This window comes from uncultured Roseibium sp. (assembly GCF_947499295.1).
Classification (GTDB): Bacteria; Pseudomonadota; Alphaproteobacteria; order Rhizobiales; family Stappiaceae; genus Roseibium.
Genome location: NZ_CANMNP010000008.1, coordinates 1 through 56,775, shown reverse-complemented (window position 1 = coordinate 56,775; position 56,775 = coordinate 1). Strand labels below are relative to the sequence as shown.

At 56.1% G+C, this 56,775-nt stretch carries 54 protein-coding genes (1 of these 54 only partly in view); 31 read left to right on the top strand and 23 right to left on the bottom strand.

The genetic code is table 11. The annotated features are described in order from the left end of the window. Nucleotides 1-1,194: the 5' portion of an adenylate/guanylate cyclase domain-containing protein gene (locus Q0835_RS14050; protein WP_298962159.1), read on the bottom strand. Its footprint begins 711 nt before the window's first position; the window shows 1,194 of its 1,905 coding nt (coding positions 1-1,194); it begins with the start codon at nt 1,192-1,194; its stop codon lies beyond the left edge, outside the window. Next, nucleotides 1,146-1,658 carry a FecR family protein gene (locus Q0835_RS14045; protein ID WP_298819029.1) on the bottom strand — a complete coding sequence of 171 codons (513 nt, stop codon included), beginning with the start codon at nt 1,656-1,658 and terminating at the stop codon, nt 1,146-1,148. Before Q0835_RS14045 ends, Q0835_RS14050 begins: the two co-directional genes overlap by 49 nt. Before the next feature lie 128 nt (nt 1,659-1,786). On the opposite strand from Q0835_RS14045, the gene Q0835_RS14040 reads away from it, so the two are divergent. Beyond that, nucleotides 1,787-2,488, top strand: a complete 702-nt coding sequence (locus Q0835_RS14040; RefSeq protein WP_298962156.1) for a Crp/Fnr family transcriptional regulator — start codon at nt 1,787-1,789, stop codon at nt 2,486-2,488. A gap of 37 nt (nt 2,489-2,525) precedes the next feature. Here the strand turns inward: Q0835_RS14040 and Q0835_RS14035 are convergent, their stop codons facing one another. After that, nucleotides 2,526-3,413: a LysR family transcriptional regulator gene (locus tag Q0835_RS14035; RefSeq protein ID WP_298962153.1), complete on the bottom strand. Its 888-nt coding sequence runs from the start codon at nt 3,411-3,413 to the stop codon at nt 2,526-2,528. Between the two features lie 103 nt (nt 3,414-3,516). Here Q0835_RS14035 and Q0835_RS14030 point away from each other — a divergent pair, with 103 nt between their 5' ends. Continuing rightward, entirely contained in the window at nt 3,517-3,906 is a 390-nt protein-coding gene (locus Q0835_RS14030) for a tautomerase family protein (protein WP_298962151.1), read from the top strand. A 15-nt stretch (nt 3,907-3,921) separates the two neighbouring features. On the opposite strand, the gene Q0835_RS14025 is transcribed toward Q0835_RS14030, so the two are convergent. Together Q0835_RS14025 and Q0835_RS14020 are read right to left on the bottom strand one after the other, a co-directional pair. Continuing rightward, nucleotides 3,922-5,007: an enolase C-terminal domain-like protein gene (locus Q0835_RS14025; protein WP_298962148.1), complete on the bottom strand. Its 1,086-nt coding sequence runs from the start codon at nt 5,005-5,007 to the stop codon at nt 3,922-3,924. 118 nt (nt 5,008-5,125) lie between these two features. After that, nucleotides 5,126-6,049, bottom strand: coding sequence for a hypothetical protein (locus tag Q0835_RS14020; protein ID WP_298962145.1), 924 nt, complete (start codon nt 6,047-6,049; stop codon nt 5,126-5,128). Nucleotides 6,050-6,283: 234 nt separating this feature from the next. On the opposite strand from Q0835_RS14020, the gene Q0835_RS14015 reads away from it, so the two are divergent. Continuing rightward, on the top strand, nt 6,284-6,691 hold the full coding sequence (locus tag Q0835_RS14015) for a hypothetical protein (RefSeq protein ID WP_298819048.1): 408 nt from the start codon (nt 6,284-6,286) through the stop codon (nt 6,689-6,691). Between the two features lie 8 nt (nt 6,692-6,699). On the opposite strand, the gene Q0835_RS14010 is transcribed toward Q0835_RS14015, so the two are convergent. From Q0835_RS14010 to Q0835_RS13990, 5 genes are all read right to left on the bottom strand, one after another. Continuing rightward, the gene (locus tag Q0835_RS14010) at nt 6,700-7,281 is read right to left on the bottom strand and encodes a TetR/AcrR family transcriptional regulator (RefSeq protein ID WP_298962142.1); all 582 of its coding nucleotides are present in this window, start codon (nt 7,279-7,281) and stop codon (nt 6,700-6,702) included. A gap of 2 nt (nt 7,282-7,283) precedes the next feature. Beyond that, nucleotides 7,284-7,817 carry a dihydrofolate reductase family protein gene (locus tag Q0835_RS14005; protein WP_298962139.1) on the bottom strand — a complete coding sequence of 178 codons (534 nt, stop codon included), beginning with the start codon at nt 7,815-7,817 and terminating at the stop codon, nt 7,284-7,286. Between the two features lie 110 nt (nt 7,818-7,927). Next, complete coding sequence (locus tag Q0835_RS14000; RefSeq protein ID WP_298962136.1) at nt 7,928-11,326, bottom strand: error-prone DNA polymerase; 3,399 nt, start codon at nt 11,324-11,326, stop codon at nt 7,928-7,930. Continuing rightward, entirely contained in the window at nt 11,326-12,738 is a 1,413-nt protein-coding gene (locus Q0835_RS13995; protein ID WP_298962133.1) for a DNA polymerase Y family protein, read from the bottom strand. The genes Q0835_RS14000 and Q0835_RS13995 overlap by 1 nt, the downstream gene beginning before the upstream one ends. A gap of 7 nt (nt 12,739-12,745) precedes the next feature. Continuing rightward, nucleotides 12,746-13,354: a hypothetical protein gene (locus tag Q0835_RS13990; RefSeq protein ID WP_298962130.1), complete on the bottom strand. Its 609-nt coding sequence runs from the start codon at nt 13,352-13,354 to the stop codon at nt 12,746-12,748. Between the two features lie 197 nt (nt 13,355-13,551). On the opposite strand from Q0835_RS13990, the gene Q0835_RS13985 reads away from it, so the two are divergent. The 6 genes from Q0835_RS13985 (at nt 13,552) to Q0835_RS13960 (ending at nt 20,324) form a co-directional block, all read left to right on the top strand. Continuing rightward, nucleotides 13,552-14,244, top strand: a complete 693-nt coding sequence (locus tag Q0835_RS13985) for a hypothetical protein (protein WP_298819061.1) — start codon at nt 13,552-13,554, stop codon at nt 14,242-14,244. A 476-nt stretch (nt 14,245-14,720) separates the two neighbouring features. Further along, on the top strand, nt 14,721-16,031 hold the full coding sequence (locus Q0835_RS13980) for an extracellular solute-binding protein (protein ID WP_298819063.1): 1,311 nt from the start codon (nt 14,721-14,723) through the stop codon (nt 16,029-16,031). A 124-nt stretch (nt 16,032-16,155) separates the two neighbouring features. Next, a complete protein-coding gene (locus Q0835_RS13975) occupies nt 16,156-17,037 on the top strand; it encodes an ABC transporter permease subunit (RefSeq protein WP_298819065.1) in 882 nt (293 codons plus the stop codon). Between the two features lie 12 nt (nt 17,038-17,049). After that, complete coding sequence (gene ugpE / locus Q0835_RS13970; protein WP_298819067.1) at nt 17,050-17,892, top strand: sn-glycerol-3-phosphate ABC transporter permease UgpE; 843 nt, start codon at nt 17,050-17,052, stop codon at nt 17,890-17,892. Nucleotides 17,893-17,909: 17 nt separating this feature from the next. Further along, nucleotides 17,910-18,986 carry a sn-glycerol-3-phosphate import ATP-binding protein UgpC gene (locus tag Q0835_RS13965; RefSeq protein WP_298819069.1) on the top strand — a complete coding sequence of 359 codons (1,077 nt, stop codon included), beginning with the start codon at nt 17,910-17,912 and terminating at the stop codon, nt 18,984-18,986. A 213-nt stretch (nt 18,987-19,199) separates the two neighbouring features. Continuing rightward, nucleotides 19,200-20,324: a DNA alkylation repair protein gene (locus Q0835_RS13960; protein ID WP_298962128.1), complete on the top strand. Its 1,125-nt coding sequence runs from the start codon at nt 19,200-19,202 to the stop codon at nt 20,322-20,324. Nucleotides 20,325-20,341: 17 nt separating this feature from the next. Here Q0835_RS13960 and Q0835_RS13955 read toward each other — a convergent pair whose 3' ends face one another. Both Q0835_RS13955 and Q0835_RS13950 read right to left on the bottom strand, forming a co-directional pair. Then, nucleotides 20,342-21,529, bottom strand: a complete 1,188-nt coding sequence (locus Q0835_RS13955; protein ID WP_298962125.1) for an MFS transporter — start codon at nt 21,527-21,529, stop codon at nt 20,342-20,344. Then, nucleotides 21,519-21,878, bottom strand: coding sequence for an MmcQ/YjbR family DNA-binding protein (locus Q0835_RS13950; RefSeq protein WP_298819075.1), 360 nt, complete (start codon nt 21,876-21,878; stop codon nt 21,519-21,521). The genes Q0835_RS13955 and Q0835_RS13950 overlap by 11 nt, the downstream gene beginning before the upstream one ends. A gap of 162 nt (nt 21,879-22,040) precedes the next feature. Between Q0835_RS13950 and Q0835_RS13945 the strand changes: the two genes are divergently transcribed. The 5 genes from Q0835_RS13945 (at nt 22,041) to Q0835_RS13925 (ending at nt 25,682) form a co-directional block, all read left to right on the top strand. Beyond that, entirely contained in the window at nt 22,041-22,856 is an 816-nt protein-coding gene (locus Q0835_RS13945; protein WP_298962122.1) for an RNA polymerase sigma factor, read from the top strand. Nucleotides 22,857-22,946: 90 nt separating this feature from the next. Further along, nucleotides 22,947-23,432, top strand: coding sequence for a DUF4440 domain-containing protein (locus tag Q0835_RS13940; RefSeq protein WP_298962119.1), 486 nt, complete (start codon nt 22,947-22,949; stop codon nt 23,430-23,432). A gap of 485 nt (nt 23,433-23,917) precedes the next feature. After that, the gene (locus Q0835_RS13935; protein WP_298962116.1) at nt 23,918-24,778 is read left to right on the top strand and encodes a LysR family transcriptional regulator; all 861 of its coding nucleotides are present in this window, start codon (nt 23,918-23,920) and stop codon (nt 24,776-24,778) included. Nucleotides 24,779-24,935: 157 nt separating this feature from the next. Continuing rightward, nucleotides 24,936-25,364, top strand: a complete 429-nt coding sequence (locus Q0835_RS13930; RefSeq protein ID WP_298819083.1) for an Hsp20 family protein — start codon at nt 24,936-24,938, stop codon at nt 25,362-25,364. Between the two features lie 33 nt (nt 25,365-25,397). Then, nucleotides 25,398-25,682 (top strand): DUF1150 domain-containing protein, encoded by a 285-nt coding sequence (locus Q0835_RS13925; protein ID WP_247649307.1) that lies wholly within the window; start codon nt 25,398-25,400, stop codon nt 25,680-25,682. A gap of 99 nt (nt 25,683-25,781) precedes the next feature. Here Q0835_RS13925 and Q0835_RS13920 read toward each other — a convergent pair whose 3' ends face one another. Next, on the bottom strand, nt 25,782-27,077 hold the full coding sequence (locus Q0835_RS13920) for an OpgC domain-containing protein (RefSeq protein WP_298962113.1): 1,296 nt from the start codon (nt 27,075-27,077) through the stop codon (nt 25,782-25,784). Nucleotides 27,078-27,116: 39 nt separating this feature from the next. Beyond that, nucleotides 27,117-28,502, bottom strand: a complete 1,386-nt coding sequence (locus Q0835_RS13915; protein ID WP_298819089.1) for a tetratricopeptide repeat protein — start codon at nt 28,500-28,502, stop codon at nt 27,117-27,119. 253 nt (nt 28,503-28,755) lie between these two features. On the opposite strand from Q0835_RS13915, the gene Q0835_RS13910 reads away from it, so the two are divergent. After that, nucleotides 28,756-29,907, top strand: a complete 1,152-nt coding sequence (locus tag Q0835_RS13910; protein WP_298962110.1) for a YeeE/YedE family protein — start codon at nt 28,756-28,758, stop codon at nt 29,905-29,907. Nucleotides 29,908-29,999: 92 nt separating this feature from the next. Then, nucleotides 30,000-30,479, top strand: a complete 480-nt coding sequence (locus Q0835_RS13905; protein ID WP_298819092.1) for a DUF302 domain-containing protein — start codon at nt 30,000-30,002, stop codon at nt 30,477-30,479. Nucleotides 30,480-30,756: 277 nt separating this feature from the next. On the opposite strand, the gene Q0835_RS13900 is transcribed toward Q0835_RS13905, so the two are convergent. Next, complete coding sequence (locus Q0835_RS13900) at nt 30,757-31,521, bottom strand: SDR family oxidoreductase (RefSeq protein WP_298962107.1); 765 nt, start codon at nt 31,519-31,521, stop codon at nt 30,757-30,759. 220 nt (nt 31,522-31,741) lie between these two features. Here Q0835_RS13900 and Q0835_RS13895 point away from each other — a divergent pair, with 220 nt between their 5' ends. The 6 genes from Q0835_RS13895 (at nt 31,742) to Q0835_RS13870 (ending at nt 39,122) form a co-directional block, all read left to right on the top strand. Beyond that, nucleotides 31,742-32,527 carry an ion transporter gene (locus Q0835_RS13895; RefSeq protein WP_298962103.1) on the top strand — a complete coding sequence of 262 codons (786 nt, stop codon included), beginning with the start codon at nt 31,742-31,744 and terminating at the stop codon, nt 32,525-32,527. 143 nt (nt 32,528-32,670) lie between these two features. Further along, nucleotides 32,671-33,522 (top strand): alpha/beta hydrolase-fold protein, encoded by an 852-nt coding sequence (locus tag Q0835_RS13890; protein WP_298962100.1) that lies wholly within the window; start codon nt 32,671-32,673, stop codon nt 33,520-33,522. 120 nt (nt 33,523-33,642) lie between these two features. Further along, nucleotides 33,643-34,911, top strand: a complete 1,269-nt coding sequence (locus Q0835_RS13885; protein WP_298962097.1) for a CaiB/BaiF CoA-transferase family protein — start codon at nt 33,643-33,645, stop codon at nt 34,909-34,911. 8 nt (nt 34,912-34,919) lie between these two features. Further along, complete coding sequence (locus tag Q0835_RS13880; RefSeq protein ID WP_298962094.1) at nt 34,920-36,536, top strand: thiamine pyrophosphate-binding protein; 1,617 nt, start codon at nt 34,920-34,922, stop codon at nt 36,534-36,536. Between the two features lie 148 nt (nt 36,537-36,684). Then, on the top strand, nt 36,685-38,538 hold the full coding sequence (locus Q0835_RS13875; protein ID WP_298962091.1) for a dihydroxy-acid dehydratase: 1,854 nt from the start codon (nt 36,685-36,687) through the stop codon (nt 38,536-38,538). Nucleotides 38,539-38,840: 302 nt separating this feature from the next. Continuing rightward, complete coding sequence (locus Q0835_RS13870; protein WP_298962089.1) at nt 38,841-39,122, top strand: hypothetical protein; 282 nt, start codon at nt 38,841-38,843, stop codon at nt 39,120-39,122. Between the two features lie 32 nt (nt 39,123-39,154). Here the strand turns inward: Q0835_RS13870 and Q0835_RS13865 are convergent, their stop codons facing one another. After that, the gene (locus Q0835_RS13865) at nt 39,155-39,661 is read right to left on the bottom strand and encodes a GNAT family N-acetyltransferase (RefSeq protein ID WP_298962086.1); all 507 of its coding nucleotides are present in this window, start codon (nt 39,659-39,661) and stop codon (nt 39,155-39,157) included. A 107-nt stretch (nt 39,662-39,768) separates the two neighbouring features. Then, nucleotides 39,769-42,042 carry a nitrate- and nitrite sensing domain-containing protein gene (locus Q0835_RS13860; protein ID WP_298962083.1) on the bottom strand — a complete coding sequence of 758 codons (2,274 nt, stop codon included), beginning with the start codon at nt 42,040-42,042 and terminating at the stop codon, nt 39,769-39,771. Nucleotides 42,043-42,562: 520 nt separating this feature from the next. Here Q0835_RS13860 and Q0835_RS13855 point away from each other — a divergent pair. The 4 genes from Q0835_RS13855 to Q0835_RS13840 all read left to right on the top strand — a co-directional run bounded on the left by Q0835_RS13855 (nt 42,563) and on the right by Q0835_RS13840 (nt 46,809). Next, nucleotides 42,563-43,573 carry an ABC transporter substrate-binding protein gene (locus Q0835_RS13855; protein WP_298962080.1) on the top strand — a complete coding sequence of 337 codons (1,011 nt, stop codon included), beginning with the start codon at nt 42,563-42,565 and terminating at the stop codon, nt 43,571-43,573. A gap of 41 nt (nt 43,574-43,614) precedes the next feature. After that, nucleotides 43,615-44,409 carry an ABC transporter ATP-binding protein gene (locus Q0835_RS13850; RefSeq protein WP_298962077.1) on the top strand — a complete coding sequence of 265 codons (795 nt, stop codon included), beginning with the start codon at nt 43,615-43,617 and terminating at the stop codon, nt 44,407-44,409. Further along, complete coding sequence (locus Q0835_RS13845; RefSeq protein ID WP_298819116.1) at nt 44,406-45,173, top strand: ABC transporter permease; 768 nt, start codon at nt 44,406-44,408, stop codon at nt 45,171-45,173. The genes Q0835_RS13850 and Q0835_RS13845 overlap by 4 nt, the downstream gene beginning before the upstream one ends. A gap of 241 nt (nt 45,174-45,414) precedes the next feature. Then, nucleotides 45,415-46,809 carry an adenylate/guanylate cyclase domain-containing protein gene (locus tag Q0835_RS13840; RefSeq protein WP_298962074.1) on the top strand — a complete coding sequence of 465 codons (1,395 nt, stop codon included), beginning with the start codon at nt 45,415-45,417 and terminating at the stop codon, nt 46,807-46,809. 55 nt (nt 46,810-46,864) lie between these two features. On the opposite strand, the gene Q0835_RS13835 is transcribed toward Q0835_RS13840, so the two are convergent. The 3 genes from Q0835_RS13835 to Q0835_RS13825 form a co-directional block, all read right to left on the bottom strand. After that, nucleotides 46,865-47,245, bottom strand: a complete 381-nt coding sequence (locus tag Q0835_RS13835; protein ID WP_298819120.1) for a VOC family protein — start codon at nt 47,243-47,245, stop codon at nt 46,865-46,867. 71 nt (nt 47,246-47,316) lie between these two features. After that, nucleotides 47,317-48,060, bottom strand: coding sequence for an AraC family transcriptional regulator (locus tag Q0835_RS13830; RefSeq protein WP_298962071.1), 744 nt, complete (start codon nt 48,058-48,060; stop codon nt 47,317-47,319). 183 nt (nt 48,061-48,243) lie between these two features. Next, on the bottom strand, nt 48,244-49,053 hold the full coding sequence (locus Q0835_RS13825) for a hypothetical protein (RefSeq protein ID WP_298962068.1): 810 nt from the start codon (nt 49,051-49,053) through the stop codon (nt 48,244-48,246). 233 nt (nt 49,054-49,286) lie between these two features. Between Q0835_RS13825 and panC the strand changes: the two genes are divergently transcribed. The 3 genes from panC (at nt 49,287) to Q0835_RS13810 (ending at nt 52,127) form a co-directional block, all read left to right on the top strand. Then, nucleotides 49,287-50,135, top strand: coding sequence for a pantoate--beta-alanine ligase (gene panC, locus Q0835_RS13820; protein WP_298962494.1), 849 nt, complete (start codon nt 49,287-49,289; stop codon nt 50,133-50,135). A 44-nt stretch (nt 50,136-50,179) separates the two neighbouring features. Beyond that, complete coding sequence (gene panB / locus Q0835_RS13815) at nt 50,180-50,989, top strand: 3-methyl-2-oxobutanoate hydroxymethyltransferase (protein WP_298819126.1); 810 nt, start codon at nt 50,180-50,182, stop codon at nt 50,987-50,989. Nucleotides 50,990-51,062: 73 nt separating this feature from the next. Continuing rightward, nucleotides 51,063-52,127: a trifunctional transcriptional activator/DNA repair protein Ada/methylated-DNA--[protein]-cysteine S-methyltransferase gene (locus tag Q0835_RS13810; RefSeq protein ID WP_298962065.1), complete on the top strand. Its 1,065-nt coding sequence runs from the start codon at nt 51,063-51,065 to the stop codon at nt 52,125-52,127. 29 nt (nt 52,128-52,156) lie between these two features. Here Q0835_RS13810 and Q0835_RS13805 read toward each other — a convergent pair whose 3' ends face one another. Further along, nucleotides 52,157-52,765 (bottom strand): hypothetical protein, encoded by a 609-nt coding sequence (locus Q0835_RS13805; RefSeq protein WP_298819130.1) that lies wholly within the window; start codon nt 52,763-52,765, stop codon nt 52,157-52,159. Nucleotides 52,766-53,159: 394 nt separating this feature from the next. On the opposite strand from Q0835_RS13805, the gene Q0835_RS13800 reads away from it, so the two are divergent. Further along, on the top strand, nt 53,160-53,831 hold the full coding sequence (locus Q0835_RS13800) for a response regulator transcription factor (protein ID WP_298962062.1): 672 nt from the start codon (nt 53,160-53,162) through the stop codon (nt 53,829-53,831). A 66-nt stretch (nt 53,832-53,897) separates the two neighbouring features. Here the strand turns inward: Q0835_RS13800 and Q0835_RS13795 are convergent, their stop codons facing one another. Both Q0835_RS13795 and Q0835_RS13790 read right to left on the bottom strand, forming a co-directional pair. Then, nucleotides 53,898-55,256: a hybrid sensor histidine kinase/response regulator gene (locus tag Q0835_RS13795; protein WP_298962059.1), complete on the bottom strand. Its 1,359-nt coding sequence runs from the start codon at nt 55,254-55,256 to the stop codon at nt 53,898-53,900. Continuing rightward, nucleotides 55,253-56,449 (bottom strand): FIST N-terminal domain-containing protein, encoded by a 1,197-nt coding sequence (locus Q0835_RS13790; RefSeq protein ID WP_298962056.1) that lies wholly within the window; start codon nt 56,447-56,449, stop codon nt 55,253-55,255. The genes Q0835_RS13795 and Q0835_RS13790 overlap by 4 nt, the downstream gene beginning before the upstream one ends. 183 nt (nt 56,450-56,632) lie before the next feature. Between Q0835_RS13790 and Q0835_RS13785 the strand changes: the two genes are divergently transcribed. Next, nucleotides 56,633-56,775, top strand: a 143-nt coding sequence (locus tag Q0835_RS13785; RefSeq protein ID WP_298962491.1) for an SRPBCC domain-containing protein, incomplete at its 3' end; no start/stop codon positions are given.

Below are 56,775 nucleotides of genomic sequence, written 5' to 3'. Positions count from 1 at the left end.
TGAGATCTGACGAACAAAAATCAATGCAGCGACAGGTGGAAGGCTTGCTGCCAAGGGCAGCGCGCCGTTGAGCCAGTGACCGTGAGTGAATGCCACCGCAGTGAAGAGGAGCCAAACAGCCATGAGTACGAAATAGATGAATGAGGCCTGTGCCAAGGAGAAATACGCGATCGCGAGAAGACCGAGAAGTGTAATGCAGACTGCGACCAAACCGTCGAGGCTTCTGGTCTCCGGTCCGCGTATGAGCGCGCTGTGGTCGAGCAGATTGGCAAGCCCGGTCGCCTGGATTTCAACCCCGGGCATGACGGGATCAAACGGTGTGCTGAACCGATCTCCTACTGCGGTCGCTGTGACACCGAGGACGACCAGTTTGTCCTCCAGGCTTATCTCGGGGTCTGAGCCTTGCTCCATGAGATTAGCAGCGCTGAAAGTGGGGATGGTGCCGCCCGGGCCATAATAGTTGAGGGGCATGTGCCATCCCAGGTCAGTCGCTCTCAACTGCTCACCGATGCGTACGCCGTTTGCCGCAAAGGAATGTGGCTCACCTTGAAAAAGGCTGAACGCCTGCAAGCTGAAGGATGGCTTCAAGCCCTCAGGTGTCAAAAATAGATGCGGAATATGACGCGGTGTGCCACCGGTGTCCGTGACGATGTTAGCCAATCCCGTTTTCGAAAACCTGGAGACAGCTGCGGCGGGCACCATCACCGTTTCCACAACGGGAACGCTGTTTTCAAGGGGGAGTGCCTCCTCCAGGCTGCCGACTGCAGCGATGACGGATGGAAAGTTCTTGAGAGCTGCACCAAGGTCGAGGTCATGCGAATCGTCTGATGTGGTTGGCAGCAGGAGGTCGATTGCAATCGCCTTCGCACCAGCTGCCTCAATCGCATCGATGAGCGCGGCGAGCCGGTTTCTCGGCAACGGAAATTGCCCTACTCCGTTGACGGTCTGATCGTCAATTGCAACGATAACCACATCGGAGGGCGGAGATCTTTCTCCTGCTGCGGCAATTTTCAGATCAAGAAAAACTGTTTCAAACCGGTCGAGGACACTCGCGCTTCCGGTCAGATGAATATAGGCGAGCAGACCCGACCAAATCAGGCCGGCGGCAAGTGCAGCCAGCAAGATCCATCGGGAAAGCTTCGGCTTCATCGACCAAAGCGATTGAGCAAGGCGCGTACCCTTTGTTCCGGCCACTGCCGGACTACAAGCGGTTCACCGGTTCGCACATCGACACCGTCACCTGCGGCCAGGGTAACTTCTTCGCTGCCGACTTCGCGGAAAACTGCGACCTCGCCTTCGCTGACAAAGACGGAAGTGCCTTCAGCGGTCACATCGACAATATAGACCGTGCCCCTGACCGCAGCGATCGCGTGGGGTGTGCGAATTTGAAAGGGCCCGCCTGCAGGTGCAACCTCGATCAGGACAGCATCAGAATCGACCTCAACCTCAGAAGGGCGTTGATCGGGGTCCGACTTGATCACACCGAGGGACGCTGCAGCTTCGGCCTCTAGTGTGACACCGCCCTGGCACTGATAGACAACCCGGGCGGGATCTGCCAATTCGGTTCGCGTACACCCAATCAGAGATTGTGCGTTCGAAAACGTACTTGTGAGCGCAATCAGAATGGAGAATAGGGCCAGAGTGACATACTTTTTCATCATCGATGTCCTAAATGGAGCGTTCAAGCCGTGCTCAAATTTGCCCAAAGGCACCTAGAGCTGTTGTCCAACAAGTCACGGACATTCCCAGCAATGTCGTGCGCGTCATGCCTCTCGAGTAAAAAACCATGAATGCATCAAACGAATTTAACAAGGAAAAGCTGCTCGGTAAAAGCTTTGTTTTTGAAGCGCTTGACAGCCGTGCCAGAGAGGAACTTGCTGAGTTTTCTTATGTGAAGCGTTATGACGCGGGGCAGAAAATCTTCGCGATGGGTGAACCCGGCATGAGCATGATGGCGATCGCCGAAGGCTCCGTTCGCGTTTCGATGATGACACCCGGCGACAGGGACATCACTTTGAATGATCTGCAGGCCGGTGATGTCTTTGGCGAGATCGCCATGCTGGATGGCGGCGGACGTTCGGCAAATGTCGATGCGCTCACAAATTGTGCGCTTGTGGTACTTGAACGCCGCTCGTTCCTGGACGTTCTGAACCGGAACCCAGCACTCTCGATCCGGTTGATTGAACTCCTGTGTCAGCGTGTGCGCCGGTCCGACGAGCGCATGATCGAGGTCGCTTTTATGGATACCCAGGTGCGCCTCTCCAAGCTTCTGCTCAGGTTGACGACAACAACTCCGGGGTCAAACGACCGTCCGCTTCAAAAGCTTTCCCAATCTCAGTCGGAACTGGCAGGCATGATTGGCAACACGCGTGAAAGCGTCAATCGCTGCCTCGGTAAATGGCAAAAAGCTGACCTGATAGCACTGCGCGACGGCTGGCTTATCATCAAGAACCGGGAAAGATTGGAAGCGCTTGCCGACGAATTCTAGTGTGTGACGGGCGCAGACAACACAAGACCGGCTGGCTTCAGGTTTTCGCCTTCAGGAAATCCAGCATTGCGCGGACGCGTGGAAGGGACTGCCGTCCTGGCGGTGTGAGTGCGGAAATGGGTTGCTCGTTTTTGATGTGACTGTCTTGAAGAATGGGAAGCAGTTTGCCGGACTTGAGAGCGGCTTCTCCCAGAAAGTCTCCCAACCTGACGATCCCGAGGCCCGCAATTGCCGTCCGCAGCAGCATTTCTGCGCTGTCTGAGCTGAAGTTGCCGGAAACGGCAACCTCAACCAGTTTGCCATTTTCCCGGAAAGGCCAGTTCGATTGGTGAGGGAACCCCTTTAAAAGCAGGCAATTATGCGAAAGCAGGTCCTTCGATGAAGCCGGTTGCCCGTATTTTTCCAGATAAGCTGGGCTGGCTGCGATCAACCTTGATACCGATCCCAGCCGAACGGCGACAAGATCGCTATCGCTCAAGGGGCCGACCCGGATCGTGATGTCAGAATGCTCAGCATAGGGGTCTATGCGGTGATCGGCGATTGAGACATCAACGGTGACATCAGGATAGGTCTCGTTGAATGCGGGCAGGATCGGTGCCAGTTTGTGATGGGCAAAGGCTGAGCCGCAGTTGATTTTCAAGTGGCCACGGGCAAGTTCTGTTTCCTTGGATATGTCCGACTGTGCCGCTTCGAGCATCGCGAGAATGTTGCGCGCATGCCGGAGAAAGACTTCTCCCTCGCGCGTCAATTCCAATCGCCTGGTTGAGCGGTGCAGCAGCTTGGACCCCAATGATGCCTCAAGCCTGGAAACAGCGCGGGATATCCCGGAAGACGTCAGCCCCCGTTCATCGGCAACTGAAGCGAACGACCCCAGGTCAATGACACGCACGAACGTCGCGAGTTCGGGTGCGAGATGTGGATTCATTTCAGACTTTCAGGCAAGTTTATCTTGCTTGATTTTGTCTATTTTCAACAAAAATTCAAGAATAGCGTGCCCCCGGACTTCAAACGAACAGAAAGGGGCTCTGATGCCGATGAACAAGATCCACGTTCCGCAGGCACTGCCGACAGCGACCTGCCACCGCATCAATCAATTGCTTCATGACAGCTTGGTGGAAACGTGTGCGGTAAACCCTGATGACTTCTTCTGCCTTGTGACGCGTTATCCGCCACAAGACATTATTCTTCATCCGTCATTTCTGGGCGTACGCGACCCGGCACATACAATCATTATTGAGATCGCTCTGCTTGGCGGTCGTTCTGACGATCAGAAAGAGGCACTTTACCGAGATGTGAGGAAACGCCTCGGCCAGACCGGTCTGAAACCCGACAATTCCATTATCTATCTTCTGGAAAATCAACCAATCGACTGGTCATTCAGCAGCGCTGGATCTGTGAAGTCGGTCTTGCAGCTTTGACAGGCAACACGTGAGCTATGCTGAAATGTTCGAAATTGCGTGCTCGTCCCAGATAATGCCGATGCCCGGCTCCAAAGATGGGAGCGCGTGGCCGTCTCGAATGGTGGGCGTGTTCGCGACAAGCGTTCCGGCAATGTCGAACCACTCCAGGATCATGGCAGTTGGCGTCGCGTTCAGAAGATGGGAGGAAATCTCGACGAACAGATGGCTTGCAACCGGCAATGATGCATCTTGAGCAAGTTGGCTTGCCCGGCGCCAGCCTGTCACACCGCCGATTTTCATCGCATCCGGCATCACAAGGTCTGAAGCGTTCGCGGCAACCGATTTTTGCATGTCGGCAATTCCCCACCAGTTTTCACCTGTTTGAACCGGTGACCGGATGTTGGTGCGAACAACGGCATGCCCCAGATAGTTGGTGGCATGAACCGGTTCCTCGATCCAGGCCAGGCCTTCATCGTCGAGTATTTTCATGCGCTGGACGGCTTCGTCGACATCGAACGCCTGATTGAAGTCCGCCGCAATCCAGACATCGGTACCGGCTACGTTTCGGATCGCGCGCACAACGGCGGCATCAACTTGCGGATCGGGATGTCCGGCCTTGATCTTGAAAGCGCGAAATCCGCGTTTGAGAGAAGCCTCGACTTCCCGGGCGGTCTCGTCGGGTGGCATCTGACCAAGGCTGTCATAAGCTCGGACTGGTTTGCAATCCTGGCCCAGTAACTTGCACAAGGGCTTCTCGGCCCGCTTGGCCTTGGCGTCCCACAAAGCCATGTCTATACCGCTGATCGCCATTGCCAGAAGGCCCTGGTTTCCAAGCAGCCGAGCACGTTGATCAAGCAGTGCATTCACGCTTTCCGGGTCCGAAGTCTCGCCAACGAGACCGTTGATCAGGTTCCCAGTCAAAAGGGCAAGTGGCTCCAACGCAACCGGCGTATAGGAAAATAGATATGCCGAACCAGTGATCCCGTCATTCATCGTTATGTCGATCAGGACCAGGGGAGCAGCTTCCAGTGTGCCGGACGCCGTCTTATGCGGGAGCGCAAGGGGAGCCATGACTGCACGAATGCGGCTATCGGATATCTTTGGAGGTTCGGTTGTCATGCCGGCACAATAGAAAGTCCCAGTTCGATTTGTCTAGGACGTCGATAGCGCAAGTGGCCCACGCATCAGGTTTTTGTCGCGCGGGCCATCAACTGGTTTTCTACACTGTTTGGTGAGGTCAGTTCCCACGCGGCCGGAAGGGTTCAAGCACTTCCACATCGACGGTTTTGATGCGCGCGAACCGCTCGTTGACGTCGTTGGTTGCTGTCCAGGTATGGCGCGTCTTGGCGACAAGTTCGGTGCCGTCGGGCGTGATGCCTGCCCAATCGAAATCCATCGTGGCCGTGTATTCTCCCTCACCAAGGTCCTTCGCTTCGAAGTTGGATATGACATGGGTGCTGGCCGCGACCTGCGATGCTGGACCGGCCAGCCAAGCCTTGAAGCCGTTAAAGTCGGTGATGGCGCCGCTTGAAAAATTCAGTGAGAAGTCATCTGAAAGAATTTCCTGAACGGGTTCAGGATTGCGGGAAGGGTCTTCGATCAGCGCGAGCCAGTAGTGAACAAGGCTGCGCAGCCGATTCTCAGCATAGGCATCTTGAAAACTTGTGACGGTGGTGTCGCTGTTCTGTTCGATCAGAACATTGGATAGAAGCGGAAGCACATCTTCGCCAGGCACCATTTCAACGGTGTAGTTCAGGTCGGCTTGTCGAACGGCCCCATCCGGAAGCATGCCCTGGTTCTGATAAATGATCTTCGCGGTAAGCGTCATTTTGCCGTCTTTGCCTTGGGTGATCTCGGCAGTTTGAACGTGGTGCGCATTCTTCCAGGTTGCCGGTAGTTGTGCCACGCGTTCCTTGTATTGCGCATGACCGTTCGCAGTGCCCAGGCCGGAAGTGATCGTCACGTCTTTGGTGAGGATATCGAGTGCGTTGGCAACGCCGCCATCCGGGCGTTCGTAAAATTGATACCAGCGATAATACTGGGCCATCGCGGCGTGATTTTTGAAGCCGTTTCGGATTTGATCTTCGCTCATCTGAGCAGCAGCCGGAATAGCCAGGCCGACGAGTAGCGCTATGGAAAGCAGGACGGATGAAGCGCGCATGACGAGCCTTTCAAGACAATAATGAGCATTTGCTCACTCATAAGTCATGCGTGGATGAAATACCAGCAGAATGCGATACTTTTTGCCTACGATGTTTCACCAGGACACAGAAAATGCGTGGCACCAGTCCTACAAGGTCTCGGCGGGTGTTTTGACGGATTGTTGCAATCTGTGATTTTCTTTGTGGTCATCGACTGTCGTGATCGCAATTGATACGCACGAAGGGATTGAAGCATGTTCAATCGATTGCTTGCATCGGCCTTTGTAGGGTTGGCTGTTTTGACCGGTTCCGCTGTCGCGGACGATGCGGATTGGGTGGGACTTTACAAGGGACTTGATGCTCTTGATGGCTCAATCGACTATTTGTCGATTGCTGGTAAGGAGCCGGGTGAGTTTGATATCCGTGTGGTTCCTTCGGAGTTCTCTCTTTGCGAAAACGGGAAAGGCTGGATTGTGGCTGAAGGTCGCTTGACCGACGATGGCAAGCTTCACCGCTTCAATTCACGCGCAGTTTGCGAAGGTGGCGAGCCCTTTGATATCAGAGACAGGTTCCTGGTTCGCGACGAAGAGACGGGCATTGTCCGCTTCGGTGCAACCGACGATGATCGCCCTTTGATCTATCATCGCATATCAACTCAGTAGCGCCTGTCTCAAGACGGTGTCGATTTTTTCTGGTCCTTGCAGAGCGAGAGCGTCCAATCGATGCTGCGCAGGTAATCCTCTTGGGTAAGGCATGTGTTGGGGGCAGCTGCAACCGCTGAAAAGACGAAACCGTGTGTGTAATCGACCAGCAGGTTGAGTAGAACGTCGTCTGGGTCATCATCGTTCAACAGTCGGGTATATTTCCTTATTTCTTCTGTGATTTCAATAATTTCCAGACTCATGAGCGAAGCGTCGTTCAGGATGCAGCGGATCGCATTCGGGTTTTCCAGGGCACGGATACAGTACATTGAAAGAACATGACGGAGACGTTCCGCAGGACTTTCTCCCTTGATCGTGCCTAACGTGTCTTTGAAACTGTGCTCGACCAATGCGGACAGCAGTTCCTGCTGGCTACCAATATGGTATTTGATTGCCATTGCACTCACACCGAGGTTGTCCGCCAAACGCCTAAAAGACACAGCTTCGAGGCCTTTTTGCTGCAGGAGCGGCGCGGCAGCGTCAATGATGCGTTTTTTGGACAACGCGCCAGCCCCTTTTGATGGGCGGCCCGGGGTCTTTTTAGCGGCCATCGTCAGATAACCCTGTACCGCATTTGGACCAGGCCGGACTTGAACTGGCTCACCTCTTCAAGAAACAGATCAATGTCCTTGGTTAGTTCACCAAACATGCGAATGCCGTCGCCAATGAGTACGGGTGCTACCGCAACTCTCATATCGGCGATGTGGCCGGCATGCAGGAATGACCGGATGATTGCGCCGCCGTCGACATAGACCCGCGATATGCCACGCTCACCCAGTTGAGACATCAGAGCTTCAGGTGACAATTGGCTGAATTCAACCTTGCCCTTTATGTGGTCGGGAATGTCGTCTTCGCGCATGGTACTGCTCAGAACCACCGCCGGTTTTTGATAGGGCCATTCACCGAAGCCCAGAACCGTTCTGAAAGAGCCTGTGCCCATGACGATGACATCGATGCTCTCTTGAAAGTCGGCAAACCCGTGCTCCTCACCCTCAGTGTCGAGCTTCATCAACCAGTCGAGCGTGTGGTTCTTTCGCGCGACGAAACCATCCAGGCTCATGGCCATCATTGTGTGTCCGGTTGGCATTCAACTCTCCATTTTTATACACTGTATAATAAATGGCGGTTTCTTCTGTCAACCAGGCCTGATGAGTGAGTTGGTTCAGGGTATGATGGTGGTGTCTTTGCAAGCGTGTCTCAGTGAAAATCCCGGCTCGGAAAGAGCCGTTTGGCCTGGTCGCGCGGGTGCATGGCTCTTGGTTTAGGTGCGTCTGATTTGAGGTGCGCGGGCACGTCATCCGTCTTGGGTGTGGTCTGACCCAGAGCATCGTCACTGGGGTGGCCGAGAAGAGCGAGGTCGCGGGAGCGGTCTTCGATATGATCAGCGATCAGATGGACGACAATACCTTCGCGCTCCAGACGGCCAGTCACTTTCAAGAGCCGCCCGCCAATGACAGCGGCACGATATTTTTCATACATTTTCGGCCAGACGACCACGTTGGAAACGCCCGTTTCGTCTTCCAATGTCAAGAAGATGACACCTGAAGCCGTGCCAGGGCGCTGGCGGGTGATGACGAGGCCGCAGACCGAAACATGACGCGCCTCGCGGGGGGAGAGCACGGGCAACCGGTCATGCGGGGTCAGGCGTGGAATATGCGGGCGCAGCAACTCCATCGGATGGGCGCGCAGTGTCAGACGGGTCGACAGATAATCCTCCACCACCTCCTGGCCCAGATGCATGGCCGGCAGCAGCACATCCGGTTCGAAGATTGCTTCGCCGTCAATCGGGTCGTTGAAGAGGGGCAGCGGTTTGGGGCTGCGGATTGTCTTTACCTGCCAGAGTGCGGCGCGGCGGCTGAGGCCCATGCCGGAAAAGGCGTCGGCCTCGGCCAGGCGCTCCAGCGTAGCGGGAGGCACACCGGTTCGAAGCCACAGGGTTTCGGTGTCCGGATAGCCGTTGCCGCGTGCCGCAACGATCCAGTCGGCGTCCTCTTCGCGAAGTCCCTTGATCTGACGGAAACCCAGTCTCAGGGCGAGTGCGCCATCGCTGCGCCGCTCCAGCGTGTTGTCCCAGGCGCTGGTGTTGACGCAAATGGGGCGCACCTCCACCTGGTGCTCGCGGGCATCGCGCACGATCTGTGCCGGGGCATAAAAACCCATCGGCTGGGAGTTGAGCAAAGCGCAGGCGAATTCGGCCGGGAAATGACATTTCAGATAGGCCGAGACATAAGCGAGCATGGCAAAGGCGGCTGCGTGGCTTTCCGGAAAGCCGTATTCGCCGAACCCTTCGATCTGGCTGAAACAGTTCTGGGCAAACTCCAGCTCATAGCCGCGTTCCAGCATGCCGGTAATGAACTTGTCCTTCAGCTGACCGATTGTGCCCATACGCCGGAACGTAGCCATGGACCGGCGCAGCTTGTCTGCTTCCGACGGCGTGAAGCCGGCGGCAACCACGGCGATCTGCATCGCCTGTTCCTGAAAAAGCGGTACGCCGAGCGTCTTGCCCAGAACCTCTTCCAGCGCTTTTGAGGGGAAGCTGATCTTTTCCTTGCCCTGACGCCGGTTGATATAGGGATGCACCATGCCGCCCTGGATCGGACCGGGCCGGACAATCGCAACCTCAATGACAAGATCGTAGAATTCACGGGGGCGCATGCGCGGCAGAAAGTTCATCTGCGCCCGGCTTTCCACCTGGAAAACACCGATCGCATCGGCCTTGCACAACATGTCATAGGTTGTCGTGTCGCCTTGCGGCACCGTGCCGAGAGTCAGTTGCCGTCCATGATGCGTGTCGAGCAGATCGAAGCATTTGCGGATGCAGGTCAGCATGCCAAGGCTGAGCAGGTCTACCTTCAGGATGCCGAGGGCGTCGATATCATCCTTGTCCCATTCAATCACGGTCCGGTTTTCCATGGCCGCATTCTCGATGGGACAGAGCGCGTCAAGACGTCCCTGTGTGATCACAAAGCCGCCGACATGTTGGCTGAGGTGACGTGGAAATCCGATGATCTCCTTGATCAATTCGATCGTCTGGCAGATGCGCGGATTGCTCAGATCGAGACCGATTTCCTTCATTCGCGTTTCTTCCGGCCCGGAATTGGAGCTGCCCCAGATCTGGCCGGAGAGGGCCGCCGTGACATCCACGTTCAACCCCATCACCTTGCCCACCTCCCGGATCGCGGCGCGGGTGCGGAAATGGATCACCGTGGCGCAGAGCCCGGCGCGGTGACGGCCGTATTTTTCATAGACATACTGGATCACTTCTTCCCGGCGTTCATGCTCGAAATCGACGTCGATATCCGGTGGTTCGCCGCGGTGTTCGGAAATGAACCGTTCGGAGACCATGGTGATTGTCTCCGGTCCGACATCGGTGATGCCAAGCGCATAACAGATGATCGAATTGGCCGCCGAACCGCGTCCCTGGCAAAGGATATGACGGCTGCGGGCAAACTGGATGATGTCGTGAACGGTCAGGAAGTAGGCGGGGAAATCAAGCTTCCGGATCAGCTTCAGTTCCTTTTCCGCAAGGGCCATGGCGTGCTCGGGGATGCCGGCCGGATAACGGTTTTGAAGGCCCTTGTAGGTGAGCCGTTCCAACCGTTCCTGCGGGCTTTCGCCATCCGCGATCTCATCCGGGTATTCGTAGGAAAGCTCGGCAAGGTCAAAGCTGCAGCGCGTGGCAATTTCAAGAGTTCGGCGCAACGCCGCCGGGTGGTGGCGGTAAAGCCGGGCCATATCCTCGGGCGCCTTCAGCCGCCGTTCGCCATTGGGCAGGGCCCTGGTTCCGATCTGGTCGATGGTGCAGCCTTCGCGCAGGCATGTCAGCACATCGGCCAGCCGACGCCGTCCGGCGTGATGCATCAGCACGTCACCGACGGCGATCATGGGCGCTGCCAGTGAATGGGCTGCCTGGGCACAGGTGCGGAACCACGCCTGGTCAGTACCGTCATAGCGCGGCGCCGCTCCCAGAAAGATGTGGCCGGGGGCGTCCTGGCGCAGCGCGCGGATATGTGCACGTGCCGTCTTGCAAATATCGGCCTGTGAGGCACATGCCGTCATGAATGGCCGGGGCAGAGCAATCAGGATCAGGCCGGTCGCGGCGGCCAGAAGATCGGCATGGTTCAGATGGCAGTCGCCCTTTTCCGCTCGGCGCTTGCCAAGTGTCAGAAGCTGGCTGAGCCGTTCATAGGCCGCGCGGTCCGTCGGCAGAGCCACCCACTCCACAGGGCTGTCCTGCAGCACGAGCCGTGCTCCGACAATCAGCCGTGGCAACCTTCTGGAAAGTGCGACGGTGAGCGGTGGTGTGGTGCTGGTCTCTTGCCGGGAGGATGAATCGATCTGCGAGTGGGACCGGATCTGGATGCCTTCCTCCGCTGTCCGCCGGATCTCCTTGAGTGCGGAAAAGGCACGCACCACACCTGCCAGTGAATTGCGGTCAGTGATGGCAATTGCGTCCAGCCCAAGAGCTGCGGCGCGCGTTACCAGTTCCTCCGGGTGGGAAGCCCCGCGCAAAAAGGAAAAATTGGATGTGACGCACAGCTCCGCATAGCGGGCCGGTTCGGGAAACACGGCGTCGGCAAGGATCGGTGCGGTCATCAACCGAACTCCCCTTGCACGAACCAGGCCGGGTGTTGCGGCGTGTGGAACAGCCACAGGCGCTGGCCCTGCAAAGTGGCCACGCGCCAATAGTCGCGCAGGCCATGGGCCCAGTCCTGGTCGTTTTCCCACCACGCCGGGGTGATCCGTTCCGGCCCTTCAGCCTCTGCGGTGCTCAGGGACCGGCCCCGCCAGCGGAAGCGGCGCGGCGGCTCGAACCCGGTCCCGGAAATCGGTTCGGGGGGGAACAGGCGCAAGGGGCGTGGACGTTGGGCGGGCCAGGTGGGAACCGGGCTGGAATAGGCGGCAGGCACCAGTTTGAAGCTGCGTTCGGGAATATGACTGTCGACGGGGTGAAACCGCTGGATGTTCTCCAGGCCCACCCTGTTACCAAGCTGGGTGATGAGATCGGCGAGACTGTCCTTTTCCCGGCCTTCGGCTCGGTCCAGCTGGCGCATGCCAAGCTCTTCGACCTCCACCGCTTCCAGCCGGATCATATCTATGCCGTATCCGGCATCGACGGCGCTGACGCCCCGCTCGAAAAGCGCAAGTATGCGCTCGCCATCCCGCATCGGCCGGGCAAGCTTCAGTTCTACCGACTGGTTCTCCTGATCCACTCTGCGGAAGGTGATCTTGAGCATGCGCGCGCCCTTCTGGGCGATGTCCAGCCGGGCACATAGATGATCGATCAATCGCCGGGCCGCTGCCATGACATCGTCCAGAAGTCCGATCGGGTCAGGCAGGGTGATGCGCACGGCAAAGCTGACCTCGTCCTTCAGGGGCGAGATCTGCTCCGGGATATCTCCGAGCGCCTGGTCAAGGCGGCGCAAAACCTCCGGATCGTAACGTCTGGCAACGGTTGCCCGTGGCAGGTTATAGAGCTCCGACACCGTTGCGATGCCGAGGCGTTCAAGGCTGGTGCAGGTCTGGTCGGGAAGGCGCAGGGCAGAGAGCGGCAGCGGGCCGATACGCGCAAGGTTCTCACCATCGTTAGCAATGCCTTCAGCAAAGTGGGACATGGCCCAGGCTGTGCCCGGCGTGCCGGCAAGAGCAAGCCTTGCCGTCAGGCCGGCGCGGGTCAGGCGGCTTTTGATATCGTCCAGAAGCGGAGCCTCTCCGCCAAGCAAATGCGCCGATCCGGTTACGTCGAGAAAAAGGCCGTCCCGGCCGTCAAGGCCGACCCAGGGGCAGTAGCGCACGGCCCACCGGGCCAGCAAGCGGAGGAAACGCTGATCGGTCACAGGATCAGCCGCACGGGTCAGAAGTCCGGGGCAGAAGCTGCGCGCATGAACCAGCGTCATGCCGCGGTTGAGACCCGCAGCTTCAGCACGGGGACACAGGTCGTAAATGCGTTCTGAATTCCGATCGAACAGGGTCAGAGCAAAAGGCGCATCGACGGGCCGAGCGCGCAAGGAGCGCTCAGCTGCCAGCCTCGGAAACCACAATGATACGATGCGTCGCTGCATCCCAACGGACAATCCATTCTGACAATGTTCCTATTTTGTTCTTTATAAGCGACCAGCGCCAATGAGTCGAGTCATGGTCCTTTTGACGAGGGGTGCCATAGGCAGGACCGGGCTGTCCGGGCAGTCCTGGTTGTCCGGTTGGGACGCCGGTGCAGCGCCAGCGGGTTTCTGCCGCATTGCTTCCCGCGTCGTCCGGAATGATGAGCAGTGCAGTCGTTCCCCCGGCTTCCGCCGCCAGCTGCAGCCTGCGCCCTTCCGTTAGCCCAATGGCGCTGGATAGTTCTGCCACGACAAGCCCGGCGGCACCGGACCGCAGCGCCGTTTCGGTGCTGGCCAGAACATTCAGCTGGCTGTCGGCGCGGGTCAGAAGCAGTTTGCCCGGGTCACAGAAAGGAGAAAGGCCCTCCGGGTTGACCGTCGGACGCCAGTTTTCCGATACCCAGACAACGGCCCCGGTTGAAAGTCCGGCACTTGCGGCGGCAAAAACCAAAGCGCTGTCGCCGCAAATTTCATGCGCGCGCGCTTTTTTCAGCGGAAAGACAGAAGAGAAGGGCAGGGTCATGCTGTGCCAGGTCAACGAATAATGAAACCAGCTTAGCGGATGCCATTCATTTGCGGAACCTTGTTGTCGAAAAGGCCAGGATGGAGAGTGTCCCGGTTGCGCGTCCATACCATGGCCACTCGGCCCGGGCCGCAAACAGCCGTTGCCGGTTGGGAACCGGATTGCTATACGGCCCGGTGCAGTATCAGGAAGACTTCATGACAATAAGCGACTTGAAGAAGCGCGCGATCAAATCGATTTCCATCGTCGGAAACGGGCCTGTTTCGAAGGCCGACGCCCCTATGATCGACAAGGCCGATTTCGTGTTGCGGTTTAACAGCGCGCCAGCTTGCGGCGCGGCAGGCGAGCGGGTCGATGCATTGCTGCTCAACCGGGCGCGCGTCTATATGAGCAAGCGGATAAATCCTGTTGCCCTGCATCGCGCGCCTGAAGTCTGGGTGAATGATATCCGGGAAAATGGAGACGTCGACTGGCTCTTTACCAAGGAGTGCAAACAGTCCCATTTGGGGTTCGGTCCGATAACCAAAGCACGCGGCCATCTCAAGGAATTCGATCCGTTTGAACGAAGCAATCCGACGACAGGCGCGTCCATCATTGCGGAAATTCTGGATGTCATGCCCGACGTGGAGATCCATCTGTTCGGGTTTACGCATCAGGGCAAACAGCACACGCACGACTGGGACGCGGAAAAGCTATGGGTGGACCGGCTCTGTGAAGAGGGACGTATCCGCAGGTACCTGGCTTCGGGTCCGAAGGTACGCCGAAGCTTGAAAGGCCGCATTGAATACGCGTTTCGGTTTTTGGAAAAACGAAGCAAGCATTATATCTACAACAAGCTGCTGCATTCATCCTCCAGCACCAAGAAACGGATTTTCGGTCAGGACGCCTGAGGGTGCCGGAAGGCTCGCGCCAGTGAGCTGCCTGACAGGCGGTGCGCGCCTCCTGGGAAATCGCGTATACGCGTAAACTTCTGAATTCATGGATATATTCACGAAGCCGGCTTCGTCGAAGCCCGTTCATGTGATCATGCTAAACCTCATGGACGCGGTGATATCAACGAAAGGCTTGCGCTGAAAAAACGCGCGAGTCTGCGGGCAAACCATTGTCTTGCCGAACCTTCGACGCGGTAAAAAAAACAGCTGACATCCCGATGATTGAACAAAATATGCAAGTTTTCATCTGTTGCCACTTGCGGACGCGGTCTGGGCGTCTTTTAATGTTCATATGAGCGTCATACAACGTTCATATGAAAACAATACGAAACGCAGGCGTTATCCTTTCTGATGCTGATGAAGCCATTTCAGTATCGTGAAAACCAACTGCTGACCGGGGCTAAAAATGCCCTTCGAGATGGGAGCAAATAAACATGGCTTATCGTAAAACAGTCGCCAGCTTTGTCGCTGCGGCTGCCCTGTTGGGCACATCCTCCGCGTCATATGCGGCAACCGACATTGCCTGGTGGCACGCCATGGGTGGACGTCTGGGCGAAGTTGTTGTCGACATTTCGAACGGCTACAACGCTTCTCAGGACGCTTGTAAAATCACACCGGTCTTCAAGGGCACTTATGAAGAGACCCTGACAGCCGGCATCGCGGCTTTCCGTGCCGGCGAACAGCCAAACATTCTGCAGGTGTTCGATGCTGGTGCAGCGACCATCATCGGAGCCAAGGGTGCCGTTATTCCGGCCCAGGACATTCTGGAAAACGCTGGCGCCAACTTCAGCATCGAAGACTATATCGATGGCGTTCGCTATTTCTATGCCGACAGTGACGGCAAGATGATCGGCATGCCGTTCAACTCATCCACACCGATCCTCTACTACAACGTCGACGCGCTGAAAAAGGCCGGTGTTGAAGCTCCGAAGACCTGGGAAGAGTTTGCGGAAATCGCACCGAAGCTGAAAGAAGCCGGTTATGTGCCGCTTGCTCAGTCTCACCTGCCTTGGATCTTCACCGAGAACTTCAAGTCCCGCCATAACCTGCAGTTCGCAACCAACAACAACGGTTACGACGGTTCAAAGGATACCAAGCTGGTCTTCGGTGAGCCGATCAAGAATCACTTCACCGCTGTTAAAGGTTGGCTGGACGATGGTCTGTTCGGTTACTACGGCACCGGTTGGGGCGACAACCAGACCCCGTTCAACGAAGGCAAAGTGGCCATGTGGCTCGGCTCTTCGGGTTCCTTCGGCGGCATTGCCAAAACTGTTGAGTTCCCGTTCTCCGCGACATACCTGCCTTACTGGGACGCAGTTGAAGGCGCTGGCACCGGCACGTTCATCGGTGGCGCGGCACTCTTTGCAATGTCCGGCAAGCCGGACGAGGAAAACAAGTGCGTTGCGTCCTTCTACGAGTACCTGACGTCTCCGGAAGTCCAGTATATGTGGCACAAAGAGACCGGTTATGTGCCGATCACCAACGCTGCATACGAACTGGCCAAGTCGGACGGCTACTACGACAGCACGCCTGCTGCCGAAATCGGCATCAAGCAGCTGACCCTGCCGGGCGGCGACTGGACCAAGGGTTACCGCATGGGCTTCTACGTTCAGATCCGTGACGTCATGAACCGCGAGTACGGTAAGATCATGTCTGGCGATACCTCCGTCGAAGACGCTTTCAAGACCATCGAAGCAGATGGCAACAAGCTTCTTGAGCGTTTCTCCAAGACCACCGGCAACTAAGTTCAGGTTGACCTACCCCAAATGGGGGCGCTCCGAAGCGCCCCCATTTTCATGAACGTCAAGCGGGTCTGCCGGTTTATCTGGTGACCCGCTTTACCCATTCCCGGGGGTCAAGAAAACTCATATGAAAAAAGTTCAATTCCAGTCCCCGTGGCTGCCCTACATGCTGCTGATGCCGCAGCTGGCCATCGTGACGATCTTCTTTCTCTGGCCGGCGGCCGAGGCGGTGCAGTCATCGTTTTATCTGGAAGATCCCTTTGGCTTCGGCTCAACTTTCGTGGGGCTTGACAATTTCAGCGATACGCTGACCTCGACCGACTACGGTCGGGTGGCGCGTTTTACTGGCGTATTCACGTTCTTCGTCACTTTCCTCTCTCTTGGCATAGCCCTTCTGCTGGCCGTCAAGGCAGACAAGGTTCTGCGGGGTGCATCCAGCTACAAGACACTGTTGATGTGGGTCTACGCGGTGGCTCCTCCGGTTGCCGGTCTCATCGGCGTTCTGCTGTTCGATCAGCATGTCGGACCGATCGTCGATTTATTCGCGCTGTTCGGTTGGAGGATGCAGATCGGTGTGGATTATTTCGACACCAGCTTCGCCATGATCGTGACGGCTGTCTGGAAACAGATACCGGTCAACTTCATCTTCTTTCTGTCCGGGCTTCAGGGCATTTCAAAGTCGGTGCAGGAGGCGGCCAGCATTGACTGCCGCTCCGGCATACGCCGCTTCTGGACAGTCACGTTCCCGCTTCTGGCGCCGACAGGCTTTTTCCTTCTCATCATCAACATCACCTACGCTTTCTTCGACACGTTCGGCATCATCGATGTCATCGTGAAGAACGAGCCTGGCAACAACCCGGTGACCCTGGTCTACAAGGTCTATCTCGACGGCTTCCGCGGCAATGACCTAGGCGGTTCGTCGGCACAATCGGTTCTATTGATGGCGATGGTGTTTGTTCTGACAGTCATTCAGTTCCGCCTGATCGAGCGGCGCGTGCACTACACGTAAAAGGGGGCGGCAATGAACAAACTTCAGATCTCAGATCACCTGATCCTGCTGGCCGGTGTGTTTTTCATGGTCACGCCCGTTGCGCTGACCTTCTTGACCAGCACCCATGATGCAATCACGGTCTACAAGGAAGGTGTCCAGTTCCTGCCGGGTGGCAAGTTTCTAGAAAACTACGAAAAGGTACTTTTTGAGGCTGGCGGCTTCACCAAGGAAGTCGACGGCTTCGTCATGCTGAAGAACTCTATGATCCTCGGCTTCGGTTTTGCCATCGGCAAGATCGTCATCTCGATGCTCGCAGCCTACGCTATCGTCTATTTCCGCTTTCCGATGGCAACACTCTGCTTCTGGGTGATCTTTGCAACGCTGCTGCTGCCTCTGGAAGTGCGCATCCTGCCGTCCTACGAGATTGTTCAGTCGCTTGGAATGGTGAACACCTATAGCGGTTTGATTGTTCCCTTGATTGCATCTGCGACCGGCACATTCTTCTTCCGTCAGTTCTTCATGTCTGTCCCGGACGAATTGCTGGAGGCAGCCCGGATTGATGGCGCCGGCCCCTGGAAATTCTTCAAGGATATCCTGGTGCCGCTCTCCAAGACGATGATAGCGGCAATCTTCATCATCATGTTCGTCTTTGGCTGGAACCAGTATCTCTGGCCGACGCTGATCACCACAGACGAGAGCCTGTTCACACTGGTGCGCGGTATCAAGCAGATCCTGCAGGTATGGGTCGGTGCGCAGATCCCGGACTTCAATGAGGCCATGGCTCTGGCGATACTTGCCATCATACCGCCCGTACTGGTCGTTGTGATCTTCCAGAGCTGGTTCGTCAAAGGGCTCGTCGAGAGCGACAAGTGAGAAATTAGAGGTACTTTATGTCAACGATTACTCTCGACACGGTCCGGAAGGTCTATGCCGGCGAAGTGGAAGCCGTCAAAGGTGTTTCCATTGATATCGACGACGGTGAATTCATCGTTTTGGTCGGCCCCTCCGGGTGCGGCAAGTCCACGCTTTTGCGTATGATTGCCGGGCTTGAGGATATCACCACAGGCGACATCAAGATCGGAGACCGGCTGGTCAACAAGGTTGATCCGGCCGATCGCGACATCGCAATGGTGTTCCAGAACTATGCGCTCTATCCGCATATGTCGGTCTATAACAACCTTGCCTATGGCCTCAAGAACCGGGGCATGGCCAAAGAAGAGATCGATCGCCGCGTCAAGGAAGCCGCGCGCATTCTTGAAATTGGCGATTATCTCGACCGAAAGCCCCGGGCGCTATCCGGTGGTCAGCGTCAACGTGTCGCCATGGGTCGCGCCATTGTACGTGAACCGGCAGCCTTCCTGTTCGACGAGCCGCTTTCCAACCTTGATGCCAAACTGCGCGTCCAGATGCGCGTGGAAATCAAGCGTCTGCAGCGCTCGCTTGGCACCACCAGCGTTTATGTGACCCATGATCAGCTGGAAGCCATGACGCTTGCCGATCGTCTTGTCGTTCTGAACGGTGGCAACATCGAACAGATCGGATCGCCAATCGACGTTTACGATAACCCGGCGTCCACATTTGTGGCGAGCTTCATCGGATCCCCGGCCATGAACCTTCTAAAGGTGAAGGCGGAAGGCACCGGTCTTGCGCTCGAATCCGGCAGCGGGCTCAGCGGCGCGAACACCAAGGGCAAGGATGGTTACATCATCGGGGTGCGCCCGGAACATCTTGATGTGGTTGACGGGCCGACTGACGGCGACGGTGTGAACCTTGAGGTGACGGTGAACGTTCTGGAACCTGTCGGCGCGGAAAGCTACGTTTATGCAAGCCTTGGCGATGGTGGCCAGGAAATGGTCGTACGCGTCTCCAGCCATGCCCATCACGAACCCGGTGAGACGATGCACCTCAAGGTTGACCCCAAATATGTGCATTTCTTTGATGCCGTCACCGGACAACGGATCGACTGACGGATCTGCAGCCAGGCAGTGACCCGCAACGAGTGCCCATATCCGAATTGGCCATCCCGGGAAACCGGGGTGGCCTTTTGTCTTGAGAGGCAAATCAGACAGCGCAACTGACAGGCTCCTGACAATGCCTGTCAGGAGCCTGCGTTGTGCCCTCTGGTGAGAGGGGACGTCTTCTGGCACATCGTTTCGGACACACAAGCCAGGAGCAAAAACTTGGAGCCTTTCAAGAACCACCTCTCGCCGGATCTGGTGCGCTGCCTTGCAGGACATCTCGACAGGCATCTCAAATGCTTCGATCGTAAAGCCTACGAAGCCGAGATCCTGGAGGGACTTGAAGCTCTGGAACTGAAGGAACGCGCGCGGCTGATTGCCGATGTCACCGGAGAGGTTCTGCCGGCCGGGCTGGACGAGCGGTTTGGTGTTCTTGAAGCCATGCTGCATCCCGTAGCCGATACCGATGTCGACCGCGCAAGTGATGATCAAGGCATACGCGGCTGGGGCATGATGCCCCTTGGAATGGTTGTCACGGATTGCGGCCTTGAAGACTTCGAAAAGTCCTTCACACTCCTGAAGGAAATGACCAAACGGGCAACAGCGGAATTCGAAGTCAGGCCCTTTCTAGACAAGGACCAGAACCGCGCACTGGCGATCATGTCGCCATGGGTGAACGATCCGAGCGTTCATGTGCGCAGGCTTGTCTCCGAAGGCACCCGCCCACGCCTGCCCTGGGGCATGCGGCTCAAGAAACTGGTCGCCGATCCGACACCCACCTTGCCGCTGCTCGAAGCCCTGAAGGACGACCCGGAAGAGTATGTCCGCCGCTCCGTCGCCAATCATCTCAATGACATTGCCAAGGACCACCCGGATCTGGTTGCCGAGATTGCAGCTCGCTGGCTGAAGGGTGCTGACAAGAACCGGGAAAAGCTGGTCAGGCATGCTTGCCGGTCCTTGGTCAAACAGGGTCATGCGGCGACCCTGAAAGCGTTCGGGCTGAACCCGCCGGAGCTCGAACTGACAGGGCCAATGATCTCAACGGAAGTTGTCCCCTATGGCAACGCGCTCGGGTTCGGCATCGAACTGACGTCAACGTCTGCCGAAACGCAATCGCTGGTGTTGGACTATCTGGTTCATTTCAAGAAGGCGAACGGAGCGCTTTCCCCGAAAGTTTTCAAATGGACAAAACTCCAGCTGGCGCCGGGCCAAGTGGTCAAGCTTTCAAGAGAGCATGCGATCAGACCGATCACCACGCGGGTCTACTACGGAGGCACTCAAGCAGTGAGCCTGAGGATCAACGGGAAGGATTTCGGGTTCGCTGAATTTGAACTGGCAATGCCCTGATACGCGCTTGAAAGACTTCATTCCATTTTCTTCAGTCTCAGCATTCCGGCAATCCCCAGCGCTGGCCCGATGGCCATGAGCGCAAAGACAGTGGGCCATCCGAGCCAGTCGGCGGCCACGGGTGTGAGCTGAACGGTGAAGAATGTCAGGGCAAACCCGAGTGCCGTCTGGAAGCTCATCAGGCTGCCGGCCTGGTCGGGTGGCGCGTAGTCCGCGACAAGTGCTGAGAACTGCGCGGAATCCGGCAAGATGGCCGCGCCCCAGACGAGTGCACAGATGATTGTCAGCCAGGCCGGTCCACCGAATGTGAGCGCCGAGGCAATAGCAGCACTGCCGCTGATTACCATCGCAAGGATGGCAATATTCGCTTTGCCAACCCGGTCTGCGACAAGGCCGGCAAACACACTGGCAATTCCACCGGCGGCAATAGTCAGAAAGGCAATCAGTCTGGACAGCGAAAGCGCAGCGTCAGATGACATTTGGCCGCTGAACGAGATTGTCAATGCAACGCCGATCCATGCCCACATGGCATAAAGCTCCCACATATGGCCGAGATATCCGGCGTAAGCGAAGCGGATCTTGCGGTTGGTCCAGGCTGTCAGGATAGCCTTGAGTTTCATGCGCGGTGCTTTGGCATGAAAGGGGCCGAGGCCTGCAAAAAGGCACAGTGCGCCTCCGGCGGCGGACGCGATCGAGGCAACAGAAAGGCTCCAACGCCAGTCAGTGCCGCCAAGAAGCGCCAGGAAGTGAGGGGCCGCCGATCCAAGCGTCAACGCACCGACAAGCGTTCCGACAAGAAGACCGCGATCTTCCTTTCCCCAGCCAACGGCAATTTTCATGCCCACTGGATAGACACCCGCAAGCAGGGCCCCTGTCACGAACCGGGCCAGTATCGACAGATTGCCGCCCGGTTCCACAACCAGCAGGCTGGCATTGAAAAGCGCGGCCAGAATGGCGCAAAAGGCGAAGAAACGGCGTGGGTCAATTCTGTCTGCCAGTCCCAAAAGTGCAGAGGCGAGAGCACCCGCAACAAAGCCGATCTGTACTGCGCTGGAAAGGGCGGCCTGGCGAAATTCGGAGATCGCAAATTCGCGTGTGAGATCGGGGAGAATGGCAGCGGACATGAACCAAAGGCTCATGACTGCAACTTCAGCCACCATCAACAGGCTGAGTGAACGCCACTTGCCGGTGAAGTCAGTCGGCAAGGCCAAGTTCTTTCTGTTGTTTCTTTGTCAATTTGGCCGCGATGATCTTGTGCGCGGCTTCGACATAAGCTTTCAGGTCGTCATCGGAGAGCGCCCCTTCCTGCTCCATCTGCACCCACTTGGCTCTTGCAAGATAGGGGGCCGGGATCAAGCCCTCCTGCTGGGTTAGAAGCGAGTAGGAAATGTCTGAGCATTTGAAGCTGACCTTCGGATGAGCGCCCTCGCCCCACTTGGAACAAACAGCAAAGATCTTGCCGCCGACCTTCCAGACTGAAGCGTTACCCCACTGAATAACGTTTGTTGTCGCGGGAAGGGACTTGCAAAAGGCGTCAAATTCGTCGCGTGTCATCGTGTGGCTCTGGGTCAACTGAGGTCGGAGTTCTCGGCGGGAAACGGCAAGATGACGTGTCGGTTCCGGCCACGCAAGGAGATTGAGTTGAAAAAATTGTGTCACACATCCGCGTGTCGGTCCCTCTAACCTTTCAAGAACTCAATGAAGGACCGGCAAATTATGACGGCGGATGTATCGGCAGCGAAGGTGGCAGCTGCTCAAGATGGTGATCGGAAGGCCCTGGAAGAGGTGCTTTCAAGTGTGGAGGATCTGATTCACAGTCTCGCACGGCGCATTCTGGTCAATCCGGAGGATGCCCGCGAAGCGACGCAGGAAATCCTGATCCAGATACTGACCAAGCTTTCGACGTTTCGCAATGAGAGTGCATTTTCGACCTGGGCCTACCAGGTTGCCGTTCGTTATCTGATCGCAGCGAAGAAACACCGGGATCGGGACCTGGGCCTGACCTTCGAGATGTTCGCGGCAGATCTTGAAACCGGTTTGATATCTGACCCTCCCGAAGCACCTGATCAAGCACTGCTTCTGAATGAACTGCGGATCTCTTGCACAATGGCGATGCTTCTTTGTCTGAGCCTGGACTTGCGGCTTGCCTATGTACTTGGAGACGTATTTGAGCTGGATCATCTGGAAGCCTCGAAGATCCTTGAGCTCACGCCGGCAACATTCAGAAAACGGTTGTCTCGTGCCCGGGCGAGCGTTGAGGCTTTCACTAGCCGTCACTGCGGACTTGTCGCCAGCGAAGCCAAATGCCGCTGCCCTCGCCGCCTGCCTGCCGCAATCAAAGGGGGCAGGGTCCAGGCTGGAACCTATCCAAATTCAGCAGAAAGCCGAATGGGATACGCGCAGACAAGACGACAGATAGATGCTGTCGTCGACGATCTGAAAACATTTAAACTTCAGCGCAGCGTCCCCTCGCATGCCTGTCCGGATGATATCCGCATGAGGTTGCGCAGAATTCTGTCGCCCGAGCTCTAGCGGCGCAGTTCAGCCAGACAAGTAACAACCCTAACCAGCCTGGCACCAGGCGGGACTGGCCCCGCCATGCCTGAATTCGCGGAGAATCATATGGAACGTCGGATCTTTTATCGAGCTGCCATGGTGGCGGCAATGCTGATCTTTTCAACATGCACGAAAGCGGAAGAAAGCTCTGATATGACCACAGACCAGAAAAATGTCCTGAACCTGATCGAGAAGATGACAAGCTCCTTTGAAAAAGGAGACATCGACACCGTGATGCAGACTTACGAAGTTGATCAATCTATTGTTTTTGATCCGGGACAGCCGGTTTCCGACAGCGCAACAGCCCGGCAGATTTTCGAACAGATCCGCTCTGTTTCGCCAGAGTTTTCCTATGCGGGCCATGAAGTCATCGTTCAGGGGGATCTGGCTGTCCATATTGCGCCATGGAAAATGACCGGCACCGACCCGGAAGGCCGGGATGTGACCGGTGAAGGCCTTTCGGTTGCGGTGTTAAGACGTCAGCCGGACGGCAGTTGGAAAATGGTTATCGACAATCCCCATGGCGGCAGGCTTCTGGCAAAGCCGAACTGAGTGGGAGCGGTCGCGCCTCTTTTTGTGGCGCGACCGACGCATTTTGCAGCGGGTGAAAGAAAGACACGGTTTCTTTGGACTTCGACCGGGCAGGCGTGTTCGTGCCCAAGCCTTGCCGGTCTTCCTCGGAAGCCGGTGCATTCTGCGCCCTGACACCCATGAGCGGGCGGCCCAAACACCACTTCAAAAGTTTTATCAACATCAACCGGCGACGCTTGCGTGCCAGGCGCAGGTGGCGTTGCAACATTTGATGATGTTCAGGAAGTTCTGAAGGCCAGAATTCTGCATGGTTCGGGTAAAGGCCCCGGACTGGATCATTCCAGTCGGGTGTGTTTCCACGTTTCCCATCGAGTCTCAAAGGCAGGCAATAAGGAATTTGCATTTGCTGCTCCATTCAAAAATGGTTGGTGTTGGAGGATCACTGCAGATAATCTCACAAGAGACGCTTATTCCTATGTTTTCTAATTGAAATTGAGATTTCAAAAATGAAACGAAACATTGATTGGGAAGACTTGAGATTGTTTCTGGCCGTCGCCAAAGCGGGTGGTCTTGCCGGAGCTGCAGAAAAGACAGGTGTCAGTGCCGCGACGCTCGGGCGCCGTGTTTCGTCTCTTGAAAAGAGCTTGAATGCCCGACTGGTCGAGCGCGAGGCGCGCGGCTACCAGCTAACGTCCGCGGGACAAAAACTGCTCATGCAGCTCGAAGACATGGATCAGGCTGCTCAATCGATTGCCGCCTGGCGGGACACAGGGCAGGCGCGGCGGCGTATTCGAATATCGGCGGGCGACTGGACCATGCGGCTTTTGATGGACAATCTGGATGGCTTCTGGACGCCGGACGCAGGATGGGTTCCGGAACTTCTGGCCGACCCCCGCAACAGAGACGTCGCCCGGCGGCAGATCGACATTGGCATCCGCAATAAAAGGCCGAAACAGGAATGGCTGGCGGGCAGAAAGGTCGGGACAGTCCGATTTGCTGCGTATCAATCAGGCAAAATAGCGCCCAATCAAAAAATCGGCTGGGTCAGTCCGGTTGAAAAGGAGGCTCTGTTTCCAACCGCTGTCTGGATGATGGAAAATCATGCCGCCGACGTGACGATCACGGTGAACAGGGCATCCTTGGCCCTCTCGCTGGTCCGGCAGGGACATGCACGCATGCTGTTGCCCATGTTTGTCGGCGAGGCTTACCCGGATCTTGTCCGGGTTTCGGAACCTGTTGAAGAGCTTGAGACGGAACGATGGCTTGTCATGCATCAGGACGAACGCCATGAGCCTTTGATAAGACAGGCCGTTTCCGCACTCGCCAAGTTGTTGAAACGCGATCCATTGCTGCGGCCTGAATTCTGAGCAAGTCCGGAGGCAGTGTCGGAAAAAGACCGGAAAACGCCTCTCCTTGAATCAATTTTAACGAAGCGCCATATTTAATACTGAACGGAGCTTGTCTCCGGTCCGGATGCCTTTGAAAGGGTCCGGGCGCAAGGTCGCTTCGACAAGGACTTTGAGGATGTCACGCATGTCAGCGTTTTCTAGCCCGTTTATGCTCGGGTTCGACGATATCGAGCGTGTGCTTGATCGCGTTTCCAAGGCCGCGAATGACGGATACCCGCCCTATAACATCGAAAGACTTCCGAAAAACGAAGGTCAGGGTGATATAATTCGGATAACGTTGGCTGTGGCCGGCTTCACCAGAGAGCAACTCGATGTCTCCGTAGAGGAGAGTCAGCTTGTGATCCGAGGTCGGCAGGTAGACGATAAATCCCGCCAGTATCTGCATCGCGGCATTGCCGCCCGGCAGTTTCAACGGGCATTTGTTCTGGCCGAGGGGATCGAGATCCTCGGAGCTGACCTCAAAGATGGTCTTTTGTCCATCGACCTGGCACGTCCTGAACCGGAACGTGTTATAAGAAAAATAGAAATCTCCAGCGGCGAATAGACCCTCGTCGACCAACTTGTGGAGAATTGACTGATGCACGACCCAAATAGCCCGGATTGGGCAGACGGCGCAGATCTCACAACCGCCATGTCCGTCGACGAACTGACGGAACTCGGTACCGGAGATGTTGCCTATATCAAACCGATCAAAGCGCGGGACCTGAAGGAAATGTTTCCGGAAGTTCCACCGCTCCACGACAACATGACGCTTTATGCGCTTCTAAATGCGGACGGCACGCCGATCCTGCTGGCAGACAGCCGTGAAGCAGCCGTTGCCAATGCGTTCGAAGCCGACCTTGAAATGGCTTCGCTTCACTAGACAACACTGCAGAAATTAAACAAAAACACCGGCCGATTGGCCGGTGTTTTTGTTTATGGCATAGGCAACGTCCAGCTAACGCAGATGATGTTGTTATCTTCAGGTAAGCGCCTGTTCCTTGCCAGCGGGCCTTGTTTTGGAAGCTTCATCGGCGTCTTCGCGGTTTGCCGGCTTGGGCATGTCGGGGGATCCGCCCGATTGAACCGAGGGTGGTTTGCGCCAGGGTTGGCTCTTGTACCAGGAGACCACATAGGCCACGAGAATGAGCGCCAGAATGCCGAGCAGATTGCTCAGGATCTGAGGCAACCAATCACCACGCCCCCAGACCATGTCACGGAGCAAGGCAGCAGCCTGAGCAATCACGAGGCTTGCCATGAAAACGGCGAGTGATTGCTGACCAACCTTTTGGACGATCCTGACAAACCGTCCCCAGAGAACGCCGTGTCCGAGCAGATGCTTCCCATGTTCACCGGCCGCGACCCAGGCCAGATAAGCCAGAGCAAGGAAGTGGAGATAGCGGAACAGGCCAAACTCGGTCTTGATCCAGAGCGGACGGATCATTTCGCGTACGTCCCGCGCCCAAACCACATTCCACTGATGTTCGCTATGGATACGGAAATAGGCAAAAGGGATCGTGACGACGACAATTGCCGCGCAGAACAGGATCAAATTGCGGTTTACGGGCGGTGCCGGGATCCAGCCGCGCATGAAGGCAAAACCGGTGAAAAACAGCATTTGCCAGGCGAACGGGTTGAAAAACCATTTTCTGTGTTCGCCTTCGGAATTGACCCAGGGCTCTGCCGGAAGATCCAGAAAGCCGAACTGAGAGGCGAGCCAGAGACCGATCGATACTGCAAAGGCGGCTGCAACGGACACGCGTGAGGCCAGCATGATCACGGGGATCAGTGCCAGGATCACGATATACATCGGCAGAATGTCGAAATAATTGGGCACCCAGGTCAATGTCATCAGACCGGGCAGGGCCACGACAGTTTTGTTGTAAAGATGCCAGAGGTTCAAGGACGCGACATAATCCTGGGTCAGGTCGCAGCATTCTTTGAGATAGCCACTTTCGTGGATCATCACGAGCCCGACCGCGATCACAAGAATCTGGCCGATATGCGCCCAATAAACCTGCCACATTCGATGCAGAATGCGGGCGGTTCCCATACCGATGCCATGCACATCGAAGATCTTGCCGAAGGCGATGGCGGATGCCATGCCCGAGCAGAAAACGAAGATTTCCGTGGCGTCCGAGAAGCCGAAACGCGCCGGGATCCAAAGAGTCCACCAGTTCCACGGCACATGGGCAACGTAAATGATGAACATTCCGATCCCGCGGAAAAAATCGAGCCGCGGGTCACGGGGGCGTTTCGTCTGGTGATGTGCGTTCACGTCAGGTCCAAAAATGTGGCTTGCAGAGGCGGGCGGTTATTACACCGATCCGGCTGCCCTAAGGCTGTCGTCTTCCATGACCCGCTCTGCGCGTTGCATCTTGTCGCAGACTTCAAGCCGCTGTTCGGCAAAACTGTCAAGGGCGCCGCGCTTGTGGGTGCGGCTTTTGATCAGATTTTCTGCTTCAGAGGAGAACCCGGCCCGCAAGGCAGCGTCAATGGTGATCCGTTCAAAAACATCGCGCTGGGCATGGGAACCGCCAATGATGTTCAGATTGTCCCTGGCTGAAGTCAACAGTGAAAAGGCTGATGCATAGTTGCCTTTACGGTATTGTTCCAGTCCGAGCCCCGTCGGCAAGCCGGCCTCGGCGGAAACCCGGCCGATGTCCGTTTCGCTTTTCGCCCGATCCTTCAGTCCGTTGAGCAGACGATCCGCTCCCATACGGCGGCCGCCGTTCAGGAGGCAGAGGAGATAGTGCAGGTCCGCAAAGACATTGCAGCCGTCTTCGGCCCGTTTATCGGACAAAAGGGCCAGTTCGTCCCAGCGAGGACCAACATTGACACCTTCCAGTTCCAGTCGAACAAGCAGCGACGCGGCATTTGAAATGTCGCGATAATCGTCGGTTTTGTCCTTGCGGATATCGTTGTCGTAGAGCGCGAGTGCTTTGTCCGCTTCGCCCTGACTGAGATACATCAGCGCCAGGTGCCACCACACGTGATAGCCGAAATTGTTGCAATGCGCCCAACCGTTCGGATGGTTTTCCAGCCAGCCGGCACCCTCTTCGGCACGTCCCGTCATGTCGTGAACGTGTGCCACAGCGTGAAGGCCCCACGCGTCGTCTTTTGCAAACTCCAACCCTCTGCGGCCGGATGCTTCCGCCTGACGGTAGTCACCGGTTTCTTCAAGCGAAAAGGCCCGGCACCCGAGCAGGTACCCGTACGAGGGGTGGTTTTCGTCATAGGCCGAGAACACACGGTCGATCGATTGCCGCATGCCGACGGAATCGCCCAGAACGAAACGGATCGCGTGGACGAGCTTCATCAGCAAGGCATCTTGAGCATATTTGACGAGTTGGGCGTCAAGGATATCGGCTGCCCGGGTCGGAAACCCCTGAAGCCAGGTGTCGAGCGCATCAAGGACAACCGTTTCGCGATCGGTCAAAGGTGTGTTTTGGGCGGACGTGCGCGCCACCGACAGGCATTCGCGCGCTGTCGTATAAAGTTCCCGCCGGCCAAGCAACAGACAGAAGAGACCGCGTGTGGCATGGCCGAGCGCGAAATCGGGCGCCAGGCTCAAACAGCTTTCAAGATGGCCCGGCGTCGCCTTGCCATGAGCCAGGAAGGCATTCACGGTCGCATTCCAGGCCGCAACTGCGTCCTTGTTGGCAAGTGTTAAATCATACCCAAATTGATCGCTGAGACGCATGTCAGGCCTTTATATCTCTTCGGGCTGGTCCGATGCCGCGTTGTTCCCGCGTCAAGACGTTCGGCATCTGCCAGCCAATACTTTGTCACCGCTAAAATCTGCAGGCTTCACTTGAACTGCAAAACACAAAAAGGTGTTGGCAATGTGTAGGGCACCAAAAGACACTTTCGTTGCGAAATTATGGCCAATCGTGACACCGTGAAATTTGCTCTTGAAGAAATACGGAACCAAAGTGAATCGGGATCACAAGGACATGACGCCCAGTTTGCAAAAGTCTCAGCTGATGGTGACTGGCATTGCGCTCGCCCTATTGGGCCTTATTGCCATAAGCGCCTACGGCGAGGCCGGGTCCCGGCAAGCAATTGCAACCCTTATCGGCGGTCTTGCCGGCTTGTCTCTTTATCACGCCAGCTTCGGCTTCACAGCTGCCTGGCGCCGCATCGTGACCGAAAGGCGTGGTGGCGGCCTGCGGGCACAGTTTGTTCTGATCCTTCTGACAAGCGCCGTGTCTTTTCCGCTGATCGCCTGGGGCGGTTCACTTGGCTGGCCCACCGGCGGGTTCGTCTTTCCGTTCGGCGTTGCTGCAGCGTTGGGCGCATTCATGTTCGGTATCGGAATGCAGCTGGGCGGCGGATGCGGCTCCGGCACCCTCTTTACCGCCGGCGGAGGCTCTACCCGAATGATGATAACACTGGCCGCCTTCATTCTGGGCTCGGTTGCGGCAACGGCGCATCTGCATTTATGGGGAAGATTGCCCAAATTTCCGGCGGTCTCCTTCGTCCGGGAATTTGGGCCTCACGGTGCTTTTTTGGCAACTGCGGCGGTTCTTGGAGCCCTGGCCTTGTTGACGCTGCGGATTGAAAGGAGCGCTCATGGCGAGATCGCGCCCGCAAGGCGGACTGAGAGTTTTCTCAAAGGTCCCTGGTCGCCCATGTTGGGCGCGCTCATGCTCGCCGTCGTTGGCATAGCAACCTTTGTCGTCGTCGGTCGGCCCTGGGGCATAACCTCGGCATTTGCACTTTGGGGGGCCAAGGCCTTTCAAGCTGTCGGGTTGCCGGTCGAAACCTGGCCCTATTGGACCTGGCAACGCGGAGCCTTGGACAACTCGGTTCTGCGGGACACCACCTCCGTCATGGATTTTGGCGTCATTCTGGGAGCCATGGCGGCGGCGGCCCTTGCTGGCCGGTTCGCTCCTGTTTGGCATCTCAGTCGGCGCGATGTGCTGACCGCACTCGCCGGTGGTCTGCTCATGGGCTACGGCGCACGCCTGGCATATGGCTGCAACATTGGTGCTTATCTGGGCGGACTGGTATCCGGTTCACTTCATGGCTGGCTCTGGCTCGTCTTCGGTTTTCTGGGAAGTCTTGCCGGCACCAGGTTGAGACTGCGGCTTGGCATGGGCTGAGGGAAACCCGGCACACCGCATTGTGAGAGCGCTGTGAGGCAGGTGGCCATTAGGGTGCCGGAATTGACTACGTGAGTGCGGGAGCAAGCAATATGCGTCTATTGATAAGTGTCTTTATCTGGCTGATTGTCGCCGTTGGCGTCTCCCAGGCGGACAGTCTTTCGAACCGGGAAGGCTGGAAAGTCATCCCGACTGAGCAAAGTTATTCCGACCTGGTCGAAAGCGTCAAAGCGGCGGTGAAAGCTGAAAAGATGCTTCTCGTCACGCAGGCAAGCGCCTCAGCTGGAGCCAAGGGACGTGGGTTGAAAATACCCGGCAATCGCATCATGGGCGTTTACAGAAACGATTATGCCATCCGTATGCTTGAAGCATCGGTTGCTGCGGGCATTGAAGCACCCATCCGGTTTTATGTCACCGAGAACAGCGATGGCAGCGGAACGTTATCCTGGAAAACGCCTGGATTTGTTTTCGCCCCTTATATGGATGAAGGCGGGGATGCGCTCGCCGAACTCGCCGCCGAGCTGGATGATGTCTTTCAGACAATTGCGGATAATGCTGTTGCCTCTCGGTAACAGGCCGGTCTGATCAGCATCTCGAAAGCAGGGGAAATATGATTTTCGCCTTGTCTCGTTGAGATTTCAGCCTCACATTTATTGTGTCTGCAACAACTGAAAGGAGGTGTGCCCATGTCTAGTGAGTATCCGATCGTGGTCCGAAAGTCTGGGCGGAATGGAACGATGCTGGAGCAGCCTCCGGTTTTGAACGGTTTCGCTGGGATCTGATCCGGACATTCGGACACGTCGATCTCATGGGAGGGCCGCATTGCGGCCCTCTTTTGATTCTGAATGTTTATTGTATGAGACCGGCTGCCTTGCGAACGTCCTCGTCCCGCAAGGAACAGTCGACGCCTCGATAGGCGTCACCGGCATCCGTGCACAGCCAGCAAATGGCTTCGCCGACCCATTCTGAAGGTATGTGCACAGCAGGGTCGAGCTGACTGACAGGATTGATGCCGGATGCCTTGATATCCACCTGCATTTGTGTCGCAACGGTGCCCGGGCTGAGGCCGACCACACGCAGGCCCTTGTCGCCGAACTCCTTGTCGGCACAGCGTGTGAGCGACAGGGCCGCTGCCTTGGAAGAACAATATTGGCTCCAGCCTTCAAGGGCGCCGACGGCGGCGCCGGAGCTGATATTGACAATTGTTCCGGCACTTTTTTCAAGCATGTGCGGAGCGACGGCGCGAATGCCGTGATAAACCCCTTTGACATTGATATCGATGACCTGCCCCCAAGCCTCGGGGTCGGATGTCTCAATCCGTGAAATGGGCTCTATGACGCCGGCATTGTTGACGAGAATGCTGATGTCGCCAAAAGTGTCCAGCGCGAACTGAACGGCCTTTTCCATGTCCCCGTAGTCGGCAACATCGCACGTTACGGCCGCAGCATCCCCGCCGTTTTTGCGAATGTCGTCCGCGATCTGCTCGATATCTGCGCTGCTGCGTGCTGCGAGAACCACTTTGGCTCCATATTTGGCAAGGCTTCGGGCTGCTGCTGCGCCTATGCCTCGGCTGGCTCCCGTCACCAAGGCAACTTGTCCCGACAAATCAAACATATAACGTCCAGTCCTATCGTCTGTTGGCTTTTTGCCGTTTTTGCTTTGGCGACCTTAGTGCCCCGAGGCTGTGGAATAAACAGCTGCATCGCAGCATCATCATGCAGATTGTGCACGAATGCGTGTTAGGTCTTCAATCAGGCGACCTGCTTGTGACGCGAATTGGCTGGGCGGTTGCCGTCGGACTGCGGTCAAACTGAACCGGGAAAAGGCAAATCCAATGGCCGCGGAAACATTCTCTCTGAAAACAATTCTCCGACAGCTTTATTTCGGTCACAGCACCAAAGCCAGGGTCTTTCGCTATGCACTGCTTGCTTTCGATCTGATCACGATCGGCTATTTCGTTGTCTCCTCGGTTCTTGACCCGGCGCGGCTACATCATGCGTTGGACTATGTGATCGCAGGTGTGCTGCTGCTCGACTATGTTGCCAGGATGATCGCGGCAGCCAATCCGGGGCGCTATGTCGTCAGCTTTACGTCTTTGGCCGACGTTGTCGTGATTGCATCTTTGATTGCACCCGCCTTCCTTGAAAACTTTGCCTTCATGCGTGTCGTGCGCATGTTGCGTTTGATGCGGTCCTATCATCTTCTGAAGGAGCTGCGCGATGCGTCCAGCTGGTTCAGGCGCAACGAGGAAATTCTGCAGTCGGGCGTGAACTTGATCGTCTTCATTTTCGTGGTCACTGCTATCGTGTTTGTGGTGGAAGACGACCGCAATCCCAACATCAACAACTATCTCGATGCGCTGTATTTCACTGTTGCGACCCTGACGACAACCGGGTTTGGCGACATCACGATGACCGACAGTGTCGGCAGGCTCATGACCGTCCTGATCATGATCTTCGGTGTTGCCCTGTTTCTACGGTTGGTTCAAACGATTTTCCGGCCTTCCAAAGTCAGGATATCCTGCCCCGACTGCGGCTTGAACCGGCACGATACGGATGCTGTTCATTGCAAGCATTGCGGCCGGACACTGAAAATACCCACCGACGGCTCCTGGGAATAGTTGCACACTCAGCATGATGGCTCTCTCCGACTTGTGAACGGCGCCGGCTGGACAAATTCCAGCGCCGCTCCAATGTTTGCAGGCGGGGCGCCAAATTCTTTGCGGCAGTCCGCGAACCATATGCGATGGGTGAGGAGCTGGAAGTGTTGTCGAAAAAATACTCTTTCGTCGGCTGTGCCGCCATTTTGAGCGGCGTTGTCCTGGCGGGCGGAAACAGCACAGCCGCAGAAACCGGGTGCGGCGAAGAAGTCCCTTGTGAAATCGAAAACGGACAGTACTACATCCACCTTCCGAAGGCGCATGAAGACGGAGAAGCGCTCGGCGCGATCTTTTATCTGCATGGCCATCGTGGAAAGGCTGTCAATGCGATCCGCAACAAAGGCTTCCAGCGCATGGCCGATGAGCTCGGCGTCGCCTTTGTCGCGGTCCAGGGCGTGGACGGCACATGGTCCTTTCCCACGGCGCCTCGAAACCTGCGCGATGAGGCCGTCTTCTTCGACAATGTTCTGAGTGACCTTTCCGACAAATTCGGTGTCGACACGAACCGGACACTGCTGTCCGGTTTTTCATCGGGCGGCTTCATGACCTGGTATCTGGCCTGTCAGGACTCCGGAAAATTTGCCGGTTATGCGCCGATTGCCGGAGCTTTCTGGGAACCGCTGCCGAAAGACTGTCCGACAGAACCGCCCTATCTTTTTCATGTTCACGGCACCAGCGATACGGTCGTGCCGCTCGCGGGCAGGTGGCTCGGCGGCGGCCAGTGGAAGCAGGGAGATGTATTTGAAAGCTTTGATGTCTGGCGCCGGCAAAACGGCCTGGCGGATGCCGCGCCACAAAAATTTACCGACGGCAAATTGACCTGCGAACGCTGGCAACCCAGCGAAGGGCTTCTGGAACTCTGTTTGCATGATGGCGGCCACAGTGTTGAAGCAAAATGGATCAAGCGTGCGTGGACTGAGCTTGGCTCCATGATGGGGTGGACCGAAAAGGGGTGAACGTTCACCGCGAACTGACAGGAATTTGAGCCGCAGTGTGCGCGTCAGCGCAACGGTGCTGTTGACGCGGCTGCGCCCCTGTGGCCTTTTCCGACGAAATTCAGCACGTTTAGGTGAAGTGTGTCCCCATCCAGCCCCGATCCCGGCGCTCTGTCCGGTCTTGTTGTTCTAGATCTTTCGCGAATACTGGCTGGTCCGACCTGTACCCAGATCCTGGGCGATCTTGGTGCGGAAGTGATCAAGATCGAGCGTCCGGGCCGCGGCGACGATACCCGTGGCTGGGGACCGCCTTTCCTGAAGGACAAGGATGGAAATGAGACCGCCGAGAGCGCTTACTACCTGTCCTCGAACCGCAACAAGGCGTCTGTAGCGATTGATCTGTCCAGCCCGGAAGGCCAGAGCCTGATTGCCGATCTCGCCGTCAAGGCAGATATTCTGGTCGAGAATTTCAAGGTTGGGGACCTGAAACGGCGTGGCCTCGACTACGCAACTTTGAAAGCGCGCAATCCGCGCCTCATTTATTGTTCGATTTCCGGCTTCGGCCAGACCGGGCCTTATGCGCATCGTGCAGGTTACGATTTCCTGATCCAGGGCATGGGCGGGATCATGTCGCTTACCGGATTTGCCGACGAGGATGGCGGCACGGAGACAAAGTGCGGTGTCGGCATTGCCGACGTCATGTGCGGAATGTACGCAACGGTCTCGATCCTTGCTGCCCTCAACCATCGGCATTCAACGGACGAAGGTCAGCATATCGACATTTCCTTGCTCGACGCGCAGGTCTCCTGGCTGATCAATCAGGGCGTTGGGTATCTGGTGTCCGGCGATGTCCCTGGTCGGCTTGGTAATGGTCACCCGACCATCGTTCCTTATGAGACCTTTCCAGCTGCAGATCAGTCTTTCATCATCGCGGTTGGCAACGACACCCAGTTTCAAAAGTTCTGCGCGGTTGCAGGTGCACCCGAACTTGGCGCCGATCCTCAATTTGCCAAGAACGCGGATCGAGTACGAAATCGCAAGGAGCTAATCCCCTTGATCCGGCGTCTTACCATTGAAAAGACGGCAGACGAGTGGATCAGGCTGCTCGAAGAGACGGGTGTTCCGTGCGGCCCTGTCAATGATTTGGGACAGGTTTTCGATGATCCGCAAATCCGGCAGCGCAACATGCGCATTACACTGCCGCATCCGCTCAGCGGGGACGTTGACCTGATTGGATCTCCGATCAACCTGGAGAAAACGCCGGTTGGTTACAGGAACGCGCCACCGTTGCTTGGTGCAGACACACAAGACGTGCTCGCTCGTCACCTGGGACTGACCGCAGAGCAGCTTTCGGATCTGGAAGCAAAAGGTATTTTGGATCTTGGGGCAGATGCTCCAAATAAAGGGTAAGCATTTCAATGACCACTGGTGCAGATATTATCGCAGGCAAACTTCACGCGGCTGGTTGCCGTCATGCTTTTGGCATCCCTGGCGGTGAAGTTCTTGCGTTGATGCAGGCGCTCGATCAGGCGGGGTTGAATTTCGTTCTGGTCAAACATGAAAATGCCGGAGGCTTCATGGCTGAAGGCGGTTGGCATGCTGACGGTGCTCCAGGTGTGCTTCTGGCTACCATCGGTCCGGGCGCAGCAAACGCAATCAATGTCGTTGCCAACGCATGGCAGGACCGCGTGCCGCTGATTTTCCTGACGGGCTGCGTCGATCAGGCCGATGCGGAAAGCTACACGCACCAGGTTTTCGATCACCAGCAATTGTTGCGGCCAATCGTGAAGGCAAGCTTCTCAGCTCGCCTTGGTGCGCTGGACGTGATGATGGAAAAAGCTCTGGCAATTGCGCTCGACGGTCAGCCAGGGCCGGTGCACATAGATGTTCCGATCAAGGTCGCTGAAGCGGAAACGGAAGAGGGTTGGAGCGAGCGTTTTTCCTCCGCACCTGTGGCCAGTGCACCGTTTCAGGGACCTGACCTTGAGACAGCGCTTGCGGTGTTTGCCAAGGCAGAACGTCCGATCGCCATCGCCGGTGTCGATGCCGTGAACGAAGGTGCTTCGGTCGAGATCTCCAAGTTCTGCCAAACGTTCAATATTCCCCTTTTGACCAGCTACAAGGGCAAGGGTCTTTTGGACGAAAACAGCGATCTTGCACTTGGAGGCGCCGGTCTGTCGCCAAAGGCTGATGGCCACCTGCTGCCGCTGATCAATCAGAGCGATTGCATTCTTCTTTTGGGCTATGACCCGATCGAGATGCGCATCAACTGGCGCAATCCCTGGGAGGAAACGGCGAATGTCATCGACGTGACATCGGTGCTGCGCACACATGGCATGCACGCCGTTTCCGCAACACTTCGCAGCGCTGTCGCCCCGGCTTTGAAACTTTTGGCGGACGCCAGAAGCAAGGAACAGTCTTCCTGGGCTGCCGGCCAACCGGCTAAGGTGCGTAAGGATCTCGAAGAGGCATTTCAACCAGAGCCGTCCGGCTGGGGCCCTGGCAGGGTTTTCCATACGCTGCGCGACGTCATGCCTGCGAACACGGTCGCAACGGCTGACAGTGGCGCGCACCGCATTCTGGTCAGTCAAATCTGGCGCTGCCCGATGCCGAGGCAAATGCTCCAGTCATCGGCTCTTTGCACCATGGGGTGCGCGGTTCCTCTCGCGATGGGTCACCGTCTCGTCGACGATCGCTCACCGGTCATCGCCTTTGTCGGAGATGCAGGTCTCGAAATGTGCCTCGGAGAACTTTCAACACTGCGCGATCTGAATATCCCCGTGATCATCTGTGTGTTGGTCGATACCAGTCTTGCGCTGATCGAACTGAAACAGCGCGGCAGTCAAAGACCGAATGTAGGTGTGGATTTTGGCGAGACGGATTTCCCGGCGGTGGCTGGCGCATATGGCGGGCACGGTGTCTGGATCGAGAATGAAAACGATCTGAAACAGGAAGCAGAAGCAGCACTGAAGCGGGACGGTTTCACTTTGCTGGCCTGCCGAATTCCACGCCGAGCCTATGATGGTGCGTTTTAGGCAAAACAGCGAAATCAAGCCAATTATTTGCGACTGGTTTATTTTGGACGGGTAATGCTCCTGATCCGTGCAGCTTGAGGCTATTCAGTGGCTGAAAAACGGGATAACAGGTGCACACGTAATCGTGCTCGACGTGAGGGAGAAAAAAATGAAGGGTTCGAAAATCGTCCTGATTGATCGCCACCCTGGCCGGTCCGCTCAGACCATTGGGGTTGCCAGAGAACTGGGGACAGATCCGGAACTTATTCACGAACCCTCAGTCGGTGTTGTCGGGACGAAAGGAGACAGCCAGTGTTACCTCGGCGTTGCCTCCAAAGTGGATGCTATTCATGAGCACCTCAAATCCCGCATTGGCAATGGTCCGGATGAACTGAAATACAGACTGGTTCAGCCGGAATTCACCATCGCGACCTCCGACGGTATCCGCAACGGGACACGGGAGATGCGCTATTCGCTCCTGGGTCGGGAAGTCACCAACGATTCCCTGTGTGAGCATCTGGAGGCAACAGGCCTTGCCGGAACCATCGCCGTGGTTGCCTGCGACAAGCCGCCGGTCGGTACTATGGCAGCCGTTCTGGAACACAACGAACCGGCAATCATCATGTCGGATGGCACCATCCGGCCAGGCCGGGACCCCGAAACCGGGGAAGCCCTGGATATTGTCAGCGCGTATCAGGTTGCAGGTCATCCGGATCCGGCAGTCCGCCATCGCATAGCGTGCAATGCCTGCCCGGGCATTGGCAGTTGCGGCGGCATGTTTACCTACAACACCATGCAAACCTTCATCGGAGTCGTCGGCCTTCAACCTCTTCACATGGTCGCGCCCGCTTCCGACGATCCTCGGCGCCTTGAAGAATTCCCGGCTGAGCTCGTTTCCCATCTCGCTGACATGATGACATCCGGTCTGAAGCCGCGCGATATCGTCAAGCGGGACTCGATCCGGAATGCTGTGATCGTGGCGATGGCCATCGGTGGCTCGACCAATGTGGTTCTACACGTGCCCGAAATCGCTCGTGCCGCCGGTTATGAGCACTTCTGGCGCGATGTCATGACACCTGAAGAATTCAATCACCTGTCGAAAAACGTTGTGCCGGTCCTAACCAATGCGCGGCCATATGGCGCTTATTCCATGATTGATATCGACCGCGTCGGCGGCGTCCAGGTGATTGTCAAGGAACTGCTGGATGCAGGTCTTCTGAACGGCGATATGATGACGTGTACCGGACGCACACTTGCCGAGCAGGTTGCCGACTTGAACACTCCAGCGCCCGATGGCGATGTCATTCACGGGGTCGCTGAGCCTTTCAAGCCGACAGGCGGGCTCAGAATGCTCGGTGGTAACCTGTCTCCGGATTTTTCGGCTATTTTGAAACTTGCGGGCGTGGAAGGCGGTCTGGAAGACAATCTTTTCAAGGGGCGCGCGCGGGTGTTTGAAAGCGAGGCAGACCTCATCAAGGCGCTTGATGAAGCGCCGGACAGCTTCCAGGACAAGGACATGATTATCGTCCGCTATTCCGGGCCGAGCGGTGCTCCTGGGATGCCGGAAATGCTGGACCCAACGTCCCGTATCACCACGCTTTGCCGCGAACGCGACATTGTTGTCGCCCTGATGACGGACGCGCGCTTTTCTGGCGGTTCCGTTGGCCTTGTAATCGGTCATGTCGGACCTGAAGCGGCCCTTGGCGGCCCGATTGCATTTGTCGAAGATGGCGATGCCATTATCGTCGATCTGAACAGCAACACCTTGAACTGCACAGCTCTCGAAGACCCTGCCGTTCTGGCTGCTCGTAAAGGGGTGTGGGATAAAGTCGTCGCCGACAATGGCGGTCAGCATCCCAATTGCGGCGTTGCCGATACGAGGCTGTTGCACAGGGCACGTCACACTGCCGTTCCCGCCGTTCGCGGTGGCGGTATGCATCCGAACCGTGAAGTCTGGGTACGTGAACCAAGACAGGCGGAAAAATCGGGCTTTGAGCCAAGCAATCGTCACCGTGGTGCCTGATCACAGGTAGTCCACACCGGATTACCATTACCCCTCGAAATGAACGCTGCGTCGGCAATTGCAGTTTGCGTCGTTGCCGGCCAGTCAATCCTGCGTTTCACCTGTCTTCAGGCATGTGATGGCTTGTCGGGATCAGGAACAGCTGTTCAGCGTAGGGACGTCTTCTTTATTGAGCGTGTTTGTAGCAAGAATTCGGATTTGCGAACTTCGTAATCCTCATCACAGACCGGAAATTCCGCGCCTTCTAATCTGACTTCACGCTGGGGCACCTGCTCCATGGTTGAACAGAAGGAGAGATGGAAATGCCCCGCGTATCAAACACATTTATTACATCTTACAAAGTAAGCGACCTGAATGCAGACGACAGGACTTCCGGGAGCAATTCTGAAGAAGACAGATTTGATTTCAGCGGCGTGTCCGCGGACGAAGATGCAGAAGGCGGGGAGTGGATCCCGATCGAAACCATGCATCCTCCTATTTGGAAACCTGGCCAGACAGGTGGTCATTCCAGTTCCGGCGAAGCCCAGTCCTTAGTAACCGATAAGGATGCGCCGAACAGTTTCGATGACTTCGGATTCTTCTGAGGAGCCTTAGCGGCGCAGACCAATCCCAAAACTCAGATTGCCGTTTTTTGGAAGATGCGAGTGATCGAACCGTCGCTCTCCAACTGGTTTCCCGTGGCGCTGAAACCGCATTTCTCGAGAACATGAATTGATGCTCCGTTTTCCGCAGCAACGGTTGCGATAATGGAGTTCAAGGCGAAGCAGTCAAATCCATGACTGCATGCGGCAGACACGAATTCCGTCGCGAAGCCTTGCCGCCAGAAATTTACATCAAGGGCGTATTTGACTTCAGGAGTTTTCTGATTGCCGGGATGCACCAGACCTCCAAAGCCGATCGTTGCGCCGGTGTCTCTTGAAGTCAGAGCCCACATTCCATAACCGCGCTTTTCATAATTGTTCTCAGTGACCGACAACCAGGCTCTGGCCTCGTCCGGTGAGAGAGGCGATCCGTCATCAATGTATCTACAGACGTCCGGGTTGCCATAGACTGCAAGCAAGGTGTCAAAGTCGCTGAGGCGCCATTTCCGGACCTTTATGCGCACAGTTTCAAAAACAATCATGAAGACGCATTTGTTTGAGTAATGCCTTGTTTCATTCGTTTGGCGCAGGTTAATGCGCTTTTGGTGAAATCGTCTGACGAGAACGGTGTTTGCGCCATCGTGAGGGTCTAGATTTTTGCAACCCGCTGGTCAACGTGGTCGATCAGCTCTTCCTTGACCTTTTCAAAATCGACGGTTGGCTGATCTGGAACGTCTTTCACCAGATTGGCAACGGTGACCTGATTTCGTCCAGCCGCCTTTGATTTGTAAAGGGCATCGTCTGCCGTCTGCATAAGATCCTGCGGCAGTGACCCATGATCAGGAAATGCAGACAGTCCGACGGAAATGGTTATCTTCGGCAGGGACTTTTCGCCATAGCGAACGCTGATTTTTTCGATCAGTTGACGGATGTCCTCGGCGCGGTTTTCAGCTGCTTCCAATGTTGTCTCAGACAAGAGCAGCATGAACTCCTCGCCGCCAATTCGGCATGGCAATTCTTCAACGCCGCATGCCTGTTCCAGCGTCGCCCCGACAGCGCGCAGAACCATGTCGCCTGCGTCATGTCCGTGGTTGTCATTGAACCGCTTGAAGTGATCGACGTCTATCGATGCCAGCACAAAGGGCGCTTTCGTGCGCTTTGAAGTCTCGACATTTCGTCTCAGAACTTCAATGAAATGCCGCCGGTTGAAGAGGCCGGTCAGAGGATCGCGAATGGATTGCTGGTGCAGTTGATCACGCATCTTGCTGTTGGCAATGGCAAGGCTGATTTGTTCCGCGGCCAGCTGGGCGAGCCGATAGCTTTCGAAGAAAGTATCCGTCGAAATGCCCGGCAGAGGTTTCAGGTGCATCATGCCAACGGTTTCGCCATGTGCCAGGATCGGGATGCAATAGTAAGGGCCGTCGTCATGAGGCTGCGTGTGCTCACAGGCGAACTTGATATCATCGGTTTTGAACGAGTAGCCGCGGCCACGACGCAGCGACCAGCAGTCGTCGGGGCGAATGTGCTCGTGCAGGACACCGCCATTCCAGGCGCAAGTCCCGTCCAGAACATCGCGCGAATTGGAATAGACGTAGACGCTGCCGCTGCTGCCCGGCAGCAATTTCGCCATGAATGTTTCAATCATCGTATATAGTTCGTCGGTCGATGTACTTGACTGAAGCCATTCATTGAGATCGGAAAGCAGCTTCATTTCTTGTGTTTGTGCCCGTTCGCGGGCATTGCGTTCCAGATCGGTCTCCCGTGTGTCTTCCAACCGGTGACGCAGGTCATTCAAGGTGCGTGCAAGCTCGCCGATACCGTCTTCACGTTGCGCTTCTTTCAGGTCCGGCATGGTTCCGTCGTTTGTCCAGCTGGCCATCGATGCGTTGATACGCGCGATTGGCGGCTGGATTTCTCGATATACCAGCAGCGAAACGACACTTGCGCCAGCCACGAGTGCAAATAGAAACGTCGTCAGCGTAACGAACGAAACCCAGGCCTGGTGACAGGCTTCCAGAGCCCATTCGTGCAGCGATCGTGACAATCGGTCTTCGATTGATTTGAGTACGTCGATGCGGGCAGTCGTTGCGTCCCACCAGTCTGTTCCGGATACTAGGCGCGCGCTTCCGCCGTAGGGGCTCTGCTGCGCAATTTCCCGATACTCCTGAACACGAACTTCCAATGGTCCGTGCTGCAACTTGCTCAATAGGACGAGAGCTTCGGTCGGCGCGTTCTGGCGGAATTGAGAAAACATGTAGTCCTGTTGTGCAACAAGGCTCAAAAATCGCTGGTAGATCTCCGGTGCGAAGCTCCCGGAGCCGAAGCCGACAGCACCCATGGCGCGTTCGAGGCCCGCATGTTCCTTGGCATGCTGTAGCGCGATATAGGCCGAGATCTGGTGCAGAACTTCCGCGTTGTCGACCGACAGCTTCATTTGTTCTATCGCTTCGAGTAGCTGTGCGACGACGTCCGTATAGTAGTTTGCAATTTCCGGCACGGTTATCTGAAATGAATCGACTTCCTGTCGGATCTTCGTCAGCTTCCTCAAGTCGGAGAGCGCGCCGTTATAAGGGTCTGTGAAGTTGGAGGAGGCAAGTTTTCCGGAAGGTGTTCCAACCGTTGCCAGCAGCTTCTTCAGATCGGTATCTGTTTCGGATCTTTCACCATTTATCGACTTTTTGAACGCTAATCCTCGAGAGCCGACGAAGCCTGCAGACGATCCACGTTCGCGTTGAATATCATGAATCAGATCTGACAGGACCGGAGCGACATTAAGCACTTGTCCGATGGCCTCCGCCTTTTGCCAGGCCTGATATTCAGTGTTGATCTTCTGTGCGCTTATGGCGATCAGGGCCAAGACCGGTACCCAGCAAACAAGTGCAAGCTTGAATGCAATCGATCGATTGGCAAGAAATGATGACATAAGACGCCTCTTCACAATGATTGCCTCTGATTGTGCGTGACAGGTTTGCAATTTAGGTAAAGCGCGGCCGATTAATGCCAACTGGTTGCGAAAACGGTGGGTCTGGCGTGGCCAAAGGTGAGTTTCTGGGCATGCTCAATTTGGTGTCGCTTGGATAGTGGATTGAGAAACAAACAACTTTAAGAAGCAAAACCGGCTGGTAGCATTTGGTTAAGCAAAACTGGAAAAAGCGCAATTGAGGGGACCGGAGTTGGCAAACCTTCAGTTTGTGGGGCTTTTTCCGGAATGGAACGCTGTCCCCATGCGACTTGAGGCTAGGCGCAAGCCTGAGGGTTTTGTGCGTGTTTTTGCGTTCGGAACGCTTTCCGGCTCAGCTCACGATCCCGTCTGCTATTTCTGAGGGTGTGCTCAAAAAATAAACGTGCCAAAAAGATTTGCAAATCGCGATTTCACTCTCTAACGTTTGGCGCAGTAGAGGCCCAGCTTATCGCTGGCACAGTTGAAGTAACGGGAGACGTTCATGTTCTACAGCAAAATCGTCGCGGCTGCGGTCGTGGCATTCGGAGCAACGGCCGCGGTAGCCAGTGACAAGACCGCTGTCCCTTTTGCTCTGGACTGGAAATTTGAAGGACCGTCCGCGCCTTATTTTGCCGCCATTGACAACGGCCACTTTGATGAGAAGGGCTTGAGCGTCGAGATCACCGCAGGGTCCGGGTCCCTGGATGCAATTCCGAAGGTCGCAACAGGTGCATTCCCGATCGGGTTTGCAGATATCAACAGCCTGATCAAATTCATCGACCAGAACCCGGGCGCACCCGTCATTGCCGCGATGATGGTTTATGACAAACCTCCTTTTGCCGTCATTGGACGCAAGTCGCTGGGTGTCGAAGGCCCGGGAGACCTTGCCGGCAAGGTACTTGGTGCACCGCCACCAGACGGCGCCTGGGCGCAGTTCCCGATTTTTGCCGCCGAAAACAACATCAATATGGACGACATCAAAGTCGAGCCTGTTGGGTTCCCGACCCGCGAGCCGATGCTGGCTGAAGGAAACGTTTCGTCTATCACGGGCTTTTCGTTCAGCTCTTATTTGAACCTTGTTCGCTTGGGCGTTCCGGAAGACGACATCTCGACCATTTTGATGGCTGACCACGGTCTCGATCTTTATGGCAATGCGGTTATCGTCAACACGGAATACGCAGCTGCGAACCCTGAAGTGGTCAAAAGCTTTCTTGAGGCTGTTGCCATGGGTTGGAAAGATGCAATCGCCGATCCCGAATCCGTGATACCTGCGCTGGTCAAACGCAACCCGGCAGCCGATGCTGCGCTTGAGCAGCGCCGCCTGCAGCTGGCGATCGATGCCAATGTCGTCACAGACTATACGACCGCGAACGGCATGGGCGGTATTGATGCGGATCGCATGATCAGTGCGATCGAGCAGATCGGGACGGTCTATGACTTCCAGAATGAGCCTGACGCCAGCCTCTATTTCACGGACGCTTACCTGCCTGAAGGCGGTTTTTCTTTGAAATAAAAAGGCAGGGGGCTACAAGCCCCCTGGCCATCAAGGATCTCATGACAGCATTGATTGAAATTAAGGGCGTGCGGCATGCCTATCCGACGGCTGCCGGGCCATTGCCAGTCCTGGATGGGCTTGAATTGTCGGTCGAAGAAGGCGGGTTTTGCGCTGTTGTGGGCCCTTCCGGCTGCGGTAAGTCAACGTTGACGCGCCTTATTGCCGGGCTGATGCGTCCCGATGAAGGCGAAGTCTGGCTTCATGGTGAACGGGTTCGAGGACCTCGCTCGACAGTCGGCATGGCGTTTCAAAATCCGGTTCTATTGGAATGGCGATCTATCTTGAAGAACGTCATGTTGCCTTTGGAGATTGTTCCCAACGGCTTGAAAGGCGAGGCCGCGAAAGAGCGGGCGCGGCATTTGCTGTCATTGGTCGGGTTGGAAGGTTTTGAGGACAAGCGGCCGTCGGAATTGTCTGGTGGCATGCGGCAGCGGGCGTCCCTATGCCGGGCACTGGTGCATCAGCCGGAGGTGCTCATCCTGGATGAACCTTTTGGCGCGCTTGATGCCTTCACGAGAGAAGACCTTTGGCAAACGATGCATGAACTGAAAGCCAAGGAACCGTTCACCGGCGTATTGATCACTCATGATCTCAGAGAGTCCATTTTTCTGGGGGATCAGGTTGTCGTGTTGTCCGGGCGGCCGGCACGCACACAGTATGTCATGAATATCGACCGGTCAGCTCCGGCAAATCTGGAAGAGCTCTACACCACAGAAGCAGCCGAAAGGCTCACAATTCTGCGGCATCAGATTGAAATTGCCCAAGGGCGCGTTCCCGAAGAGGTTGCATCATGAACGGACGCTTGCGCAATGTGATCGTGCCGCTGTTTGCGATGCTGGTTTTCCTGCTTCTGTGGGAAGCGCTTGTCTGGGTAAATGACTGGCCTAACTACAAGATGGCTTCGCCGAGCGATCTCTGGCCTGCCTATGTGCGGTACTGGGAATTGTTCCTCGTCATGGGCTGGCAGACGCTTTGGCGCACGGTCGTGGGACTGTTGCTGGCAGTCATTGTCGGTATTGCAATTGGAATGGTGATGGGATTCTCGCGCACCATGAGAGATGCGCTCTATCCGTTGCTAGTCGGCTTCAACGCAGTCCCGAAGGCGACGGTTGTTCCCATCGTCGCGCTCATGTTCGTCGGTGCACACGACTTTAATACGGTTCTGATCGCCTTCATGATCTCCTTTTTTCCGATCGCCGTTTCCGTGTCGATCGGATTGTCCACGCTGGAGCCTGAGTATCGCGATATCTTGAGGTCTCTCGGTGCGTCGCAGACCACGATTTTTTGGAAGATCGCGCTGCCGAAAACGCTCCCTGAGTTTTTCGGTGCGTTGAAAGTCTCTGTGACGCTGGCTTTTATCGGGACCAATCTGATGGAGATCGTCAGCCCTCATGGAAGGGGTCTGGGAGCGCTGTTCGACAGCGGAAAAACCAACTCGGACTACCCGCTCATGTTCGCGGTTCTGATTGCTTTGGCCCTGCTTGGCATCGTTCTCTATTACATCGTCGTGGGTTTGGAGAAGATTTTCGCAGGCTGGGCTGAACGGACGCCAAGCTGAGCGGTTTCGAGCAATACGACGCGGTACATCGGCTATCTCTATGAAAATGATGGCAGAGCGCGCGCTCTGGCCAGCAGAGGCGCGTGAAGAGCTTCCAGTTCCTTCGCCGAAGCCTGCGATTATGTGTGACGCTGTCTCAATTCACTGCTCGGCTTTTTCGGATCAGGGCGTAGGAATTCCTTTCCTTCGTAACCAATTGTGAGGATATCTACTGGAACGATTGCGATGACACGGAGTGAGTATGTCGGCTCTCAGAATACCCTCACCGTTAAGGTTTATCGCGCGACTGCGTCAATTGCGCGATGATGAAAGGCGTCAGGCCAGTTCAAACGAGTTTCTGGCTCAGGCTCTCGAAATCGAAAAAATGGAAGGGCACCGGCTCGCTGTGATCGCCAGGACCGTGGCGATGTCAATTGTCGCGCTCCTTCTGCCCTTTCTCAACCCGAGCGTGAGTGTCCTTTACTACGAGGCTTGGGTTGCGGTGTTTATTGCTCTCGGCTGGCTACAGTTGCGGCTGGCACGTGTCGGTTATTCGCGTACGGAACTCGGCCTCATTTTCCTGGATGTCAGTCTGCTGACACTTCTCTTTGTTACGCCCAACCCCTTCTTCAGTGAGGACGTGCCGACCGCGTTCATCTACAGGTTTGACAATTTCATCTACTTTTTCATTTTTCTGGCAGCTGCCACACTTGCCTATTCCTGGCGGACGGTCTGGGCGATCGGCACCTGGGTGGGCATGCTCTGGCTAGCCGGTTTCATATATGTTGCCGTTTTCGGACAGAAAATCCCTGAACTCAGCGAAGCTGCCGCAATCGCTTTTGAAGGCCATTCGATTGTGGGGAGCGAACTGGACCCCAATAGCGTCCGCCCGTCTGTCCGCATTCAGGAAATTGTCGTTTTCCTGATCGTCGCGGCCATGTTGGCGCTCAAGGGGTGGCGATCGAACCAGCTCCTGATGCGGCAGGCCAGTATCGCCGCGGAAAGGGCAAACCTGTCGCGCTACTTCCCATCCAGCCTGGTCGATGTTCTGGCGTCGACAGATCGCGACATCGGGGCTGTTCGAACGCAGGAAGTGGCGGTGCTCTTTGCGGATATTGTCGGCTTCACCCAGTTTGCGGAACATCATTCGCCTGAGGAAGTCATGGACCTCCTGCGCCAATATCATGCCTTCGTGGAGCGCTCTATTTTTCAAAATGGGGGAACGCTAGATAAATACCTCGGCGATGGCGTCATGGCGACTTTCGGAACGCCGGAAACCAAATCAGGCGACGCCGGTAATGCGTTGAAGGCTGCGCTGCAGCTCATTGACGAAACCGAAGCCTTGAACAAGGACCTTCAAGCCAGAGGCATAGAGCCCATCAAGGTCTCGGTGGGGGTTCATTTCGGCCCGGTAATCCTGGGCGATATCGGACCGTCGAGACGGCTGGAGTTTGCAGTTGTCGGCGATACGGTCAATGTGGCCAGCAGGCTGGAAGCCTCGACCCGGGAACTAGGATGCAAATGCGTCGTCAGTGAAGAACTGATGCGCCGTGCCGGCCTTTCCGAGAATGCATCCGACCCGGGATTTCAGTTCTCGGCCAAAAACCAGATCAAGCTGAGGGGCCGGGAAACGTCGATAAACGTCTGGACCGTGTAAGGCTATTCCATCGCCGGTTTGCGGGGCTCCAGAGTTAGCGCCCCGCAAAACGAAGTCATGTCATGGAACTGATGCCAAAGAAATTGCCTTCGGTATCCTGACACAGGCTGACCCAGCCATATTCTCCGATAGAAAATTTGGGCCTTATGACCTTGCCTCCGGCAGCGCTGACACGGCTCTCCTCGACAGCACAGTCTTCGGATGAAAAGTAGACAACGGTACCACCAGGACCTGGGGATGCGTGTTCAGACTTCGACAAGGCGCCACCGGCTCCATAGGCGCTCATGTCGGCCGGAAAACTCATCATCTGATTTTCGCCAGTCGGGTCGCCGATCGGCTCCAGCTTCTGGTCGAAAACCTGCTCATAAAACGCAACTGCGCGGTCCAGTTCGTTGACGTAAATATCAAACCATCCAACGGCGTTCATCTTCGACATTTTCAACTCCATTTGGTCGTGTTGAACATGCCATTTACCTATCGATCTACAAATTGCCTGTATTGTAGATTTCAGACATCGAACTTGCGGGAATATCGGGCAGGCGTGTATCCGGTCGCCTTTCGAAAGGAATGAATGAAGTGAGACTGATCCGCATAGGACAGTGATGGCTCGCCTTTCAATGATTGCTGCAACCGAAGCACTTTCAGAAAATCATGTGGTGTGAAACCCAACGTCTTTTTCAGAACGCGTTGAAGCTGACGCGGCGACAAATGCGCGAACGAAGCCATGTCGGCAACAGAGTGTATCTGCTCCAGCTGACGAAAGATTTTTTCAGTCACAGGATTCGCGACAACATGCTCGCTGACGAGAAGCCTCTCGACAAACGCGGTGAGCAATGACTGTTTCGCGGTGAAGTCGTTCTGTTTGACAAGTTGATGGTTGAGTTCAGCCAAGTGAAGGTCGCCCATATAAGGCTCCGCAATCATGCCGTAGGAACTCTTTTCCTTTTCGGATTGCCAGACCCCCGGCAAAAACCGGATATTGACGTAGTGAAACTGTTTTCCAAGATTGAGTTCTTCGGAGGTCGCCTGCAGTCGCGTCACACCGGCAATGGATGCATCAAGCTGGTCGAAGACAGCATAAGTACATGCATCAGGCAGGGCGTGAAAGCTGTAGTCCTCTCCAAGGTTCTCTTTCGTTCTGAGTTCCAGAAAGCGATGCACGACGTCTCGCAAGTGGTCCGGAGGTTCCACCTCGGCAAACGTCACGGATTGCACCGACCTTGCTTTGCCATTTCCTCTGGGCTCGTACATGATGGCGTGTTTCTCAAGATTGGAAGAGTGCGATTTGTGTCGTCATTTTAGCGAGCCAACTTTCAATGAGAAAGACTTGTAACTGTCCTTCTTCGAATGTCACCGGGGCTGCAAAGCACAGCCAGGCGCGGGCCAATTGGCACGGCTTTGGGAGCAGTTAAAACTGACGCAATTGTTTCGACGTCATGAACCTTCAGGAAGGCTTTCAAGCCAGTCTAAACCTTGCGCAACCCATTCGGCGGGGATCGAATGACCGCGTTCGTGAAGGCAAAGTTCAAGAACGCGTCCGCTGTCGCTTTTGTCCCAGCGTGAGCAAGTTAGCCGTTGATCACCGCTTGCCACTTCGCGCGCTTCGTCCTTAACCCCATTTGTCTCAGACAGAATGTCGAAGCCTTCGGTGATTGGCATGGAGTTGTAAATCCCGATCTCGTCAAAGGCCACAACACCATCGGCAAGGCCGTGAATATGGCGCAAATTGACCGGCCCGGCAGGGCACGTCTCCGGGTTCGATCGCCAAAAACCACCGGCAATGGGAGCATAAGCGCGGAAAAGATTGCCGCTGTAGCAGGCGACATTCCAGACCATTGAAGCCCCGCGTGAAAAGCCCGAGGCCAAGGTCTGCCTTTCATCTATCGGCCAGCGCTTGCGAACGTCGTCCAAAACGGCGCGAATATATGCAGCTTCATCGCGTCCGCTTTCAGCCCGCCCGTCGCCGATCTGACGCCAGTATCCGGTTTTTGCAAATGGAGCGACAAACAGTGCGTTTCGTCGGGTCGCCCCATTGACCATGGCCTTGTTTCGAAAAGTCGCCTCTGGTGAGCTGTTCCAACCATGAAAATAGACCACGAGTCGAAGCGGCGTCTTGTTGTCCCAGTCTTCAGGGGCGGCCGCCAGATAATAACCGCCAGGAATTTCGCACGGTGTTTCGGATCCGCACGCATCGGCGGCCTGTGGCAGCAGAAAAAGGAGAAATATGAACAGGAATACACGCATGTTTAGGCCTCGGTCGCAACGCTAGACGATTTTTCGCACCTGACATGAAGGCTGCAAGGCACATGTCCGTGAGCCAAAGAAATCATGCGGTTCCAGGCACTGAGTTTTTGGCAGGCAAACCGCATTTGGCTTGCTTCCTTTGGCCACTGGACCTTCAGAAACTGTCCCCCTATGTTGCACCTGCGAAAAGCAAGATGCTGTCGAGAGCAGCCGTGGTCCAGGGAGGGTGCGCAATGATCATCTGCCGGTCAAAGGCGGATATGCGGGCGACTGTGCGCGATTGGAAGCGAAGCGGCCAGAGCGTCGCACTGGTGCCGACGATGGGTTATCTGCACGAAGGGCACTTGAGCCTTGTGCGGATGGCGCTGCAAAATTCTGATAGGGTGGTTGCCAGCATCTTTGTCAATCCCACGCAGTTTGGCGCGGGTGAGGATCTGGACACCTATCCGCGCGACGAAGAACGCGATCTGGCGTTGCTGACTACAGAAAATGTGAATGCCGTTTTCGCACCGGATGTCGACGAAATGTACGGTGCTGGTGGAGACACATTTGTCGAGGTGCCAGGACTTTCGGGTATCTTGCAAGGCGCATTGCGACCGGGACATTTTCGCGGCGTTTCGACGGTTGTCAGCAAGCTCTTCAACATTGTCGCTCCGGATATCGCGGTATTTGGTGAAAAGGACTACCAGCAACTCACCCTGATCCGGCAGATGGTCCGCGATCTTGACATGCCAATAGATGTTGTTGGCCACCCAACAGTGCGCGAACCGGACGGACTGGCAATGTCATCACGCAATGTTCGTTTGAATGCGCGGCATCGTCAGGAAGCTCTTGCCCTTTCGAAATCTCTCGAGCTGGCTGACGGGCTTGCAAAGTCAGGGCCTGACGTTGCCGCTCTTGAAAAGGCAGTCCGGCAAGAGCTTGCAAAGGCGCCGTCTGGAGAAATCAAGAGCGTCGACATCCGGGATGCTGAAACGCTTGCAGAATTGGGTGGCCGTCTGGCTCGGCCGGCGGTGGTGTTGTTGGCTGTCCGGTTCGACACGGTTTTGTTGATCGACCAGCGCGTGGTTGCGCCTGCCTGAGAAAGCGTCCCCGAAAAGATCAAGCTCCTTGGAAAGGAAATCGCATGAGCGCGCAAAAACCCGTTCGCCGGATCACGGCCCCTCAGATAACCAAGCGCAAAGGCGGCGATCCCATCGTCTCTTTGACCTCTTACCATGCGCACACTGCCGCCATCGTCGATAAATACGCGGATTTCATTCTCGTCGGCGACAGCCTCGGCATGGTGATGCACGGCATGGAGTCGACAGTCGGCGTATCGCTCGATCTGATGATCATGCATGGCAAGGCCGTGGTCCGTGGCACCAGGCAAGCTCTCGTCGTGGTGGATATGCCCTTTGGCACCTACGAAGAAAGTCCGTCTGAGGCGTTCCGGAATGCTGCACGTGTCATGAAAGAAACCCAATGCGGAGCAGTGAAACTGGAGGGCGGGGTTCGAATGGCAGAGACCATCCGCTTTCTGACGGAACGCGGCATCCCGGTCATGGCACATATCGGCCTGACACCGCAGTCTGTCCATGTCATGGGCGGGTTCAAGACACAAGGGCGTCAGCAAGATGACTGGGAACAGCATTTTGAAGATGCAAGAGCAGTCACCGAGGCCGGTGCATTTGCGTTGGTGCTGGAGGGAATGGTGGAGCCGCTGGCAGCTCAGGTCACCAAAGGCATTCCCATCCCGACAATTGGTATCGGCGCTTCTGCCACGTGCGACGGTCAGATCCTGGTTTTGGAAGACATGCTCGGCCTCAATCCGACACCGCCAAAATTCGTCAAGGTCTATGGCAATCTTGGGGGGCAGATCGAAGCCGCTGTCAAAGCGTATTCGGATGAAGTGAAGGAACGCAGTTTTCCGGGTGAAGAGCAGGTCTACAGGTAGGGACAGTTCCAAGAAATCAATATGCGCCCGATTTCCGGCTGCATCTGCCGGGCAGTCGGATTAGTCTCCGCGTATGTTGAAGTTCAATCCAGGTTTTGACACGCTTTATGAAGCGCTTCAGGAACGCGATGCATCCTACGATGGGCGCTTCTTCGTTGGTGTGTCTTCCACAGGCATCTTTTGCCGTCTGACGTGTCCCGCACGGAAGCCGAAACGGGACAACTGCACCTTCTATGAGACGGTTGCAGAGTGCTTTGACGCCGGCTTTCGGCCATGTAAACGCTGCAAGCCAACAACACCCGAAGCGAGTGCGGATCCGGTGGTCAAACCACTCATAGAGGCGCTTGAAAAGCGACCCGCCTATCGTTGGGGCGAGCCGGATCTGAAACACCTCGGATTTGATCCATCCACTGTACGGCGCGCATTCAAACGGCAATTCGGCATAACCTTTCTGGAGATGGCGCGGCAGAGGCGCCTTCAGGAAGGGTTTTCGACATTGGCCGGTGGAGGCAAAGTGATCGAGGCGCAGATCACAGCGGGCTTTGGCTCGCCGAGCGCCTTTCGACAGGCCTTCGCGAAAATTCTCGGACAGGCACCGGGTGCTTTTTCCAAAGACCCGTTGCTGGTTGCCGACTGGGTGTCTTCACCGCTCGGTCCTTTGGTCGCCGTCACTGACCAGTCGCAGTTGCACCTTCTGGAGTTTCTCGACCGCAAGGCTCTGCCGACCGAATTCAAAAAACTGCAGGGCTATGCCAAGGGTGAGATTGGCTTTGGCAGGACCGCAACCACCGACCAGATCCAAGAGGAATTGGACCGGTTCTTTGAGGGACAAAGCGGCGTCTTTGAAACCAGGCTTGCGCTGCACGGCTCCGCCTTCACTCGGGATGTGTGGCGTGAGCTGTTGACGATCCCCGCGGGCGAAACGCGGAGTTATTCAGAACTTGCAAATGCCATCGGCAGGCCGGATGCGGTGAGGGCGGTCGCCAGGGCCAACGGTGCCAACCAGCTCGCACTTGTTGTCCCGTGCCACAGAGTGCTCGGATCAGACGGATCGCTCACAGGTTATGGCGGCGGGCTCTGGCGCAAGCAGCGGCTGATCGAACTGGAGCAAAGCTACCGGCAAAACCCGGGTGTCTGAAGCCCCGGGATCAACGGAACAACATCTGGCTATTCGCTGTTGGGCAGCCGTACAGTGCCCGTTTCATTGTTGTAGCTGTGCAGTGAAGGATATCGTTGCTGCCAGCTGATCCGCCCTTGCGGATCGTAACTAAGCAACAGTCCTTCGTAACTGTCGAGTTGACCCCGCGGATAACTGGAGCGTTGACGCGCCGCGCTCTGAATTTCTGTCGGCGCAACGACATAGCATCCGGTCAGTCGGGCAAACGCACTGATAAAGGAGTGTCCGTTGCCGGAATTCAGGCCCCGAGCCTCCAAATAGGAACCGTCTCCGTGGCTGGAGGTGTGTTCTCCGGCAATCCGGGCAACAAGACAGCCGCGGAACCAGATTTTGAAAACCTTGTCACGGACATCCGACCAGGGCGACATGGTGCTTGAACTCAATCCTGTGCCGATGTGAAATGTTCCCGGCGACCCATGAGCGTTGAGCACCAGGTTTTCAATCTTGCCGCCTTCGACACGGCTTGCTGCGGCAACGACCATATCGACAATCTCGCGCTGAGTATCGGTCGCGCTGACCCTCTTGGTCACGTCCATGGTGTATATGCGGTTCGAACGCGCGTCATTCAGGCACATCGAGGGTGAAGTTATCGTAATCATGACCCGGTCCTTTTCGATCGGTATTCAGTCTTCAGCCCACGCGAATGCGAATTCCCAAGCTATTGGGCACATCAGCAGCTCAATCTAATTGAAGTTTACCTAAGGGAAGCGCGGGTCGGTGTGATAGTCATCACAAATGCTTGTATTCGGGTTTGAAATTATTTGCTGATGGTCGTCAATCAAAGAATTTCCAGGCCAAATGCATTTTGGGCCGAATCATCTATGCTTCCGAATACCATTCAGGATCATTTGGGCGCGAAGCTGAACACAGCCGATCAGCACTCGAAACTGTTGGCAACTGCCTGCGAACAGGCCAAGATATTGCGATTGACAATTGTTACCAGGGACCAACACCACAACGGAGCAAGAGGACCTGCGAGGCGGGACAGACAATGTGACCAAATTTCTGATCATCGATGATCACCCCTTGTTTCGCGAGGCGCTGCACAGTGCGGTGGAGCTGGCTTATCCAGGGGCCGATGCCCTGGGCGCTGCCTCGCTGGTAGATGCTTGCCGTTTTCTGGATGCTAGGCCCGGGTTCGATCTTGCCCTCCTCGATCTCTCCATGCCGGACGTGACGGGAATGGAGGGCCTTCTGCACTTGCGAACTCACTACCCGCAGTTACCAGTCGTCGTTGTATCCGGAGTTGAAGACCAGGCGATCATTGCCCAGGTCATGGCCTATGGCGCAGCAGGCTTTATCCCGAAATCTTCCAAAAAGACTATTCTGGCAAAGGCCATTCAGCAAGTCATGAGCGGTGCGGTCTACTTGCCTGAATCGTATGAAGACGGCGTAGAAGAATCGATTGATGAAGAGACCAGCCGGATGATCGAGAGGATGGCCAGTCTGACACCTCAGCAGATCCGGGTGCTCAACATGATTTGTGGCGGCTTGTTGAACAAGCAGATTGCCTATGAGTTGCAGGTAGGGGAGACGACCGTGAAAGCACACGTCTCTGAAATCCTGCGAAAACTGGCCGTTTCAAGCCGGACACAGGTGGTCATCGAGGTCAAGAAACTCGAGGCCTTGGGGACCGCTGCCCCGTTTGTGCCTCCCTCCGATTGAGGCGCGCGAAATGGCGTCAGTAGTTGCACAGGCAGAACAGGTCAGGTGCCTTGTCGGCACTTTCCGCTAACCCGCCTTGTTGATCAGATGCGTTGCCAGAGCGCGCAATTGTGCCGGTTTGACCGGTTTTGTCAGATGTTCGACACCAAGCTCACGCGCTCTGTCGATGACACCTTGAGAGGCATCGGCGGTCGCCAGTATCGCGGGCACCCGCGACGGCAGGAGCTCAAACAGCTTTTCAAGTGTCGAAGTGCCAAGGTCTCCGAAATCCAGATGGTGGTCCGCAATGATCAGATCGGGCACCCATGAAACCGCATCGACGGCTTCAAGGGTCTGGTCGCATGAGCGCGCAATCCTGTAGATGCATCCCCACGTGGCTAACAGCCCTTCCATGGCCTCAAGGACGGCCGGATCGTTTTCAATGACCAGGATCTTCTTGCCTTTGAGGCTGGCATTGACGGGAGTTGCTATCAGTTTGGTGCGCTCCGCACCGGTTGGTTCCGCAGGTGCTTCGGATCGCTTGGCCTTGATCCGGAAAACGCTGCCATGTCCAGGACTGGATCTGACGCTCACATCGTGTTTCAGGGCGGTTACCAACCTTCGAACAATGGCAAGACCGAGCCCCAGTCCCGTTCCAGTGTCGGCATTGCCATCACCGCGAGACAGCGGTCCCCGGTGAAATTCCTCAAAGATCTTTTCCAGTTGGTCTTCGGGGATGCCACTGCCTGTGTCGATGACCTCGATTGAAATGTCGTCGCCACGGCGTCTGGTGCCGATCAGGACGCCGCCGCTGTCCGTATACCGGATGGCATTGGCAATAAGGTTCTGAAGGGCTCGGCGCAGCATCACTCTGTCGGTGTAGACACAGTCGTTCTTCACGGCCACACGTAGACGCAATCCCTTCTTTTCCGCAATCGGCCTGAGGTCTGAGAGCAGACTGTCGAGGATCGGGGGTATCGGGACCGATGTGAAGCGCGGTGTTGTAACACCGGCATCGAGACGCGAAATGTCCAAAAGGGTCCTGAGCAACTCGTTCATTGTGTCGAGCGAGCGCTCGACCTGATTGACCATGGCACGCGCCTGATCGGACACCTGAAGTTCGTGAAGGGAGGAGATGGTCAGTTGAGCCGCGTTGAGCGGCTGCAGAATGTCGTGGCTCGCGGCAGCCAGAAACTCCGTTTTCGACCGGTTGGCCCGTTCAGAAATGTCTTTCTGGCGCGCCAGCTCGATGTTTGTCTCCTCCAAGCGTCTGAGTGCAGATGTGAGCTCGTCCGTTCGGCGCCGGATTTGTCCTTCCAGGGAAATGGCCGTTTGAAACAGGGAAAAGGCGTTGCGTTGCTGGTCCATCGCCTGCTCTACGCGGTCAACCAGCGCAGCATTTATTTTCTTCAGCCTGGCAGCATCGTCGATATCGGACAGGCTCATGCCTTTTCTCCCGCGATAGAGGCCTGTTGTGCAAAGGCGATCCCAGTGAAGGTCTGGTTCAGATGCATCGATAGGTATTGCTCACCATAGGTGTTGAATCCGACGACATTGTATTTTTCGTAGATCTTCTGGATACGCTGTGTTGCCTGCCGGTTTTGGGCATCGATCCGGCGCAGCACGCAATCAAAGCCGAGGACGAAGTCGACCGGACCGATTTCGTTTGCAACACCTTCAAAGGCCTCGTTCGTGGACTTCGTCATGCCTGTCGGTTCGGCGACTGTAAGAACAATGCCATCGTCGATAGCGCAGAAAAAGGACAGCGATCCGTCTGGGTTCACTTTTTGCACCGAGCGGCAATAGTACTCGCCTCCCACACGAACAACGAGCGGATGAGAGGCAAAACTCATGGGAGACAGCGAACCCGGATCGATGCCAACGGCTCGGGCATATTCCCCAGCTGCTTCTGCGGCGTTGAATTCATAGATGATGCGTCGCTCGGGATCGGATCTTGTGACGACAAGCTTGCGTTCCGTCGGCACAAAGTTGTCGGTCTTGAAGATCCGGAATGGCACAGCTGTTCTGCAAAACAGTACGATCGCGCAATCATCGCTGATTTCGCCGTTCAAAATGAGCGAGGTCTTGTTGAAATGCATGCTGTCGCCGGCCGATCCGCCGAGCAGCGGGATATCGTCCAGCGCCCAGTGAAGCGCGGCGGTGATCATTTCCTCGACAACCGACAGTCCGTCTATCAGGCAGATGGCGAAGGCGTCGCCCTGTTCAGCTTCAGCGGCACGGTTGGCCACGTCGGCGTCGAACACCTGGCGCGCGTCCTTGACCTGGGCAACGATACGATCGAAGCCGATCGAGCGGATGCCATCTATACGCACAGCGCTTATGGAAAATTGATCTTTCGGAAACAGAACGGCAAGGCATTGTCCGGTCCCTTCGGTCGAACCGCCTATCTCACCGGCAGTGGAACATGCGGCATAGGCAAGGCCATCGGCATGATGGGCCATTCGGTTTCGGATGATGTCTGCCGGGAACTGGTCTTGCGAAAAAAACAGCAGAGCCTGCGCATACCGGCCCGTCCTGGCAGCTGCATCGATTTCAGCCCAGAAGTTCTCTTCATCCGGCAGGCCGGCCGATAAAACGACCACCCCGCAGGCATATCGCGTCCCAGTTTTTGGGTTCAATTTTTCCTCCCAGGAGGCGGCGTTCCTTTGCCGGAACTGCCGTCGCCGAACCCAAAATGTAGCTTCAGACCGGTGTGTTTGCAAAGCCGGGAAGCAGACCCGACCTAAAGTACAGTGTACAGCTGCAGCCCTGTGTATTTTCCTGTCGCTTGCAACTTGCCGAAAACGGTCGATGGGGAGGACATGGAGATATCAGGCAGTCAAGTTATTCAGGCTGATCGTTCTTCTGTTTGGTCAGCGTTGAATGATGCTGATGTTTTGCGTTTGTGCATACCTGGTTGTGAAGTTCTTGAGCGTATTTCGGATGATGAGATGTCGGCTTCGGT

Excerpts from the sequence above, each read along its gene's own strand:
- Q0835_RS14045 (WP_298819029.1), bottom strand. The coding sequence starts at position 1,658 with ATGAAAAAGTATGTCACTCTGGCCCTATTCTCCATTCTGATTGCGCTC.
- Q0835_RS14040 (WP_298962156.1), top strand. The coding sequence starts at position 1,787 with ATGAATGCATCAAACGAATTTAACAAGGAAAAGCTGCTCGGTAAAAGC.
- Q0835_RS14035 (WP_298962153.1), bottom strand. The coding sequence starts at position 3,413 with ATGAATCCACATCTCGCACCCGAACTCGCGACGTTCGTGCGTGTCATT.
- Q0835_RS14030 (WP_298962151.1), top strand. The coding sequence starts at position 3,517 with ATGCCGATGAACAAGATCCACGTTCCGCAGGCACTGCCGACAGCGACC.
- Q0835_RS14025 (WP_298962148.1), bottom strand. The coding sequence starts at position 5,007 with ATGACAACCGAACCTCCAAAGATATCCGATAGCCGCATTCGTGCAGTC.
- Q0835_RS14020 (WP_298962145.1), bottom strand. The coding sequence starts at position 6,049 with ATGCGCGCTTCATCCGTCCTGCTTTCCATAGCGCTACTCGTCGGCCTG.
- Q0835_RS14015 (WP_298819048.1), top strand. The coding sequence starts at position 6,284 with ATGTTCAATCGATTGCTTGCATCGGCCTTTGTAGGGTTGGCTGTTTTG.
- Q0835_RS14010 (WP_298962142.1), bottom strand. The coding sequence starts at position 7,281 with ATGGCCGCTAAAAAGACCCCGGGCCGCCCATCAAAAGGGGCTGGCGCG.
- Q0835_RS14005 (WP_298962139.1), bottom strand. The coding sequence starts at position 7,817 with ATGCCAACCGGACACACAATGATGGCCATGAGCCTGGATGGTTTCGTC.
- Q0835_RS14000 (WP_298962136.1), bottom strand. The coding sequence starts at position 11,326 with ATGACCGCACCGATCCTTGCCGACGCCGTGTTTCCCGAACCGGCCCGC.
- Q0835_RS13990 (WP_298962130.1), bottom strand. The coding sequence starts at position 13,354 with ATGACCCTGCCCTTCTCTTCTGTCTTTCCGCTGAAAAAAGCGCGCGCG.
- Q0835_RS13985 (WP_298819061.1), top strand. The coding sequence starts at position 13,552 with ATGACAATAAGCGACTTGAAGAAGCGCGCGATCAAATCGATTTCCATC.
- Q0835_RS13980 (WP_298819063.1), top strand. The coding sequence starts at position 14,721 with ATGGCTTATCGTAAAACAGTCGCCAGCTTTGTCGCTGCGGCTGCCCTG.
- Q0835_RS13975 (WP_298819065.1), top strand. The coding sequence starts at position 16,156 with ATGAAAAAAGTTCAATTCCAGTCCCCGTGGCTGCCCTACATGCTGCTG.
- ugpE (WP_298819067.1), top strand. The coding sequence starts at position 17,050 with ATGAACAAACTTCAGATCTCAGATCACCTGATCCTGCTGGCCGGTGTG.
- Q0835_RS13965 (WP_298819069.1), top strand. The coding sequence starts at position 17,910 with ATGTCAACGATTACTCTCGACACGGTCCGGAAGGTCTATGCCGGCGAA.
- Q0835_RS13950 (WP_298819075.1), bottom strand. The coding sequence starts at position 21,878 with ATGACACGCGACGAATTTGACGCCTTTTGCAAGTCCCTTCCCGCGACA.
- Q0835_RS13945 (WP_298962122.1), top strand. The coding sequence starts at position 22,041 with ATGACGGCGGATGTATCGGCAGCGAAGGTGGCAGCTGCTCAAGATGGT.
- Q0835_RS13940 (WP_298962119.1), top strand. The coding sequence starts at position 22,947 with ATGGAACGTCGGATCTTTTATCGAGCTGCCATGGTGGCGGCAATGCTG.
- Q0835_RS13935 (WP_298962116.1), top strand. The coding sequence starts at position 23,918 with ATGAAACGAAACATTGATTGGGAAGACTTGAGATTGTTTCTGGCCGTC.
- Q0835_RS13930 (WP_298819083.1), top strand. The coding sequence starts at position 24,936 with ATGTCACGCATGTCAGCGTTTTCTAGCCCGTTTATGCTCGGGTTCGAC.
- Q0835_RS13925 (WP_247649307.1), top strand. The coding sequence starts at position 25,398 with ATGCACGACCCAAATAGCCCGGATTGGGCAGACGGCGCAGATCTCACA.
- Q0835_RS13915 (WP_298819089.1), bottom strand. The coding sequence starts at position 28,502 with ATGCGTCTCAGCGATCAATTTGGGTATGATTTAACACTTGCCAACAAG.
- Q0835_RS13910 (WP_298962110.1), top strand. The coding sequence starts at position 28,756 with ATGACGCCCAGTTTGCAAAAGTCTCAGCTGATGGTGACTGGCATTGCG.
- Q0835_RS13905 (WP_298819092.1), top strand. The coding sequence starts at position 30,000 with ATGCGTCTATTGATAAGTGTCTTTATCTGGCTGATTGTCGCCGTTGGC.
- Q0835_RS13900 (WP_298962107.1), bottom strand. The coding sequence starts at position 31,521 with ATGTTTGATTTGTCGGGACAAGTTGCCTTGGTGACGGGAGCCAGCCGA.
- Q0835_RS13895 (WP_298962103.1), top strand. The coding sequence starts at position 31,742 with ATGGCCGCGGAAACATTCTCTCTGAAAACAATTCTCCGACAGCTTTAT.
- Q0835_RS13880 (WP_298962094.1), top strand. The coding sequence starts at position 34,920 with ATGACCACTGGTGCAGATATTATCGCAGGCAAACTTCACGCGGCTGGT.
- Q0835_RS13875 (WP_298962091.1), top strand. The coding sequence starts at position 36,685 with ATGAAGGGTTCGAAAATCGTCCTGATTGATCGCCACCCTGGCCGGTCC.
- Q0835_RS13870 (WP_298962089.1), top strand. The coding sequence starts at position 38,841 with ATGCCCCGCGTATCAAACACATTTATTACATCTTACAAAGTAAGCGAC.
- Q0835_RS13865 (WP_298962086.1), bottom strand. The coding sequence starts at position 39,661 with ATGATTGTTTTTGAAACTGTGCGCATAAAGGTCCGGAAATGGCGCCTC.
- Q0835_RS13860 (WP_298962083.1), bottom strand. The coding sequence starts at position 42,042 with ATGTCATCATTTCTTGCCAATCGATCGATTGCATTCAAGCTTGCACTT.
- Q0835_RS13855 (WP_298962080.1), top strand. The coding sequence starts at position 42,563 with ATGTTCTACAGCAAAATCGTCGCGGCTGCGGTCGTGGCATTCGGAGCA.
- Q0835_RS13850 (WP_298962077.1), top strand. The coding sequence starts at position 43,615 with ATGACAGCATTGATTGAAATTAAGGGCGTGCGGCATGCCTATCCGACG.
- Q0835_RS13845 (WP_298819116.1), top strand. The coding sequence starts at position 44,406 with ATGAACGGACGCTTGCGCAATGTGATCGTGCCGCTGTTTGCGATGCTG.
- Q0835_RS13840 (WP_298962074.1), top strand. The coding sequence starts at position 45,415 with ATGTCGGCTCTCAGAATACCCTCACCGTTAAGGTTTATCGCGCGACTG.
- Q0835_RS13835 (WP_298819120.1), bottom strand. The coding sequence starts at position 47,245 with ATGTCGAAGATGAACGCCGTTGGATGGTTTGATATTTACGTCAACGAA.
- Q0835_RS13830 (WP_298962071.1), bottom strand. The coding sequence starts at position 48,060 with ATGTACGAGCCCAGAGGAAATGGCAAAGCAAGGTCGGTGCAATCCGTG.
- Q0835_RS13825 (WP_298962068.1), bottom strand. The coding sequence starts at position 49,053 with ATGCGTGTATTCCTGTTCATATTTCTCCTTTTTCTGCTGCCACAGGCC.
- panC (WP_298962494.1), top strand. The coding sequence starts at position 49,287 with ATGATCATCTGCCGGTCAAAGGCGGATATGCGGGCGACTGTGCGCGAT.
- panB (WP_298819126.1), top strand. The coding sequence starts at position 50,180 with ATGAGCGCGCAAAAACCCGTTCGCCGGATCACGGCCCCTCAGATAACC.
- Q0835_RS13810 (WP_298962065.1), top strand. The coding sequence starts at position 51,063 with ATGTTGAAGTTCAATCCAGGTTTTGACACGCTTTATGAAGCGCTTCAG.
- Q0835_RS13805 (WP_298819130.1), bottom strand. The coding sequence starts at position 52,765 with ATGATTACGATAACTTCACCCTCGATGTGCCTGAATGACGCGCGTTCG.
- Q0835_RS13795 (WP_298962059.1), bottom strand. The coding sequence starts at position 55,256 with ATGAGCCTGTCCGATATCGACGATGCTGCCAGGCTGAAGAAAATAAAT.